The sequence below is a fragment of the Caldococcus noboribetus genome, from assembly GCF_055389385.1.
Genome location: NZ_AP042475.1, coordinates 624,089 through 681,759, shown reverse-complemented (window position 1 = coordinate 681,759; position 57,671 = coordinate 624,089). Strand labels below are relative to the sequence as shown.

Annotated in this window: 49 protein-coding genes and 3 CRISPR repeat arrays (2 of these 52 running past the window's edge); of the genes, 21 read left to right on the top strand and 28 right to left on the bottom strand. The window is 60.8% G+C overall.

Going from position 1 to position 57,671, the window contains the following annotated elements; genetic code table 11:
- A CRISPR array of direct repeats spans window positions 1–299; the repeat unit is 24 nt (it extends 3,017 nt beyond the left edge of the window).
- 626 nt (window positions 300–925) lie between these two features.
- Window positions 926–1,072: a hypothetical protein gene (locus ACZ5GQ_RS03555; protein ID WP_498857254.1), complete on the top strand. Its 147-nt coding sequence runs from the start codon at window positions 926–928 to the stop codon at window positions 1,070–1,072.
- 635 nt (window positions 1,073–1,707) lie between these two features.
- On the opposite strand, the gene ACZ5GQ_RS03550 is transcribed toward ACZ5GQ_RS03555, so the two are convergent.
- The 8 genes from ACZ5GQ_RS03550 to ACZ5GQ_RS03515 form a co-directional block, all read right to left on the bottom strand.
- Complete coding sequence (locus ACZ5GQ_RS03550; RefSeq protein WP_498857253.1) at window positions 1,708–3,423, bottom strand: hypothetical protein; 1,716 nt, start codon at window positions 3,421–3,423, stop codon at window positions 1,708–1,710.
- The gene (locus ACZ5GQ_RS03545) at window positions 3,420–4,229 is read right to left on the bottom strand and encodes a putative CRISPR-associated protein (protein WP_498857252.1); all 810 of its coding nucleotides are present in this window, start codon (window positions 4,227–4,229) and stop codon (window positions 3,420–3,422) included. Before ACZ5GQ_RS03545 ends, ACZ5GQ_RS03550 begins: the two co-directional genes overlap by 4 nt.
- A 266-nt stretch (window positions 4,230–4,495) precedes the next feature.
- The gene (locus tag ACZ5GQ_RS03540; RefSeq protein ID WP_498857251.1) at window positions 4,496–5,104 is read right to left on the bottom strand and encodes a hypothetical protein; all 609 of its coding nucleotides are present in this window, start codon (window positions 5,102–5,104) and stop codon (window positions 4,496–4,498) included.
- Entirely contained in the window at window positions 5,071–5,622 is a 552-nt protein-coding gene (cas4, locus tag ACZ5GQ_RS03535) for a PD-(D/E)XK nuclease family protein (protein WP_498857250.1), read from the bottom strand. The genes ACZ5GQ_RS03540 and cas4 overlap by 34 nt, the downstream gene beginning before the upstream one ends.
- On the bottom strand, window positions 5,615–5,896 hold the full coding sequence (gene cas2, locus ACZ5GQ_RS03530) for a CRISPR-associated endonuclease Cas2 (RefSeq protein WP_498857249.1): 282 nt from the start codon (window positions 5,894–5,896) through the stop codon (window positions 5,615–5,617). The genes cas4 and cas2 overlap by 8 nt, the downstream gene beginning before the upstream one ends.
- Window positions 5,896–6,882 carry a CRISPR-associated endonuclease Cas1 gene (cas1, locus tag ACZ5GQ_RS03525; RefSeq protein WP_498857248.1) on the bottom strand — a complete coding sequence of 329 codons (987 nt, stop codon included), beginning with the start codon at window positions 6,880–6,882 and terminating at the stop codon, window positions 5,896–5,898. Before cas1 ends, cas2 begins: the two co-directional genes overlap by 1 nt.
- Before the next feature lie 5 nt (window positions 6,883–6,887).
- The gene (cas4a, locus tag ACZ5GQ_RS03520) at window positions 6,888–7,682 is read right to left on the bottom strand and encodes a type I-A CRISPR-associated protein Cas4/Csa1 (RefSeq protein WP_498857247.1); all 795 of its coding nucleotides are present in this window, start codon (window positions 7,680–7,682) and stop codon (window positions 6,888–6,890) included.
- Window positions 7,683–8,109: 427 nt separating this feature from the next.
- A CRISPR array of direct repeats spans window positions 8,110–10,728; the repeat unit is 24 nt; unit sequence GAAACCATAGGATGGTGTTGAAAC.
- 484 nt (window positions 10,729–11,212) lie between these two features.
- Window positions 11,213–11,383 (bottom strand): hypothetical protein, encoded by a 171-nt coding sequence (locus tag ACZ5GQ_RS03515; RefSeq protein ID WP_498857246.1) that lies wholly within the window; start codon window positions 11,381–11,383, stop codon window positions 11,213–11,215.
- Window positions 11,384–12,122: 739 nt separating this feature from the next.
- On the opposite strand from ACZ5GQ_RS03515, the gene ACZ5GQ_RS03510 reads away from it, so the two are divergent.
- Both ACZ5GQ_RS03510 and ACZ5GQ_RS03505 read left to right on the top strand, forming a co-directional pair.
- Entirely contained in the window at window positions 12,123–13,478 is a 1,356-nt protein-coding gene (locus ACZ5GQ_RS03510; RefSeq protein WP_498857245.1) for an AAA family ATPase, read from the top strand.
- 60 nt (window positions 13,479–13,538) lie between these two features.
- The gene (locus ACZ5GQ_RS03505) at window positions 13,539–14,636 is read left to right on the top strand and encodes a hypothetical protein (RefSeq protein ID WP_498857244.1); all 1,098 of its coding nucleotides are present in this window, start codon (window positions 13,539–13,541) and stop codon (window positions 14,634–14,636) included.
- A gap of 545 nt (window positions 14,637–15,181) precedes the next feature.
- Window positions 15,182–16,332: direct repeats of the CRISPR family, unit length 24 nt; unit sequence GTTTCAACACCATCCTATGGTTTC.
- 931 nt (window positions 16,333–17,263) lie between these two features.
- On the opposite strand, the gene ACZ5GQ_RS03500 is transcribed toward ACZ5GQ_RS03505, so the two are convergent.
- Both ACZ5GQ_RS03500 and ACZ5GQ_RS03495 read right to left on the bottom strand, forming a co-directional pair.
- Window positions 17,264–17,500: a hypothetical protein gene (locus ACZ5GQ_RS03500; protein WP_498857243.1), complete on the bottom strand. Its 237-nt coding sequence runs from the start codon at window positions 17,498–17,500 to the stop codon at window positions 17,264–17,266.
- Window positions 17,501–17,853: 353 nt separating this feature from the next.
- Window positions 17,854–19,158, bottom strand: a complete 1,305-nt coding sequence (locus ACZ5GQ_RS03495; protein WP_498857242.1) for a PIN domain-containing protein — start codon at window positions 19,156–19,158, stop codon at window positions 17,854–17,856.
- Window positions 19,159–19,935: 777 nt separating this feature from the next.
- On the opposite strand from ACZ5GQ_RS03495, the gene ACZ5GQ_RS03490 reads away from it, so the two are divergent.
- Entirely contained in the window at window positions 19,936–21,510 is a 1,575-nt protein-coding gene (locus ACZ5GQ_RS03490) for a DNA methyltransferase family protein (RefSeq protein WP_498857241.1), read from the top strand.
- A gap of 99 nt (window positions 21,511–21,609) precedes the next feature.
- Here ACZ5GQ_RS03490 and ACZ5GQ_RS03485 read toward each other — a convergent pair whose 3' ends face one another.
- The 4 genes from ACZ5GQ_RS03485 to ACZ5GQ_RS03470 all read right to left on the bottom strand — a co-directional run bounded on the left by ACZ5GQ_RS03485 (window position 21,610) and on the right by ACZ5GQ_RS03470 (window position 26,308).
- Window positions 21,610–22,419 carry a PDDEXK family nuclease gene (locus ACZ5GQ_RS03485; RefSeq protein ID WP_498857240.1) on the bottom strand — a complete coding sequence of 270 codons (810 nt, stop codon included), beginning with the start codon at window positions 22,417–22,419 and terminating at the stop codon, window positions 21,610–21,612.
- A 728-nt stretch (window positions 22,420–23,147) separates the two neighbouring features.
- Complete coding sequence (locus ACZ5GQ_RS03480) at window positions 23,148–25,103, bottom strand: hypothetical protein (RefSeq protein ID WP_498857239.1); 1,956 nt, start codon at window positions 25,101–25,103, stop codon at window positions 23,148–23,150.
- A gap of 44 nt (window positions 25,104–25,147) precedes the next feature.
- Window positions 25,148–25,615, bottom strand: a complete 468-nt coding sequence (locus tag ACZ5GQ_RS03475) for a hypothetical protein (RefSeq protein ID WP_498857238.1) — start codon at window positions 25,613–25,615, stop codon at window positions 25,148–25,150.
- 198 nt (window positions 25,616–25,813) lie between these two features.
- A complete protein-coding gene (locus tag ACZ5GQ_RS03470; protein ID WP_498857237.1) occupies window positions 25,814–26,308 on the bottom strand; it encodes a hypothetical protein in 495 nt (164 codons plus the stop codon).
- A gap of 57 nt (window positions 26,309–26,365) precedes the next feature.
- Between ACZ5GQ_RS03470 and ACZ5GQ_RS03465 the strand changes: the two genes are divergently transcribed.
- On the top strand, window positions 26,366–27,466 hold the full coding sequence (locus ACZ5GQ_RS03465; protein ID WP_498857236.1) for a hypothetical protein: 1,101 nt from the start codon (window positions 26,366–26,368) through the stop codon (window positions 27,464–27,466).
- Window positions 27,467–27,470: 4 nt separating this feature from the next.
- Here ACZ5GQ_RS03465 and ACZ5GQ_RS03460 read toward each other — a convergent pair whose 3' ends face one another.
- On the bottom strand, window positions 27,471–30,770 hold the full coding sequence (locus ACZ5GQ_RS03460) for a protein NO VEIN domain-containing protein (RefSeq protein WP_498857235.1): 3,300 nt from the start codon (window positions 30,768–30,770) through the stop codon (window positions 27,471–27,473).
- Between the two features lie 446 nt (window positions 30,771–31,216).
- Here ACZ5GQ_RS03460 and ACZ5GQ_RS03455 point away from each other — a divergent pair, with 446 nt between their 5' ends.
- The 3 genes from ACZ5GQ_RS03455 to ACZ5GQ_RS03445 are packed head-to-tail and all read left to right on the top strand — an operon-like array spanning window position 31,217 to window position 34,635.
- On the top strand, window positions 31,217–32,419 hold the full coding sequence (locus tag ACZ5GQ_RS03455; protein ID WP_498857234.1) for an MFS transporter: 1,203 nt from the start codon (window positions 31,217–31,219) through the stop codon (window positions 32,417–32,419).
- A 40-nt stretch (window positions 32,420–32,459) separates the two neighbouring features.
- A complete protein-coding gene (locus tag ACZ5GQ_RS03450) occupies window positions 32,460–33,191 on the top strand; it encodes an ABC transporter ATP-binding protein (RefSeq protein ID WP_498857233.1) in 732 nt (243 codons plus the stop codon).
- Window positions 33,178–34,635 carry a hypothetical protein gene (locus ACZ5GQ_RS03445; RefSeq protein ID WP_498857232.1) on the top strand — a complete coding sequence of 486 codons (1,458 nt, stop codon included), beginning with the start codon at window positions 33,178–33,180 and terminating at the stop codon, window positions 34,633–34,635. The genes ACZ5GQ_RS03450 and ACZ5GQ_RS03445 overlap by 14 nt, the downstream gene beginning before the upstream one ends.
- Here the strand turns inward: ACZ5GQ_RS03445 and ACZ5GQ_RS03440 are convergent.
- Both ACZ5GQ_RS03440 and ACZ5GQ_RS03435 read right to left on the bottom strand, forming a co-directional pair.
- A complete protein-coding gene (locus tag ACZ5GQ_RS03440; RefSeq protein WP_498857231.1) occupies window positions 34,626–37,292 on the bottom strand; it encodes a DEAD/DEAH box helicase in 2,667 nt (888 codons plus the stop codon). The genes ACZ5GQ_RS03445 and ACZ5GQ_RS03440 overlap by 10 nt on opposite strands.
- A 165-nt stretch (window positions 37,293–37,457) precedes the next feature.
- Window positions 37,458–38,255, bottom strand: coding sequence for a DUF2208 family protein (locus tag ACZ5GQ_RS03435; RefSeq protein ID WP_498857230.1), 798 nt, complete (start codon window positions 38,253–38,255; stop codon window positions 37,458–37,460).
- Between the two features lie 72 nt (window positions 38,256–38,327).
- On the opposite strand from ACZ5GQ_RS03435, the gene ACZ5GQ_RS03430 reads away from it, so the two are divergent.
- Entirely contained in the window at window positions 38,328–39,446 is a 1,119-nt protein-coding gene (locus ACZ5GQ_RS03430) for an amidohydrolase family protein (RefSeq protein WP_498857229.1), read from the top strand.
- Here ACZ5GQ_RS03430 and ACZ5GQ_RS03425 read toward each other — a convergent pair.
- Window positions 39,408–39,761, bottom strand: coding sequence for an SCP2 sterol-binding domain-containing protein (locus ACZ5GQ_RS03425; protein WP_498857228.1), 354 nt, complete (start codon window positions 39,759–39,761; stop codon window positions 39,408–39,410). The two genes, ACZ5GQ_RS03430 and ACZ5GQ_RS03425, sit on opposite strands and share 39 nt — an antisense overlap.
- 197 nt (window positions 39,762–39,958) lie before the next feature.
- On the opposite strand from ACZ5GQ_RS03425, the gene ACZ5GQ_RS03420 reads away from it, so the two are divergent.
- Together ACZ5GQ_RS03420 and ACZ5GQ_RS03415 are read left to right on the top strand one after the other, a co-directional pair.
- Entirely contained in the window at window positions 39,959–41,149 is a 1,191-nt protein-coding gene (locus tag ACZ5GQ_RS03420; protein WP_498857227.1) for a thiolase family protein, read from the top strand.
- A gap of 5 nt (window positions 41,150–41,154) precedes the next feature.
- The gene (locus ACZ5GQ_RS03415) at window positions 41,155–41,694 is read left to right on the top strand and encodes a Zn-ribbon domain-containing OB-fold protein (protein ID WP_498857226.1); all 540 of its coding nucleotides are present in this window, start codon (window positions 41,155–41,157) and stop codon (window positions 41,692–41,694) included.
- Between the two features lie 26 nt (window positions 41,695–41,720).
- On the opposite strand, the gene ACZ5GQ_RS03410 is transcribed toward ACZ5GQ_RS03415, so the two are convergent.
- Window positions 41,721–43,019 (bottom strand): 5'-methylthioadenosine/S-adenosylhomocysteine nucleosidase family protein, encoded by a 1,299-nt coding sequence (locus ACZ5GQ_RS03410; RefSeq protein WP_498857225.1) that lies wholly within the window; start codon window positions 43,017–43,019, stop codon window positions 41,721–41,723.
- A 187-nt stretch (window positions 43,020–43,206) separates the two neighbouring features.
- Between ACZ5GQ_RS03410 and ACZ5GQ_RS03405 the strand changes: the two genes are divergently transcribed.
- From ACZ5GQ_RS03405 to ACZ5GQ_RS03395, 3 genes are read left to right on the top strand one after another with little or no spacing between them, the layout of a single operon-like run.
- On the top strand, window positions 43,207–44,043 hold the full coding sequence (locus tag ACZ5GQ_RS03405) for a 2-amino-3,7-dideoxy-D-threo-hept-6-ulosonate synthase (protein ID WP_498857361.1): 837 nt from the start codon (window positions 43,207–43,209) through the stop codon (window positions 44,041–44,043).
- 18 nt (window positions 44,044–44,061) lie between these two features.
- A complete protein-coding gene (locus tag ACZ5GQ_RS03400) occupies window positions 44,062–45,024 on the top strand; it encodes a carbohydrate kinase family protein (RefSeq protein WP_498857224.1) in 963 nt (320 codons plus the stop codon).
- Window positions 45,024–45,614 carry a UbiX family flavin prenyltransferase gene (locus ACZ5GQ_RS03395; RefSeq protein WP_498857223.1) on the top strand — a complete coding sequence of 197 codons (591 nt, stop codon included), beginning with the start codon at window positions 45,024–45,026 and terminating at the stop codon, window positions 45,612–45,614. Before ACZ5GQ_RS03400 ends, ACZ5GQ_RS03395 begins: the two co-directional genes overlap by 1 nt.
- On the opposite strand, the gene ACZ5GQ_RS03390 is transcribed toward ACZ5GQ_RS03395, so the two are convergent.
- Window positions 45,589–46,191 (bottom strand): hypothetical protein, encoded by a 603-nt coding sequence (locus tag ACZ5GQ_RS03390; RefSeq protein ID WP_498857222.1) that lies wholly within the window; start codon window positions 46,189–46,191, stop codon window positions 45,589–45,591. The genes ACZ5GQ_RS03395 and ACZ5GQ_RS03390 overlap by 26 nt on opposite strands.
- 76 nt (window positions 46,192–46,267) lie before the next feature.
- On the opposite strand from ACZ5GQ_RS03390, the gene ACZ5GQ_RS03385 reads away from it, so the two are divergent.
- Genes ACZ5GQ_RS03385 through endA form a run of 3 tightly spaced genes read left to right on the top strand, consistent with a single transcriptional unit; the run spans window position 46,268 to window position 47,491 of the window.
- Window positions 46,268–46,945, top strand: coding sequence for a hypothetical protein (locus ACZ5GQ_RS03385; protein WP_498857221.1), 678 nt, complete (start codon window positions 46,268–46,270; stop codon window positions 46,943–46,945).
- On the top strand, window positions 46,929–47,087 hold the full coding sequence (locus ACZ5GQ_RS03380) for a hypothetical protein (protein ID WP_498857220.1): 159 nt from the start codon (window positions 46,929–46,931) through the stop codon (window positions 47,085–47,087). The genes ACZ5GQ_RS03385 and ACZ5GQ_RS03380 overlap by 17 nt, the downstream gene beginning before the upstream one ends.
- 29 nt (window positions 47,088–47,116) lie before the next feature.
- Window positions 47,117–47,491 carry a tRNA-intron lyase gene (gene endA / locus ACZ5GQ_RS03375; protein WP_498857219.1) on the top strand — a complete coding sequence of 125 codons (375 nt, stop codon included), beginning with the start codon at window positions 47,117–47,119 and terminating at the stop codon, window positions 47,489–47,491.
- Here the strand turns inward: endA and ACZ5GQ_RS03370 are convergent.
- Together ACZ5GQ_RS03370 and proC are read right to left on the bottom strand one after the other, a co-directional pair.
- Window positions 47,472–48,758, bottom strand: coding sequence for a cation efflux transmembrane domain-containing protein (locus tag ACZ5GQ_RS03370; RefSeq protein WP_498857218.1), 1,287 nt, complete (start codon window positions 48,756–48,758; stop codon window positions 47,472–47,474). The genes endA and ACZ5GQ_RS03370 overlap by 20 nt on opposite strands.
- Window positions 48,759–48,859: 101 nt before the next feature.
- The gene (gene proC / locus ACZ5GQ_RS03365) at window positions 48,860–49,666 is read right to left on the bottom strand and encodes a pyrroline-5-carboxylate reductase family protein (protein WP_498857217.1); all 807 of its coding nucleotides are present in this window, start codon (window positions 49,664–49,666) and stop codon (window positions 48,860–48,862) included.
- Window positions 49,667–49,736: 70 nt separating this feature from the next.
- On the opposite strand from proC, the gene ACZ5GQ_RS03360 reads away from it, so the two are divergent.
- Window positions 49,737–50,513, top strand: coding sequence for a GNAT family N-acetyltransferase (locus ACZ5GQ_RS03360; protein WP_498857216.1), 777 nt, complete (start codon window positions 49,737–49,739; stop codon window positions 50,511–50,513).
- Here the strand turns inward: ACZ5GQ_RS03360 and ACZ5GQ_RS03355 are convergent.
- Window positions 50,510–51,304 (bottom strand): PRK13768 family protein, encoded by a 795-nt coding sequence (locus ACZ5GQ_RS03355; RefSeq protein WP_498857215.1) that lies wholly within the window; start codon window positions 51,302–51,304, stop codon window positions 50,510–50,512. The two genes, ACZ5GQ_RS03360 and ACZ5GQ_RS03355, sit on opposite strands and share 4 nt — an antisense overlap.
- Window positions 51,305–51,445: 141 nt before the next feature.
- On the opposite strand from ACZ5GQ_RS03355, the gene ACZ5GQ_RS03350 reads away from it, so the two are divergent.
- Together ACZ5GQ_RS03350 and ACZ5GQ_RS03345 are read left to right on the top strand one after the other, a co-directional pair.
- Complete coding sequence (locus tag ACZ5GQ_RS03350) at window positions 51,446–51,823, top strand: thioesterase family protein (protein ID WP_498857214.1); 378 nt, start codon at window positions 51,446–51,448, stop codon at window positions 51,821–51,823.
- Between the two features lie 42 nt (window positions 51,824–51,865).
- Window positions 51,866–52,900, top strand: coding sequence for an aldo/keto reductase (locus ACZ5GQ_RS03345; RefSeq protein ID WP_498857213.1), 1,035 nt, complete (start codon window positions 51,866–51,868; stop codon window positions 52,898–52,900).
- Here ACZ5GQ_RS03345 and ACZ5GQ_RS03340 read toward each other — a convergent pair.
- Window positions 52,897–54,096: an MFS transporter gene (locus ACZ5GQ_RS03340; protein WP_498857212.1), complete on the bottom strand. Its 1,200-nt coding sequence runs from the start codon at window positions 54,094–54,096 to the stop codon at window positions 52,897–52,899. The genes ACZ5GQ_RS03345 and ACZ5GQ_RS03340 overlap by 4 nt on opposite strands.
- A gap of 87 nt (window positions 54,097–54,183) precedes the next feature.
- Between ACZ5GQ_RS03340 and ACZ5GQ_RS03335 the strand changes: the two genes are divergently transcribed.
- The gene (locus tag ACZ5GQ_RS03335) at window positions 54,184–54,447 is read left to right on the top strand and encodes a hypothetical protein (RefSeq protein ID WP_498857211.1); all 264 of its coding nucleotides are present in this window, start codon (window positions 54,184–54,186) and stop codon (window positions 54,445–54,447) included.
- Here the strand turns inward: ACZ5GQ_RS03335 and ACZ5GQ_RS03330 are convergent.
- The 4 genes from ACZ5GQ_RS03330 to ACZ5GQ_RS03315 form a co-directional block, all read right to left on the bottom strand.
- Window positions 54,436–55,638: a LutB family protein gene (locus ACZ5GQ_RS03330; RefSeq protein WP_498857210.1), complete on the bottom strand. Its 1,203-nt coding sequence runs from the start codon at window positions 55,636–55,638 to the stop codon at window positions 54,436–54,438. The genes ACZ5GQ_RS03335 and ACZ5GQ_RS03330 overlap by 12 nt on opposite strands.
- Entirely contained in the window at window positions 55,631–56,584 is a 954-nt protein-coding gene (locus ACZ5GQ_RS03325; RefSeq protein ID WP_498857209.1) for a heterodisulfide reductase-related iron-sulfur binding cluster, read from the bottom strand. The genes ACZ5GQ_RS03330 and ACZ5GQ_RS03325 overlap by 8 nt, the downstream gene beginning before the upstream one ends.
- A 53-nt stretch (window positions 56,585–56,637) precedes the next feature.
- A complete protein-coding gene (locus tag ACZ5GQ_RS03320; RefSeq protein ID WP_498857208.1) occupies window positions 56,638–57,408 on the bottom strand; it encodes a hypothetical protein in 771 nt (256 codons plus the stop codon).
- 68 nt (window positions 57,409–57,476) lie between these two features.
- A protein-coding gene (locus ACZ5GQ_RS03315; RefSeq protein WP_498857207.1) for a VIT1/CCC1 transporter family protein crosses the window boundary here: on the bottom strand, window positions 57,477–57,671 show its end. It continues 726 nt past the right edge of the window; 195 of the gene's 921 nt are visible here — the last part of the coding sequence; the start codon falls outside the window, past its right edge; it ends in the stop codon at window positions 57,477–57,479.

Sequence of the window (57,671 nt, the reverse complement as noted above, 5' to 3'; positions counted from 1 at the left end):
ACGAGATTGGGGTGCTTGGTTTCAACACCATCCCATGGTTTCAGGCACCGGAGTTTGAAATGAGTCCGGCCATGTCTTTCAGGTTTCAACACCATCCCATGGTTTCGCGGCCTTGACGAGTGAGGGCAGATAGGGCGACATAACGGGTTTCAACACCATCCCATGGTTTCTATGTCCTGGGGATGTCGTGGTCGTCTTCATGCGAGGGTTTAGTTTCAACACCATCCCATGGTTTCCCAAAGACCGGTTTGAAAGTCAAATGGGTCTATAATGAAGTTTCAACACCATCCCATGGTTTCTGAGCGTCACCTTTTACCATACTGGTTGCCTTCCTTCACGTGGCCGGGGCCGGGTATACCTGGCCTGCCCTGGGCCTACCTTCAGTCCTGTTTGACAGGGTATTTAAGCTGACCCCCGGCCAGGCCGGGGCTTCCCATTTGCTAAATGGGAGGCCAAGGCTATTCTATAAAATTCATTAAGAAAAGTTAAGCTAGTCTCAGGGAGGCTGCCAAGCGCAGCCCTTTTAAGCCTCCCATTAAGCAAATGGGAACTACCCGCCTAAGTAGTTTATAAGGTAAATTAAAAAATTAACAGATAAAGGACAACTTAAACCTGGCTGCTGCGATCTTAAGAGGCTTATAACAGTATTATCGAGCTTGACGTTAACAGGCCCTATCGCCTAGCCTAGGCCCCTGCTATGAGCTGATGTAAAGGCGTTGTCAGCCTTTACCTTTGTAACCCCTAGTCAGCCCGCCTCGGAGGCATCGTCGTAAAGCAGTTACCTGGAGCGACCTTAGGTGGGCCGCAGGCCCAAGCAGTTGTTACCTGCTAATAGCGCGGCCTGCAGCGTGAAGCGCTTAGACCTCTGGCCCATGTAGTTAACCTTAATATTTTACCTCTTCAGGTTAGCCTGTGGTGCTACGGTGTGCGCAATGCTTATAACAACGTTGTGAAGCAGGAGCACGTGCCTTACTTGTACCTCTCCGTTGGGGACGCGTTCGCGAGGCCTGTTGAGCAGGTTGATAATAACTACTTTGTGATGTCTGACCTCTCAAAGCCCCTCAAAGCATAAGGCCAGGTGGCTGGCCAGGCTTGCTGTGGCCAACGCGCTGTGCCGGAACAGCTACGCTGAGGCTGAGGACGACCTTACGCTCAAGGTCGAGGCGCGGGGCAGGCAGCTCGAGCTGGCCTCGTCAAGTTCACCTTCGGCGCCCTCGGGCCCTCTGGCACGCAGTCGTTGGCCTCTCCCACAACTCTCTACTCACGGCTCTCCTACGACCAGAGCTCGCTGGCCAGGGACCGCTGCTCGCCGAGTTATGGCTAGACGACACGATGAAGGTTCCCGGCATCAACATCAGGAGGGGGGCCTCAGCCTAGGAGACGCGCTTGACGTCTCTACATATGGGAGCGTTGCGGCCAGACCCCTGCTGGAGGGAACCTGAAGGAGTGCGGCGCAGGTTCTGTGAGGGCCGCCATGCTGCTCTCAAGCGAGCCCGTTGAGATAATAATGCCTGGCTGGGGCCTGGCCGCCAACAAGGCCTAGGGCGCCTTACCTCTTCATGCCAGCCGGGTTCGCTGCTGGCGGCCCTCATCTAGGAGACAGCGTGAGCGTCGCCAGCTGCATTGCCAGCCGCGGCCTAGGCGCCCACAGCGAGCTGGGCTGGGGGACAGCGATAGCTATGAGCTTTTACGGCAGGGCTTAGCTTGCTACTTGACGCCCGCGGCCTTGAGCACTAGGTCGAGCAGCTTGTCCATAAACTTGCTGTCATCTGTGAGGCCGCTGCCGCCCTCGAGGCACGAGCTGTCGGGGCACGCGAGGAGCCTCTTGCTATTATCCTTCCTCAGCCTCACGATGTTCTCAAGGAAGCCTCCGTGGGCCATGAGGTCCCTGGCCGACTGCCTATCGTCAAGTCCATGGGGCTTATGACGCAGCAGCTTGTAAAGGCAGCTTTCCTTTATCCTGAGCACTAGGTCGAGCAGCTTGCCCATAAGCTTGCTGTCATCTGTGAGGCCGCTGCCGCCCTCGAGGCACGAGCTGTCGGGGCACGCGAGGAGCCTCTTGCTATTATCCTTCCTCAGCCTCACGATGTTCTCAAGGAAGCCTCCGTGGGCCATGAGGTCCCTGGCCGACTGCCTATCGTCAAGTCCATGGGGCTTATGACGCAGCAGCTTGTAAAGGCAGCTTTCCTTTGTTAGGCTGCCGTATTTTGATATGTAGTGGTTGGACTCGTTGAAGGCTGCCACTGCTGAGGCCAGCCCCCTCTTCTCGAGCAGCTCCCGTGAGACGTCCTTAATCTCTTCAAGGGGGATACAGTTCCTGTCCATGCGAAGCTCCTTCACCAGGCTGTGGGCCAGGGAGAAGTACGAGAGGGTCTCCAGGGCAGGGCCAGCCCTCAGCTGCCTTGATATTATCAGCGTCCCCTCTTTTACGGACACCTCGGTGTTCTTCACGTAAAGGTCAACGTAGCGCTTGGCTAGGCCCAGAGGGCCTGTGTCGCCCTTACCATCGAGGAGCCCCTCGGCCACGCTGGCCAGGAGCGGCGCAAGGAAAATGGCCCCAGCATCTATGGCCGCCGCGGCGCCTATGTAATATGTGACCGCCCTCCTCACACTCTCGTCGTCCTTATGCGGGCCCACAAGGGCGTAGTTGTACCTCGAGCCCTTCTGAGGAAGCCTTATGCCAGGCCTCACGCCCTCCTCAATGACGTTGAGCGTGAGCTCCTGCCCCTCACTGATGAAGGGGTCAAGGGCGCTTACTCCAAACTTCACGTCAGCCACGAGGGACAGGGCCGCGGCTGCCCCCTCAGCCGCCCTCGCAGTCATTACCTGAAGCTGGTTGGGGGCGTTGGTGACGTCCACGTAGAGCCTCACCGAGGGGCCCTCGCCTCCCTCCTTAACGGCCCCGTTAAGGTAGCTCAGCAGGGCGCTGGCAACCTCATAAGCCGCCAGGGCCTGCGTGTCGTACATGTTTGCGCTGACCTCAACCCTGTTGATCTTCGCCCTGGGCGCGGGGCTGTTCTGGGGCTGCCTCACTATGAAGGTCCCCCTGAGCGGCACCACCCTCACATCTAGGTCGTTGGGCATCTCTCCCAGCGCACCGCACTCGTCTTCAGTATTACCTATGGCGTCTCCGATCTCCTCCCTGACCTTGGATGCCAGGGAGCCCCTGAGGCCAGCGTAGTCGTTAGGCATCTCCTTAAGCTCAACGGCGAGCGACTCAGGCACAATAGCTATGACCTTCGCCCGGCCCCCGTACCTCTTGGCTAGGTAAGCGTAGGTGGCGGCCGCCGAGGGGAGGCCCGGCCCCCTGGCCTTCAGCGCACACTTCTTCTCGTCGCCATAGTTAACTACGTAGGTGGCTGGCTTCAGGCCGCTCAGCTGTCCAAGCGGGGCTACAACTAGGCTTAGGCCGTCCCCGCTCAAGGGCTGCCACCTGCGGCGAGCAGCATAGCGGCCCAGTCCACGTCGCTCCTAGTCACTGGACCAAGGCCTAGCCTGCCTGTGTTAAGCCTGGCCGCCAGGAGAACCACCGCCGCCTCCCTGCTTAGGCCCTCCAGGCCCCTCCCAACGCTGCGCCTCAGCTCGTCAACGGCGCCCCTGAGGGCTATCTTTGAGAGGAGCGGCACCCCCACGGTGGACTTCATGGCCTCGTGCCTGTAGTACGCAAGGGCCGTGACGCCGTTGAGCATGACGCCAAGCGTTGAGTACGCAGCCTCCGCCTTGAAGCCCGGCGTTATGTTAAGCATTACTATGCAGCCGTCCCTCATGTCCTGCGTGCCCCTCCCGGAGACCTCGTTCATAAGGTTGAGCAGGCCCGAGGCCAGGTCCCTCTCGCCCTCCTTAACCGCCACGGACGAGGCCTTGAGCCCCAGGGAGCTCAGGTACTCCTGGAGCAGCGTTGAGACCAGGTGGGCTGCGCCGCTGTCAGCGTAGTAGTATAGCGTCACCCTGTCAACCATTTTCTGCTCTATGAACGGCTGGAGGGAGTTCAGCTCGGCTGAGGCCTCGTATGGGCTTGACGCCAGGTACTGCCTTATCGCGTTTAGCAGGGGGTCCTGCCTCTGCCTGCCGGCAAGCCTCTCGCACTCGTTCTCAGCGTCAACGTCGAGCCTGGAGCACCTTGAGAGGAGGTCCCTCTGCTCCTGGCTGAGGCCTATTGCCTTAGACGAGCCGTTCCTGAGCAGCGACGTCCCCACAGTCATGTGATGGGAGAAGCACAGGCCCAGCATAAGGTCACCCAGTAGCTAGGTAAGGAGCTAATATATAAAAGGACTTAACGTGAACAGCTCAAGGAAGGCCTAACCTTATCAATAGAATGGGTTCTGCTCAGCCTCAGGCTTGATTATGGCCTGCCCGAGGGGTTACGCGAGGGGCCTTAAGGGCGGGCGGCGATGGGGCTCAGGGCCTGAGCGAGCGCTTATCTGCAGCTGTCGGCCTTTTATGTGGGCTGCCTGAGCCAGCTGGGCCAGGCTGATGCTTTGCTGTGATGTCCTAATCACGCCTGCAGGAGGCCCAAAGCCGCGAGACCCCACGGCGTGGCCCTAAGCCATGAGCTGCCCGTGCCCTCCAGAAGGCCCTTGAGCCTGAGCTGCCAGGCCACGTTGCTGGCAGTCTTACTGCTTACGCCCAGCGCGCCAGCGACTGCGTCAAGGTGGCCTGCGCCTGAGGCTACAAGCCTCAGGGCCCTGAGCTCAAGCGGGGAGAGCCTGCTGAGGTGCCTGAGGGGCGTCATGGGGAGAAGGCCGAGGCCGGGGAAGGCGAGCCATGACCTTAGGCCGGCCGCGGCTGCGGCTGCTCCCGCAAGCGCTGCCACGGCCGCCTCAGGCCTCGTCCCGGCCCAGACAACTAACTCCGCTGCGCCGCCTACGCGCGCGGCAAGTGAGGCGAGCAGCCCCCCAGGCGTTGATGCCTCAAGCACCTCAGCGCCTCCAAGGGCCGCGGCGGCCTCTAAGTGTTGCTCAGCCACGCCGTCCAGGTAGGCTAACACGGCCACGTCACGTGGCCCCGCCCCAAGCTCCCTGTAGGCCCTGGCCGCGGCCTCGGGCCCCAGGCCGGGCAGGAGAAGCAGCCTCACGCCCAAGCTGGGCAGACCTTCCTGAACCAACAGGAGGCGCACCTCTCAGACCTGTAGGCCCTTGGGGGCTCCTCGGAGCTCAGCGCTGCCCTCAGCTCCTCAACCATGTTAAGGGCGTCCTGAAGCACCTTACTGTCGACCTCAAGCACGTAGACGTCACCGCCGTGGTAGAGGTAGGAGGTCCTGACGCTCCCCAGAGTCCTGCTGGCGAGCAGCGCATAGAACTTGAGCTGGGCGACGAAGTGCCTCATCCTGTGGTACGGCACCCTGAACGCCTTCACCTCCAGGAGGGAGAGCCTCCCCTGCCCTGACACAAGGTCAACGGTGCCCGAGGCCCCGAGCTCCTTATCCTTAAGCTGTACCTCCTCCGCCCACGGCCTCTCAAGGCCCAGCTTAGAGGCGACCTGGGAGGGACTTACCTTAGAGCCCGCCCTCATGCCCCAGGTAGGGGGCTCGGCCACGCCAAGCCTTGCCTTAAGCCACGGGAGGGCCGGGCAGTAGGCGTAGTCCTTAACCATGGTCCCGGTAACGACTAAGCCCTCAGGCAAGCAGGGTCACCCCCGCAACCTTAGGCGCAGCCAGGGGCCTCCCCACGACGAAGGCGTTGAGCCACTGGGCGTCGCTCGGTAACACCACGTGAACCACGTCAGTCGCCTCCTCAACCAGCTGGGCCGACGCCCTGGCGGCCTCCTTAGCGACCGCGAGGCCTCCCCTTCCAACGAAGGCGCTCCTCTGCACCCTTGACAGCCCCATCCTCTGAAGCTCCCTGGCAAGCCTAAGCCTCCTGGAGTCGTCGCTGACGTCGTATACAACTAGGACCATCAAGCCCCTTCTCCCCCCTGGTAGCACTCGTACGCCTGGCCCGACCTCAGCGACGAGGCAAGCCTGTGGGCGTACTCCCTCAGGGCCTCCTCAAGGCTCATGGGCCTGTAGGCGCCTAGCGCCTGGTCCCTGAGCCTCTCGAAGAGGAGCCTGAGAAGCCCCCTCCTGGACTCAACGTCGAGGAGTCCCCCCTCAAGCCTAGGCCTCCAGCCCGAGAGGAGGGCCCTGAGCAGGGGCTCGTCAACCACTGGGGCCCTGAACTGCTCCACGTAGTCGTAGACAAGCACGGGCCTCCCGCTCCTGTCCACGTGCAGGAGGCCCGCGTAGGGGTCTAGGCCGGCCAGCAGGAGCGCCCTGAGGCCCAGGGAGTAGAGCACCGCATACATGTAGTTCAGGGAGGCGTTCACGGGGTCGCCCGAGTCCTGGTCCCTGCCGTCGAAGCCTAGGTCGCCGGGCAGCATGGAGGCCAGCGCGCCCCAGTACTCCCTGGCCCCGGCCGCCTCGAGCTCGAGCAGCTTAGGCCTCACCTCGTCAGGCCTCCCGGAGACCTGCTTCACCTCCCTGGCCAGCCTCCTCAGCCTCTCCGTCTGGGCCTGGACGTGGGCCCCAGACATCACTGAGAGCCTCCTGAGGGCGTTGGCCTGCGCCAGGAGCTTGCACGAGACAAGCGATGAGGCCAGGGCCCCGCCGGCCTCGCCCAGGAAGGCCATGTACTGCGCCCTCCTGGTCTCAGGGGTCCTCGAGTAGTGGCTGAAGTAGGTCACCGAGACGGGCAAGCCGTTGCTGCCCAGGACCACCATCTCAACCCCCGCGCTGGCCATGAGCCTCATGGCCCTGCTTGAGACCGAGACCCCGCCCGAGGCCACGACCACCACGTCAACCTCAGACAGGGGCACCTGCCTCCTGCCAGCCTTAGACCTGACCTCGAGGCTTGTGCCCGAGGCGCCCAGGAGCACGCCGTAGCCGTCCAGCACCAGGACCCTCATATGCGTCACCTGGACCTGGCGAGGGACAGCTCCTCAGCCATGGCGTCCCTGGCCTCCAGGAACTTCAGCCTCAGGCCCTCGTCAAGGTATACGCCGTGGACCCTGAGCTCAAGCGGCGACAGGGAGACGCTGAGCAGCAGCCCGTAGTCGTGAGGTACCTGGAGCTGGGACTCAAGCGCCATGGCATACCCGGCCAGCTGGACCGCGTGCCACTCCTTGGCCTGGCCAACCTTGAGCTCCAGCACGGCGCCGCTCATGAGGGCGTCCACCCTAAGCCTTGGGGAGAGGCCCAGAGGGGACCCGTCAACCATGTATTCCGAGAGCCACGGTGACCAGGAGCCCCTGGCCGAACCCTGAAGCCTCTGCAGCGTGGCGTCCCCGGCCAGCGAGGCCGCCAGGGCGCCCTGGAGCTCCCTCAGCCTGGGCGCCTCGTCCTCTAGCCCCTCCTCCTCGGCGACCCTCCTGTAGAGGCTGCTAGCCATAAGCCTCATGGCGGCTTCCCACGGCTCTAGGCCGAGCGAGAGGAGCCTCTGGAGCCCATAGGCCACCTGCCTGAACAGCTCGTGCACTGCTGAGCCGAGCAGCATTGACCTGTCAGGCTGCCTGCCCCTCAGCCTCGCCTCAAGGGCCTCGCTGGGGCAGCAGGCGTAGTAGGCCACCTCTGCCACGCCAAGGCCGAGCCTGTGCCTTGGCATAACCGGCTCCCTGTCCCAGGCCCACCCCCTCAGCTCTGGCGGCACCGGGAACCTCTGCTGAAGCCCGTGCAGCGACCTGAGCTCCTGCCTCAGCAGCTGGAGCAAGCCTGGCCCCCTGGGGGCTGCTGCTGGTGGAGGTCTTATTCATGACCTGCACCCGCTCAGGGACGGTCCCTCTGAGCCCTGGACGGCCATTTTTATCAAGAAGTTAACTTTATATTTTATAGTTGCATTTATCTGTTAATTTTTTAATTTACCTTATAAACTACTTAAGCGGGTAGTTCCCATTTAGCAAATGGGAGGCTTAAAAGGGCTGCGCTTGGCAGCCTCCCTGAGACTAACTTAACTTTTCTTAATGAATTTTACATAAATATTTCGGCCTCCCATTTAGCAAATGGGAAGCCCCGGCCTGGCCGGGGGTCAGCTTAAATACCCTGTCAAACAGGACTGAAGGTAGGCCCAGGGCAGGCCAGGTATACCCGGCCCCGGCCACGTGAAGGAAGGCAACCAGTATGGTAAAAGGTGACGCTCAGAAACCATGGGATGGTGTTGAAACAAGCCGCAAATAAGCTCGGCCCTACTTCTCTTCCTGGGAAACCATGGGATGGTGTTGAAACCTTGCAGTGAGGTCAAAGGTCAGGGTCCACGCGAGAAAGGAGGGAAACCATGGGATGGTGTTGAAACTGTCGCCATGTCTCTCACGCTCACGGGCTCACTTTTTCTCGAAACCATGGGATGGTGTTGAAACACCGGGAGCCCAACGTCTAGCAGCGGCACAACGCTCTACGAAACCATGGGATGGTGTTGAAACCCTGAGTATGCCCCCAACATGCTGGGGGCGAAGGCGTTAGGAAACCATGGGATGGTGTTGAAACTCCCTCTCGAGCAAACCTCAACGTTTCTGTCGTCATCGGAAACCATGGGATGGTGTTGAAACACACAGACATACTCAGGGTCGCTGACGCCCTCATTGAGCTAGAAACCATGGGATGGTGTTGAAACTCACGGTGAATCCATCCTTGCCAACCGGTAACCTGATGAAACCATGGGATGGTGTTGAAACCATGTTATCCCATGTTCCCTGTCCTCAAGATATAGCCTTATCGGAAACCATGGGATGGTGTTGAAACCCTTGCCGTCAGCTATGTCGTCCCTGTTCCTGTTTACCAGAAACCATGGGATGGTGTTGAAACCCTTGCCCTTGCTCTTTAAGGTCACGTCGAGTGAGTCGACCGAAACCATGGGATGGTGTTGAAACCCCTCTCCTCATTGCTCATGGCTGGTCACAGTTATCTAAGGGAAACCATGGGATGGTGTTGAAACATATCCTAACGTTGAACGGGCCCATCGTGTTTACATTTGAAACCATGGGAAACCATGGGATGGTGTTGAAACCCTGAAGCCCAGGCGCAGTCTCCTGACCCGACATGCTGGGTCACAAGAAACCATGGGATGGTGTTGAAACCAGAATTTATATTGAACCCTGCTATGTCAATCGATAACATGTTGAAACCATGGGATGGTGTTGAAACTAAAGTCGACGACGGAGAGCTCGTCGACCGTTGACGGTTCCTGAAACCATGGGATGGTGTTGAAACGCCAATGAGGTCGAGCCTAATGAGCTTCGTCATGCGGTCAGAAACCATGGGATGGTGTTGAAACGCGGGGTCCTCCACGCGCTCACGACTGCGGCCCTGAGCACGGCGAAACCATGGGATGGTGTTGAAACCTGGTGAGGAGCAGCAGGAGGACTATGACAACAATGACTACGAGAAACCATGGGATGGTGTTGAAACTTTTGATGAGGTCTAGTGAGGAGGGCCATATATTTAATGGAGAAACCATGGGATGGTGTTGAAACCTTGACAGCGACCTCGTCTAGCCGCCTCACCAGCTCGACCATCTTGGAAACCATGGGATGGTGTTGAAACGAAGGCCAGGCTAGGGGGCCAGGCGATTTGAGCTTCAGAAACCATGGGATGGTGTTGAAACCTATTCAATTATGTCAAGGGGCTGAAGATCGTCGACGTAGTGGAAACCATGGGATGGTGTTGAAACAAGACGTACACATCAGCGTACTCGTCAAAGTCGTCCTTGTAGAAACCATGGGATGGTGTTGAAACCAGGGCCTAGCCTGATCAGAATTAGCCGCGCATAAAAAAGCGAAACCATGGGATGGTGTTGAAACTACAGCTTTGTCTTGACCTCGGCGAAGGACTCTATGAAGCGGAAACCATGAGATGGTGTTGAAACCTGGCGCCGCTAGCAGCAAGCCACTGGTATGGCTTTCGAAACCATGAGATGGTGTTGAAACGCCACCGCTCTCCGTCTTGATCCTCACTGGAGTAAGCTTCCCCGAAACCATGAGATGGTGTTGAAACGTACACAACGTACGCCCCACCCTTCAGCCCCATGGCTTGAAACCATGAGATGGTGTTGAAACTCTCAGCCACCTTCATATTTATGTTGTTCTCAAGCTCCCGTGAAACCATGAGATGGTGTTGAAACCTCCAACTAAGGCCCGACCTGCTAACCCACGGTTTGCAATGAAACCATGAGATGGTGTTGAAACTGACGTGGGCGGCTGAAGGTCGATGTCAACATGCTTACCTTGAAACCATGAGATGGTGTTGAAACCGTGGTAAATTCCTTAGCTCATCTATGGTTAGCGGTTCTGTAGAAACCATGAGATGGTGTTGAAACTCTCGTATGCGTCTATGATGTCCTCATCATCAAAGATTAATTTGAAACCATGAGATGGTGTTGAAACGGAGGGAGCATGTTGAGCGAAAAAGCATTAGCCAAATACGAAACCATAGGATGGTGTTGAAACTTATCTATCCATATTAGCCAACCATTTATTAGGACCTGTTGAAACCATAGGATGGTGTTGAAACTCCTCAACGCTCACGACCTCACACCCTTGTCATGCCTTCAGAAACCATAGGATGGTGTTGAAACACACTGAAATGCGGTATGTGAAATCATTTTCTACTTCTACGAGAAACCATGAGATGGTGTTGAAACCATTAACCTGGGCCCTCTCCTGCCCTTCCTGGCCACTCAAAACCATGAGATGGTGTTGAAACTATGTCCTCCATTCTCCCCATTGATCTTTGAAGCCCAGGAAACCATAGGATGAAGTTGAAACCCATGAAGCGTTTTTGTCTCCCAGGGCCGAGCCTCCTTCGGGCTCCACCCAGGTTAGCTGCCCCTGTCCCACAACCACAACACGACGCGATGATAGTCAAATAGCGCGGCCGCCAGTTCACGACTTCACGCGGCTGCGCCCTCGCTAATGTGCCCCCTGGGTTCGCTTCGCTAATGGCGGCTGAGGCCCCTAGGCGCTCTCTGCCCTAGCCAGGTCCCCGACGCCGTCGACGGCCAGCGCATAACTCCGCCTTGACAGTGGCGAGCCCTAGCTCAGGGCCCTAAGGAAGTCCCTGAAGCTCGGCAGCTCCTTTACCCTGTCCAGGTCCAACTTGTCAGCGTATTCTGGGGGCTGTTCCTTCCCGTACATCTTCCCCTCCCCCGGCTCCTTCGAGGGCTTCCGGACGCCAGCAGTATTCACTCCTCTATCTCCTCGTCGAAGACCACAACAAAGGCCTTCCTGTCCACGAGCTCCTTGAAGTCCTTCAGGTGCAGCGACGCCAGCCTCCGCTGACGCTGTCCCTATTGGCGCCGTCTGCGTCTACAAGCACAATGATCCTGTCTACCCGGTCCGCGGCCGCCCTGACCCAGCCTCCCCAGCTTATCAGAGCGACTCTCACCTTACCGTAGGTGCTGCGCGGCCTCACGGCCCTCACGTCATGCTTTATGAGGCCGGCACCTCTCAGCCTAGCAACGGGCCTCCTCGACCTGGGGTCTACCTTGAACCTGCTCCGGCCAGACCCCAGCCGCCGTTTGGGTACAGTAGGCCCTGGTGGCCTCCAGGTAGACGGCGTGCCAAGACCTGAGAGCCGTGATCAACAGCTCTGTGGGGCCGGTCCGCCTCAGCGTGACCGAGTTGGCCTGGGGCCGGGACGCTCCTAACGGCCGGGCGGGCGCTCTGGCCCCTGCCCCTACTCACCTTCAGGCGCCGGGAACGGGAAGACGGAGTCGTGGGCTGCCTATGCCCTTGAAAGGTCCTTCGTGGCGGCCAGTCCCGGGAGCCGCGAGGACCTCAGGGCGCTCGCAATATACCCCACGAAGTCCCTGGGGGACCAGGCGGTCAGGCTTCGCAGACTACGTCGACCAGCCTGGGGCCTGGTTATGATTATGGGTGGCGCCGATCTATGGGTTCGGTGAGGCGCTCAGGGACCTGTCCATGACCCTGACCAGCCTCGCGGCTCAGTACGATATGTTCGCGAGGGAGAAGGCTGACGTGAGCGGCATCTTCAGACCTGCCCAGGTTGGCGGGCGACCCCGCCTCCATGGCCAGGGAGGTCGTGAGGAGGCCGCTGTCCAGCCAGGCCAACTACTGAGGGCCCGCTTGAGTCCCTCGTGGCCGCCGCACAGCTACATTAATTAACGCGGTCATCGCTCTAGTCGCGGGCGCCCCTCACCTTGAGCTCCGCCGCACGGTCATACACTCACAGGTACTGGCTGGTCATAATCTCCGCCGAGAATTACGAGGTAGTCAAGGACAAGGGCATCTATGGCACCCCATCAGACAGGGCCATTAATAGGGCGCGGCCCGGCGACAGGCTGATATTCTACGTTGAAGAGACAGGCTGCGATGAGAACAGGTACAGATACTGCGGCTCCTTCGTGGCCGTGGCCGAGCTTGTGGGTAACTGGTACCCCGAAGAGACGCCCCTGTGGCCCGACGAGGTTAGGGAGGGGAAGCTGAAGTACCCATTGAGGGTCGAGCTGTGCTTCCTCAAAGAGCTGACGAGTGGGGGCACGCCCGTCAAGTTGGGCGAGGTTAAGGACGAGCTGTCGAGGGCCCTGAGCAAAAAGATAGAGAACGGTGGGAATCTCAGGCCCTACTACCTGAGGTCAGACCCCCTGCCCCCTGAGTTCCTAAAAGTAATACTGCCGAGGCTGGGCGTCACGGACGCCGGGGCCCGGCCGCCGTGCGAGATGCTGGAGTATATCTACGGCAAGGGGCTGATCGACCGGGCGCTGTCCCAGCTGAAGAATTATCATGCAATCCTCATCATCGGGCCGCCCGGCACCGGGAAGACCACGCTGGCCAGATGTCTGGCCGAGCGCCTTGGTGCCGAGATATTCGAGGCCACAGTACACGGCTGGTTCACTAGGATGGACTTAGTCGGCGGCTACGTGCTTCAGGACAACAGGACTGTCTGGCGCGACGGCATAGTTATGAAGGCCTATATAAAGGCGAAGGAGACGGGGAGGCCGTCACTTGTCCTTCTCGACGAGGTGAACAGGGGGGAGCCTGAAAGGTTCATGGCCGAGCTCCTCACGGCGCTCTCCAGGCCCGACCTGACAGCCCAGGTCCACGACGCCAGTGATGTCAACGTGGACCTGTCCAACGTCTACATAGTGGCGACTGCCAACACGGCCGACGTGGGGGTCCTGGGCGCCATGGGCTTCGCCCTCAGGAGGAGGTTCAAGGAGGTAAGGCTAGAGAGTGAAGAGGGACAGGTAAACAACGCCCTAAAGTGCTTCACCGACGAGCTGGGCGAGGCCGTCAGGTTACGTGGCGTCGACCCCGGTAGGCTAATTGATGAAGTGAACGAGCTAATCAGGAAGGCCAAAAACGTTTGGGAGGGGGTGCGGGAGTGCGTCAAGGGGAGGTTCGGCGAGGAGAGGCTCCGGGACCTCACCCCTGGCTGGTCCTACGCCGTCGACCACGCCAGGCTGATGGCAGAAGGCCACAGGTGTGAGGACGCCTTTGAGGCTGTATATGGGGCCTACGCGGACAGGTTCGGCTGCTCCCCCAGGTGCGAGTGACGAGGCGCGGGGTGGCGTACACTGGCCGCAGGCTACAAGACGCTGAATGTTGTCGAGGAGGTGGCCGGCGCGCTCGGCGAGGTCCTAACCCACAGCGAGGCTGCCCTGGAGCTGATCATGGCGGCGGGCGCCTCGTGGCCCGAGGAGGCGGGGGTCGGCTTCAGGCAGGCCCTGGCCATGGCGTGCCCAGGGGGCTCATGCAGGGCAGGAGGCGACAACTGCGGCGCGAGGCTCCTGGCCGCCGCCTACGCCCTGGCGCTCTTCAAGGAGGTGATCACCGTGCCGGCGATGTCAACACCCCGAGACGTGCTGGGCAAGGAGGCGGCCGGCGTCGTACTCGACCTGCTGCCCCACACGGCGCCCCTAGGGCTGTACCCCCTAAGGGTGTATGAGCCTGACGTGGACACGCCGGAGAACAGGCTCCTCAAGCTCGTCCTGGCAGGCGGCCTCAGGTGCGCCGGGGAGTCGTACATGGCCAGGAGGCTCAGGGAGGCCCTCGAGCTCACGTGGCTCTCCCTGATCAGCGACGTCGACGAGGTGAAGCTGGAGGAGGTGGAGGCGAGGGCGCCGCACCTCCCGCCCCCTTATGACCTCCTCACCAGGCTGGCCGGGGCCCCTGAGGCCGCGGCGCCGGGCCTTGAGAGGCTTCACAGGCTGGTGGAGCTCTACGTGGCCGCCCTGGCGGCCTCAGCCATAGAGCGGCGGGGAGGCCTCAGAGGCGTCAGGGCGACGGGCCGCGGCGCCGTAGTAGAAACTGACCAGGGCAGGGTCTACTACCAGGCCGACCTGGGGTCCATAGCCCAGGACCTCGGCTGCATGCCAGCCCAGGACCTCTCGTGCTGGGTCCCAGACCTGGTAGTGTCGCTGCCGGGCGGCAGGCTCACGGTGGTGGAGGTGAAGGCGTCAGACGTCGAGGATTACCTCATGGACGGCCTCCGCCAGGCCAGGAGCTATGACTACGTGCTGAGGGAGGCCCTCGCCGGCTGCGGTCACAGCCCAACTGACTTGAGGACGGCGCTCCTGTACTACACCACGGCAGAGGGGATCAACGTCGCAGACGACGAGTGCGCCAAGGCGCTGGGGGTTGAGGCCGGCGGCCTCAGCATGAGGGTCGATGATGACATGGATCGCCTGTCGCGGCTCCTCTGGGGTCCCTGAGGCCCCAGCCAGGCCTCGGCCGCTGGGTACGCTGGGAACCTGCGAGCGCCCAGCCAGAAGCGGTGCGGCGAGGTGCGCATGTGAAAGGTTTGTTGCCCCACCCTCACTGCACAGTAGCCTTAGCCGCCGCTGGCACAGAGTCGCCCGCTATGCCTACGGCCTAAACGTAGTTGTGATATGCTAGGAAGGTTTTAAGACTGATATATCGGATATGCTCCTGGATTAAGTTTTAACCCTCGCTTGACGCTTTACCTTGGAGATGATCAGATATGAACAAGCAACAGGCGAAGGAATCACCTAAAGGGTGAGCCAAAAGTTAACGATACCATAAACCAGCCGAAGAAAGCGCAACAGAGGTCAGCCCCAAGGACGCCTACATCTACATTGGCGCAAAGATGCACAACGACCGGGACACAGCACGCCATAGCCGGCCTGACAAGCTTCCTCGCCTGATACGCAGGTGTAATGAGCGGGCAGACAGGCAAGCACGTGACTAGGGCGCCCGCAGCTCAAGTGGCAGCTGCAGAGTGTGATAGCCAGTATATGTTTCAACACCATCCTATGGTTTCCTGATGGGATTTCTAGGACTACGTAAGTTTGCCCTAATTTATGTTTCAACACCATCCTATGGTTTCGTAAATGATTACACATGGCATGCCGCACTGTACACTAAGTTCTGGAAGGCGTTTCAACACCATCCTATGGTTTCATATTCCTTGATGAGATCTTCAAGGCGAACTCCGCGATATGTTTCAACACCATCCTATGGTTTCTGCAGCTGCCATCTGTCGTGACACAGGGGCACCTGGAAATATACAGTTTCAACACCATCCTATGGTTTCTCACAATATCAATGAACCCGAGATCGAAGCTCTATGCCTTTGTGTTTCAACACCATCCTATGGTTTCGGGGGCGGCTGGGGCCGAGGCTAACGCCCCCGAGGTTCAGCTAGTTTCAACACCATCCTATGGTTTCAGATGCCGCGACCACATCGCACCCCTGTGAGGTTGTGCCCGCGTTTCAACACCATCCTATGGTTTCCTTTCCAATGCCTTTGCCCCCAGCATGCTTGGAAGCTACGCGTTTCAACACCATCCTATGGTTTCACAAGCCGATGACGAGGATTATAGAGGAGGCCCTTGATTTGTAGTTTCAACACCATCCTATGGTTTCGCCATTGACTGTTAATGAATTAATGGATCTACCGAGATTAAGGTTTCAACACCATCCTATGGTTTCATAAAAAAGGCAATTAATCAGCAATAACCGTCCACCCAAGTTTCAACACCATCCTATGGTTTCGCAATGGCAGCAGCTGAGGCCAAGGCAGCAAACGAGCTCGTTTCAACACCATCCTATGGTTTCTGTACCTTGCGAATGCATTCAGCCTGTCCATGCTCCCTGAGTTTCAACACCATCCTATGGTTTCACGACGCTTACAATGAGCTTGCTAACGCCCTTTCGGGCAGTTTCAACACCATCCTATGGTTTCACCCTTTCGCTCAACCCGAGGGCGAAGTTATATGCCTATACAAAGGTTTCAACACCATCCTATGGTTTCCTGAGGGCGCCATTTCATATATAGTGTTCGTGAGAGGGGTACTGTTTCAACACCATCCTATGGTTTCCTGAGGGCGCCATTTCATATATAGTGTTCGTGAGAGGGGTACTGTTTCAACACCATCCTATGGTTTCTGAGCGTCACCTTTTACCATCCTGGTTGCCTTCCTTCAAGTGGCCAGGGCCGGGTATACCTGCCGGGCCCTGGGCCCGCCCTCAGCCCTGTTTGACAGGGTATTTAAGCTGACCCCCGGCCAGGCCGGGGGCTTCCCATTTGCTAAATGGGAGGCCAAGGCTATTCTATAAAATTCATTAAGAAAAGTTAAGCTAGTCTCAGGGAGGCTGCCGAGCGCAGCCCTTTTAAGCCTCCCATTTGCTAAATGGGAACTACCCGCCTAAGTAGTTTATAAGGTAAAATAAGAAATGAAAGAATAAATTACTAGTTTTAACTTAAGCGGAACGCTCGAGAGCCGCAGGCCTGCTACTCCAAGAAGGCTGTCAGCCTTCATGCAGGGCTGGCCTTCAGTCGTGGGCCTCGCAGGCTGCTAAATTAAATGTTGTTAAGTTTTTTACATGTATGACAACCTCTTTTTTACATGTGGAACGATCACACCGCGAGGCCCCGTCATGAGTAAAACCTTAACTTCCCGCCTGGCAGCTGGCGAGACCAAGGCGCTGCAGGGGCTCCCGAGGCTGCCTCAGGCGACGAGGTCAGGGCTGCCATGAAGGTCAGCAGCCCGTCAGGCCAGCGCCGTGCTGCAGCTTCTGGGCCTCCTCAATTATGGCCTCCCTGCACGGGTCCGTGGCGCCCTCGCACTTCTCCTTAACAGCTCCCTCCCCTCTCGTCATAGCTGAGGGCCTTCATGGCCCCTAGGACGCCCAGAATGGGCCGCTCCTGAGCAGGCTGTCCAGGCGAAAACCGTGGGGACGGCCTCGGCCTTAAGCCGTATGGGCCTCTCAATCATGTACTTCTCCTTGCCCTGCCCCTTCTGCGGGCAGCCCTCATAAGGGTGGCCTGGGGCCTCCCCCGGGATCCGCTAGCTGTACCCCAGGTAGGCCGCCAGGGTCATCGCTGCGAAGGCCATGGCCGTGGCCACCCCCTCGGTCCAGCGCTTATGTTGGTTGACCTGTGCTTGCCCTCAAGGGCGCCGGCGGACCTCGCCAGAGCAGCGCCTGAGGCCTTCTTAAGTATGGGACGCGTTATCTCCAGCGCGCCCCTGGAGTTCACGTCATAGAGGCCGTCAACCTTGTGGCGGCGCCTCTCATACGCGTAGCTCCTCAGGCTTATGTAGACCTCGGCCACGTCCCTGACGTCTCTGTTTGCAATGCCCTCGGCGACCTCCTGGCGGCCTCGAAGGCCTCCTCGGTGCGCCAGCCCTGAGCGACTCTACGCCACGCCGCCCCAGCTGGCTACTGAGGCCTCGGGGCGCCAGGAGCTCAAACCACGAGGGGCCTCCCGCGCCGCCTTCAACTGCCATCTTCACGTTGTCAAGGTTTCTGCTCAGGGTTATCACCGAAAGCTGTCAATGTAGCTGCCGGCGCTCACGGGTAAGGGCTAACCAATGGAAGCAGTAAGTGCCGGGTGCCCCAGATGCCAGTGCCCAAGGGCGAGCTGCTGAGGCCCTAGGCAGCCCGATGGCCGCGGGCCCCAGCTATTCACCCTGACCCCGTGGCCCTCTCCAGGACCTGCAGGGCAGGCCCGTAGTTGACGCTCCTCTCGGGGTCCATGACGCGGGTCACGCCGGAGTAGGGGTCGGACCTGAGCCTGGCTACCCCCCTGTCGTCAATCATGAGGACCAGCTCCCTGAAGGAGGAGAGGCACGAGACGAGCTCGCCCTGGTACCTGCCGCCTCCCCTCCTGGGGGCCCCGAGGAGCAGGGCCTCAAGCCTGCTAGCTGTGGCGTAGCTGTAAAGGTTCCTGTCGCCCGTGACCAGCACGGGCCTCCTGATGTATTTTTTGGCCTCCGAGAGGAAGTCCACTATGCCCTTGTCTCCCCCAGCTCCCCTGGCGCTCCCTAACCACTCAGCCACCAGGGGGTGAAGCTCGTTGAACGACCTGGCGCCCAGGAGCCTCCTCACGAAGTCCTTCGTTGCGTCCCCCTTGGGAGGCGCGGTCAATGTGAGCTCCCTGTAGACCTGGGGCAGCGGTATCGCGGCGTTCCTGTAGTTCTCCAGCAGCCCCGGCAGCCTTGGGCCTATGTTTATGAAGACGTTTGTGTCGAAGGCCAGGTTGGCCCCCTGGCGGGCCTCGCTGACCACCTTATCCTCGCCCTCGAGCACCAGGGCCCCTGACCTCAGGGCGCAGAGGCGAACAACGTCGTCGCCCTCTGCCTCCTGGACCACGGAGTCAAGGTCAAAGGGGTTCAGCTCGCCCCACCTTGGCTCGTAGTCGGGCGAGCCCCTGGCGGTGGACGAGGGCGACACGGAGACCCTGCCCCTCAGCCTGAGAAGGTTTAGCAGCGCAGTGAGGGCGTCAGGCCGGAGCTCCGAGCTGGCACCTGTGCTAGGCTCAGGCAGCTTGGGCTCCTTGACCCTGCTTGGCCGCCCGGGCGAGAGCTCCCATAGCTCGAGCTCGTCAAGCGGTATGTAACCGAACACCTTGTTAGCCTCCCTATCGTTCTTAATGTAGATGTACCTGACCCTGGCGGCGCCACCAAGCACGGCGTACGCGATCATGGTCATGTACTTCCAGGCCGGGGTCACGTCGATAACTGTGACGTCCCCGTGGGACCTGAGGTTCCTGGCCCACTCCTCAGGCCCCCTCCCAACTACTGCCGCCTCAACCTGCGTGTTGACCCCCAGGAGCCCCAGGGCCTCCTGTAAGGGACTCAGGTCAAGTGACGTGTTCGTCTCAAAGAGTACCTTCACCCTCGAGGGCCTCACGCCGTAGAACACCTCTGTGAGGGCGGCGTTGCTCGTGGTGACGAACTTGTTGGAGCCAAGGACCCCCAGAACCTCCACCCGGGCCACCTCGTTGCTCTGGGCAACAGAGGCTATTGTAGCCTAGCGGTCCATGACGCTGGTGGCCTGAGGAAGAGTCGGGCTGAACCCTTGCGGCGAGGGAGAGGGTAAGGCCGTGGCCTTGTCGGAGGCCAGCAGGCCAAAGGAGTAGGACCTATCATAGCTTCACAGGACGCGAAGGCGCTCATGGCGCCGCACCCTTAGGTTGAACATCGCCGGCTCAACTGCGTGGCAGCCCTGTGGGCCTTGAAACATACCAAGAAGGGAGGCCACTTTCAATTCCATTGAACGGATTCCTACGGCTACATTGAGGTTGTCGTCAGCGTCAAGGACCTTCACAGAGCACGGGTCCGGCAGCCTGCCCTCCAGCGACAACAAGTCATACAAGTGCCTGTAATTACAGCCAAACCACGGGGCCTCGCACAGGCGCCTCACGCGCACCACCCCCGGGTCCCCCACCCTTCTGTAGGCCGGAGGCATGGGGGTAGGGCATGTGTTAGCCGGGAGGCCGGTCCCAAGGAGGACCGGGCGACACCGGTGCTAGGCAGGGAAAACCAGGCTAGCTAAATACTGGGGGGAGCGCCGCACAACTACACCGCAGGAAATGTATAGCTGACATATGCGGGCTCACCAAAGCGCTGGAGGAGCGGCAAGCTGTGTGAAACTGCAGGGACGCACCATAACGTCAAGCCTGCAACCCAAGGTTGAATACCAATAATACCTGGCCTGTATAGTTATAACTTCTTCCCTGCCCTATGATGACTGGGTATAGCCTAAGTGCAGGAGAGCGTAAAGACGCTAAGCGTTCAGTACGAGGTCCAGAGGCTGGTCGACAGGGAGGCCACCAGCAGCTACTACACGTCCCCGGACGGCCTGAAGGTCATGAGGGAGCTAATCAAGAGGCACGCAACAGGCGCTGAGGCCGTAGCGGACCCCTTCATGGGCTCAGGCCTCACGCTGACATCGATCTCTGACCTTGTTAGGCCCAGGAGGGTCATCGGCGTAGAAATTAACGAGGCGCCTTGTAAGCTTGCCGCGAGGCTCATAGCTGAGTCCTACCCAGGCTCCCAGGTCGAGGTGAGGTGCGGCGACGCCTTCGAGCTTGGCTGGGGCTACAGGGGCCAGGCCGACCTCGTGGTCACCAACCCCCCTTTCGTGAGGTGGCAGAGGCTGCCTAGTGACTACAGGCGCAGGCTCCTGGAGACGTTCGAGGCCAGGGGGTACGGCCCCTTCATAGACAGGAGGGACCCTGGCCTGCACGTGCTTGGCCTCCTGCTAGTGGACTACATGCTCAGGGACGGCGGCGTCCTTGTCTCGGTGGTTCCTGCCTCCCTCTTCTACACGGACCAGGGCTCCGGCTTCAAGAGGCTCCTCAGGATGAGATATGAGGTCCTGGCTCTCGTTGAGAACGCTGAGTCGCCGAGCTTCAGCGACGGGAGCGGCTTCAGGGAGCTGATAATAGCGGCCAGGAAGAGGCCCCCGCTCTCGCCTCCCCAGGGACTCACAGAGCTCCTCAGGCACGCGGGCGGCTCGCTGCTGAAGGTTAGGGAGGTAAGGCTCGCTGGCCTGCCAAAGGTCCTCGACACGAACTGGCTCTCGCTCTTCAGGCCCGAGGCCTGGAGGCTCGCCCAGGTCCTCGAGGAGGGGCTGAGGACCGGGAGGCTGAGGTACCTCTCGAGGGAAGAGATAGTCAGGGGCATAGAGATGTACGGCCCAGAGTTCTTCTTCATACCAAACAGGTACTGGGCGATAGCCAGGCAGACAGAGGAAGGCGTGACCATAAGGAACAGGGAGACGGGGGACGAGTTAGTCATACCCAGGAGGTACCTTGTGCCGTGCCTCAGGAGGCCCGAGTTCTACCTCGACAGGGTAAAGGTTGAGGACCCGGGCTTCTACGTGCTTGCCGTGGACAGGCTTGATAACAGCGACGTGGCAGAGTACATTAAGTTCGGCGAGAAGCTAAAGGTGCCTGCCACGAGGATGGGCGAGGGGTGGTACTCCTTCGCCTACAGGCAGCTCACGACTAAGAGGCCCTTCGGCCACGTGTTCATACATGACAAGCTTGACCTGTCAAGGCACAGGGTCATAGCCAACTACAGCCCGAGGCCCCTGTGCGCCTCCAAGGACTTCTACGTCGTGAGGACGGACTCGCCCATGATCGCGGCGTGGTACAACTCGGAGACCTTCAGGGAGGTCCTGAGGGCCTTCGGGAGGGAGATATCCGGCAGCTGGACGAGGTTCGTTGAGGAGGACTACCTCAGGCTTCCAATACCGTCATTGAGAGGCGACGAGGGCGCTATTGAAAACCCAGACCTTGCAATAGCGGGCCTGCTGGGACAGCTCAGGGTCTAGCCTGACAGCGTCGCCTATGACACTGCAGGGACCTGGTTTCGTGGGCACGGGCCCTTAGCCTTCGGCTAATCAAAACGCTTAAGTCTAATTATTTAAAACTTAAATAAAATTAGATAGCGGTGAGCCTGATAGATCGATTTCACAGCGCCTCACGTCAACGTTTGACCTTCTTGTGAACTCCACGAAGCCTATAGGATCGAACTTTATTTGAAGCTGGTTACCTGGGTGTCTTGGATCTGTCTTGTAGACCCCCCTGTATCTCTTCCCGTTTCCACCCTTCCTTTGAATGCTCACGAATTCACCTATCTTTATGATGCCCTTTCCTGTGAAGCCCACGCCCTGCCTAGCCAAGATTTCAATCACGTCGTCCATGTTGAAGAGGTGGAGCGTGTTGTGGCTGCCACGCCTATCCCATATGGCTAAAATCTTAAGCTCCTTCTCGCCGTGACGAAAGGCCTCTTCAATAATTAGACGCTTTTTGTCTTCTATGAACCGCTTGACGAGCGGCTGCTCTCGGGCCTCAATAAATACGTCTCTGCTGTTCTTGGCAACACGAAGTATGGAGCGCCACAGCACTTTGTATACGTCATCATTCATATTTAGGACAGCCTTCCATTCATCCAACCATCTTCTATCAAGCTGATGAAAGCTTGCCGTCCTAACGCTCTTAAGCGAGAGGCAGACTATTTCATTTAAATCGCCCTCTATGTGGATGCATAGGTCGCTCTTAACGTACCTGTTTCTCTCAGCCCTAGTTATGTTCGCCACTCTTACAGTGCTCCCTAATGGCAGTATCCCTATTCGCTTAAGGCAAGAGATCAAAGAGCTTTCACGAGCCATAAGCGTTCCCTTCAGCTCCTCTTCCGCGTTGAGTCCATACCTTGCAGCTCTTCTTCCTTTCACCGACAATCCTGACGCCTCCGCATTCATGAAAGCTTGTTTCTATTAAACCCAAATCTATTTTTACTTAAAATAAAGCGGGCTACTTGGCGTGAGCTCATCACGACCGATGTCGTCGTTGCGTGTGGCCTCCAGGCCGCAGTAGGCCTTTGCGCCGGGGAAGGGGCCTGGGCGGTGTAGCTGAGACGTCATTAGCTTCAGCCGGCTCTTCACAGCCTGCGACCCCGCCCACGCCTCCATCCTCCCGCTCCCGGCGCCCGCGGTGAGTGAGAATGCCCAGGCAGCCCTCGAGGGCCCTTATTGCCTGCCCCTGGCGCTCGTGGGCTGTCCAGCCGCGGAACTCGACGTCAGCGCCGCAGAGCCGGTCGAGGACGCGGCCAAGGAGCGCCGGCCGCCCAGGCTGGGCCACGTATCGCTTAGGCCTCCACCGGGGCAGGCGCCCAAGCGACTTACATAGCCCCGGCGTCAATAGCAGTGGCGACGGGTCACGACATAGGGGGTGTCACCTGTATATTACTGTAAAACTAATAATAATTTTACTGCGCCTATAACAGTAACAGTTACCTGTCACCGCTATGGTTCCCACCGTTCCCACCGCTGCAGTTGGCGGCGGCGTGATACCGGCGGCCGCGGTTCCTGCGCGCCCGAGCGCGGGGGAGGGTGGCCTATGGCGTGCCGCCCGCCCGTCACAGCCACGGCTGCCTGTGTCGCAGGACTGGAGCGCCGCCAGGGCGCGCTCAGCTTACCTCCACGGCCCCCTGCCAGCCCAGCGGGACGGCCGTGGCGCTGGGCGGGAGCGGGGGCTGGCCCGACTTGGCGAGCGCCTCCTGTAACAGCTGCCAGACCTGGGCCGTCAGGTTGGCGCCGCCAGTCCACACCTGGTACTGGGGCGAGCCGTACTCCGCCAGCGCCCGCTGCGCCTGCGAGTACCAGTAATGGGCGAGGTAGCTGACGTTGAATGCCTGGTAGTAGGCCTGCGCCCACGGCGCCTGGAACGCGGGCGGCAGCGAGATGAGCTGGAGCGGCACGCCCGTGAGGTAGAAGGCGTAGAGGAGGTAGACGTCGTGCGCGTCGGGGCCGACGTAGACCCCGAAGGGCGGCACTGGCACGTTAGGCTCATAGCCAGGCGCCGCCGAGAGCTCGTTGCTGAGCAGCCAGCGCCACTGGGCGTAGCTCAGGAAGTACCAGTCGCTCACGTTCGACACAGCGCTGAGCGGCAGTACGGCCGTGTCGTCGATTTTAATCGCCCAGTAGGTGCCGTTGGCCAGCGGAGCCCTGAACGTCTGGAGGGGCTTCGAGGTGACGTTGGCCCAGCTGAAGTTGCCGGAGAGCAGCAGGGCGGAGACGGCGTGGTAATACGCGGGGAGTACCAGCATGATGGCCGCTGCGCCCAGCGCGTCAGTCATGAACGTCACCGTCTCTGTGCTCTGGTCCTGGCAGACCCCGTACCCGACGAGGTTGGCGAAGAGCGGCGTGTCGGTCTCCCTCGCCACCTCCTGGGGCGGGTACGTGACGTTCGCGAGCGCCACGTCGTACGTTATGCCGGGTATCACGTAGTAGCTGTAGACCTCGCTGGTAACGTTATTATACGGCGTGAAGTCGTACTGCAGGTTGACGGCCAGGCTTATGGTCGGGTAGCCGACGACCTCCCAGAACAGGTCGTCAGCCTCATACCATAGGTCGTATGGCGAAGTGCCGTTCCAGAAGTATGCCGGCTCCTCGAGCGCCACGTACACGGTTACCGGGAACCTGTAGCCCTCGTACTCCAGGTAGAGGCTGGGCAGCCCGCTCCCCGGCGGCCAGAAGAGCCCGTTGCCCGGCACGCCGAGCACAATGCGGCTCACGTAGCTGGGGAGCACAAGGGGCCCGCCGGCGGGCGGCACCTGGAGGAGCCACAGCGCGTAGCCGTAGCTCAGGGGCCTGGAGGCGTTGTCAATCACCTTGCTGCCTCCCCAGAGGTAGTCGCGCCAGAAGCCCAGGTCGCTCGTGTAGTTGCTCATTATGGTCGCGTAGATGGGGCTGAACTGGGAGCCCTGGAGGCCGGGCCACGGCAGGCCGCCGACCAGGGTGGCAGTCATCAGCAGGTCGTGGAGCCACTCGCTCACGTTCGCGACCCTGCCGAGCACCAGCACGTCCACCTTGCCGAAGCCCTCGTCGAGGGCGACCACGTCGAAGGCGACCACCACTACCTGGGCCCCGTCGCTCAGGTTGAAGACGCCGAGGCGCAGCGGGGCGGAGCAGTTCACCGTGGCGCCCTCGAAGTCGGGCGAGACCAAGCTCCAGTTGTAGCCCCAGTGGTTGCCATCCATTATGTTCGAGAGCCAGCTGCAGAGCAAGCCTTGCTCGGCCGTGCCGGGCCGCAGCACCGTCATGTTGCGCCAGAGCCAGAGGGGCTGTGGCGCGCTGCCCGGCCCGAAGCTCACGTTGTCGCTAGAGAGGACCTGCGCCGCGGACGGCGCCGGCGGCTGGGGAGGGGTGGGCGGCGGAGGGGCGGCGATGGTAGTCGTGGTAGTCGTGGCCGACGCGCTGTAGGTGGTAGTGGTTATGGTGGGCTGAACCCACGTACTCGTCGAGCTAGTCGTCCCGCCGCTGAGCCGTCTGGCAGCCAGGAGCCCGCCTAGCGTGGCCAGTAGGACGAACACGAGCACGAGGGCGGCGACCGCCCTCGACAGGGATCGCCTCAACCTCGGCACCTGGCATGGGGTTGCGGTCGCAGCCTATAAAGTGGTCGCTCCCACTACTTCGGCGGCGGGCACTGCAGGCCCTCCACGACTATCTCCTCCGGCTGGGCCTGGACTAGGTACGGCCAGAGGTTCTGCGGCTGGTAGCCGTCCCAGCTGAGGGTTATGCTGTTGTAGCCGTTCAGGATGTTAGTCGGCACAGACCAGTAGGCCAGGGTCGTGCCGGTGTCCATGTCTACAATCTCGACGTCGAAGTAGCCTGTGCTTGTGATAGGCTTAACGTTAAACAGCGTGAGGCCCGCCTCGTACCCCTCGGCGACGTTGGCGTTCGGGTTGCTATAGACGAGATATGTCAAGGTAGAGCTGAGTGGCGCCACGACGACCGCCTCCAGCCCGATTATACCGTCGTACAATGCTCTGCCGTTATAACCCATGGGCGGCTCGATGGAGATTGTCACGGTCTGGGAGCTCGGCGCCACGGCCAGGACGGTGACGAAGTCGTAGACGCCCGTGTATTCCGACAAGTTCGTCGGGTAGACCAGGCTGCCGCGAATCCGTTCAATGGAATTGAAAGGGCGGGGCCGCAGAAGGTCTTGAATGTCGACCTCGCGTCACGGCGGGCACCCGACGCGGGCCCTCGAGGACGCCCACGCCTTTAGCGCCCTTAGTATGTCGCTAGACCGCGCCCGGCCAGCTGACCGCTAGGGCTCCTGCGACTCATGTCACGGGTTCTGCAGCGCCTTGGCAAGCTTTACGAAGAACAGGTCGTCGTTCATGCATCTGCCGAACTCCTTGAGCCTCTCCTCTTCCTTGAACGTGGAGAGGAGCGCCCTAATTATGTTGTACGCCTGCTCCTTGACCGTCCCATTAATGGCGGCCTCCGCGAGTGGCACCAGGACGTCAGCCCTCTCGAGGTTCTTCAAAAAGTAGTTCAGCGCCCTGGGCCACGTCAGGACCTCAGCCTTTATCGAGGCTATAGTCGAGAGGAGCCTGCCGACGTAGTAGTGCGCGAGCTGGACCCCTTTGGGGTCGCCCACCGCTGAAAGGAGCGCCTTGGCGGCGTACGCCGCCAGGTAGGCGGGCTCTGGGAGGAGCCTGTAGAGGTTAGGGACCCTCCTGGTCATGTCTGACGCCCACGGGGGCGCCATGACCTTGACTGGTATGGCCGTGGGGGTGACGAAGTCCAGCCTAACAAGGCCGCCCTCCCTGCCAGCCACGGCTGAGGATCACCAATGCTTATGAACTTTCAGCGCCAAAAGATGCCGGTGCGCCGCATGAGCGGCCAGCAGGAGGGTCCTAACGACTTCGCGTCGGCCCTTAGGAGGCTCCTTGAGAGCGGCGCCCCCGAATTTGGCGAGGTCAACGCGGCCTTTGTGGACGGCTTAGGAAACACCAACATTGCCGCGTTCAATCCTACTACTGGCATGCTTGACCTTCACTTCAATGATGTAAACTGGGGGAACTTAAAAGTCAGGCTGAGCAGGAACAGGCTAAATATAGCCAATATACCCGATACATATCATCGCCAGGCCTTTGTCTGGGACGTGCTCAACGACGCAGTCGTAACCAACGTCTTGAGGTGCAATAAGGCTTACAAGGTCAGCTACCCCGTCAACAAGTCCCTCGCGGAGCTTGTCAATTATATCCTTACCTCAACCAGCTACTATGGATCATATATGGGAGAAAGATACTATATTGTTTATGAAAAGGCCTTCAAGCTCCTCAACTCTAGAGGAGTGCCAGAGATCCTGTTGCCCCCGTTCGAGCGCAAGGCCCTCGCGGCGATAAGGGGGCTCACGGCCATAGGATACCTCTTAGAGGTGTCAGTAGTCGAGGCGCTGGACCTGCTCGGCCTCAGGGACCTGAAGGACTCCATAGTCAGCGCTATCGGTGAGCTCGCGCCACGCGCCGGCGACCTTCTAATCGGCTGGGACTGGCGCACCGATGCGCGGCTGACGCTGAGGGACGCCAGGGACGACCCGTCGGCGCTGAAGGCTTACCTAAACTTGTTTGACTTTTTCTCAGGCTTAGTTGACGAGAACTACGCACGTGCAACGCTGCTCCCAGGCCCAGCCGCCGGTCTCCCGTTGGGCGTGCACGCGGACTGGGACAACGTGAGGTCGCTGTACCTGATGTACAAGGAGGACGAGGCTGTCAGGCTCCTCGGCGACTTGGCCTCTGGGGACGACCTGCTCTCGATACTGGAGGTCAACGGGGTCAGGGTCGCGTGCAGGGATGACCTCAAGGCCATGAAGGACGAGGGGCTCAGGAGGGCCGCGACAGCCTTCTACATAGCGTCCAAGAACGCTTACCTACTCCTCTACAAGTTACTAAGGGCGACGTTAGAGGCCGGCTGGCCGCCTGGCCTGTCTTAAAGTCCTAGCCCCTTGTACTGTTCATGAGGCCGTGCGCTGCATCTATGACCAGCTCTGGAGTAATGTTATTGAGCTGAACCGTGACCATCCGCGAAGCGGTGGGGTGCTGAATGAACTCCTTGAGCAGCTTGTCAAGCTCCTTCTCAAACATGTATGTGAGCAGGGTCCTGGCCAAGATCGTGTAGACGCTGGGGTTGCACTTGTCCTTTTCAAAGTCAGTCACCACAGCTAAGATGTACCTGTCCCGGCGCCCTATCAAGGCCTCGAACTCGTTGTCGGTGAAGTCTATGCGCTCGTTGGGTTTAGCGTACGTCTTAACCTCTACGCAGAACTCCTCCGCGCTGGAGCCGCCAGCCGCCCTGACCCCCCTGAACCTCAGGTCGCAGGGCTCCCCCTGAGGCTTGGTGGGGCCCTCTAATACCTTCACTAGCTCGCCCCCGCCTATGGGTATGCCCTCCTTGCCCTTACCCTCAAGCCACCGCTTGACGTACTCCTCGCCCAAGTCCCCAAGCAACCTGTTTCTCTGCTGCGCGTTCACGTCGCTGCCGACGAGAATCTCGCCCCAGAACTTGCTCCACCCCTCGACGTCGTTATCTACCTTCAAGTACTCGTCTGTTATCAGGCAGGTCTTTTCGTCCTCGAGCCTCTCCTCTACCCTCTTAAGCGCGTCCTCGGACCCCAGCTTGTCGACAAGGCACTTGACTTGCTCGACCCATTCGGGCCCGTACTTAGAGCTGAGCAGGCACGAGGCCTTCCCTGGCCCGAGTTCGCTCACGTCAAAGACCCTGCCGCTAAGGCTAACCACTCTCAACCTGCTATCTTTTGCAAAGGATATGACTCTGGAGCCGCACTTCTTGAAGAGCTCCTTGAGGTATGCCACTAACCTAGCGTGATCCTTTATAGCTTCCTGGGGAGGCGGGTTCCCACCGACCTTTTCGCTTGCCCTCCTTGCGATACCCTTTATCAAGTCATCGTCGCATAGACCCCTGAACCTCCCAGTAGCTAGTAGCTTCTTCACTAGCTGTTCGTCAGCAGAGAGGCTCTTGTACCTGTCTAAGTCGAGTACCTCAATTCCGAGGTCCTTTAGGTCATCAAGGCTCCCCCCGCTCTTACTAAAGAACTCCAATACGTCGGGCGTGTAAAGCCTGTCTGACAGGTCAACTTTGCCACTAGTAGATAGGGCCCAAAACGGGCCCCTGAGGGTGTCGTAAAATACGGTGAACATAGTAAACACTGCCAACTCGTCGGGCGACAGCTTCGGCTGCTGAGAAGCGTTAGTGAGAAGTCTTGAGTAACCCCCACTTAAATCCTTGGCCTCAAGTATCTCGACGCCTAAGGATTTCAGGAGCTCTAGTGCCTTCTGGTAGCCGCCGGGCTGGTCGCTGACGACCCTGACGAAATCGTCGTCGACGAACCTCTTCCCAGCCACGTCCCTGTACTTGAGCAGCACATCCTTGCGCTCCCTCAGGGGCTCGGGGAGGCCATCGAAGCTGAGCTCGTTGACGTGGGCGAGGGCGAATGCCCTTGCCACCGCGCCGCCCGCGTCAGGTAGCAGCGCGTTCCTCAGCCTGTCCTTCCATCTCTCGCTCCACTTCTCGTAAGCCCTTACCAGCGCCCGATAAGCCTTCTCCTTGCCGAGGGCATTTATGAGCCCCCTTACAACGTTCTCATTGTCGAGGCGCAGCTCCCTCACGTTGCTGGAAGCCTCTTTAGGCAGCCTGACCTCCCGACCCGCCTCGGGTAGGTAGTCCTTGTGTATGAGGCTCAGCTCTACATTGAAGACCTCCTTCGAGAGGTTCTTAATGTCGCCCTCCGACAGCAGGCCCTCGTCAACCAGCTCGTATATCACGAAGTCCGCTGGCTCGGAGGGCCTGAACACCTCGGTCACCTGTCTCTTGTTCCCCCAGTAGTCGAGCACCAGCATGCTCGGGTACAGCTCCCTCAGCACTTTCCACACCGTGCCCTGGAGCAGGTCCCTCATTTCCTTGTCAATCTCGGTGCTATAGCTGAGCGCTGTTACGTAGGAGCCTGTGTAACGGTGTTGCAGGTAACCTTGAACGACTTCCTTCAACAGCCCCGCTATCTCGCGGATCAGCCACCTGTTCCACTCAGCGTAGAAGTTCATGGTTCTCCTGCCGGCCTGCACGATGAAGTCCGCCTGCATGAGGAACCTAAGCCCGCTCCTGACCTCCTCAAGGGGCAAGAAGGAGTAAACGCCATATATCTGGGACGCTTTCAGTGGGACTATCTCGTCCTTATCAGGGTCGAGCTGGAACGCTATAGAGATCTCCCTCTCCTTCACGTTCTGCCTCCTCGCGTCCCTCGTGGCCTTGTCGTTCTTCACATCAGGGGGCACCTCGACGGCCCTGGAGAATACCAGGAACCTCCCCATGGGCTTATCGTCCTCGAGGACCCTGTACTTACGCACGTGAACCTTGCCGTCGCAGCACGTCTCCTCGTCGCCCTCCCTCTGCCAGTATATCATCCTCACGCGCTTATCGCTGCAGGCTGGGTCGCCGCACTCTTCCACCTCCACCTTGTTTATGTACCTTAGGAACAGGAAGAGGTGCCCCCTGAGCTTTTCGTTGATTATGCTGATAACTTCATTGAATGTGCTGTCGTCCCGGACGTAGACCGTGAACCTCGTCCAGCCGGGCTCAAGGTCCTGGGGCCTCGGGAGCGGCAGCGGTATGACCTCCCACGGCAGATCCTCGTCGGGGTCTCTGGCCGGCACGCTGTACTTTTTCAACAGCTCCTGGCCGGCGTCCTTGGTCCAGAAGTCCCTGTAGAACGTGAATGACACGTAGTCACTGTTGTCGATGGACACGGACGCCACGTCGACCCTGTCGGCCACCTTAAACACGGACTTCCACCCGATCCCTATGAACCCCCTGTAGCCCTTCGACGGATCCTTCCTCTGCGCGGCGTTGCATATGGCGTCTACGTCGTCCCTGTCTATCGGCTTCCCGTTGTTCTCTATCACTATGACCCTGGGGTCACGGTATATCTTCACCCTGAAGACCCCGTCCCCGCCCCCGCAGGCCTCCCCCTTGCTGGTGCAGAGCTCCATCCTGGCGTCCTCCGCGTTCTGGAGGAACTCGAGGATGAACTGGTCGGGCCCCGTGTAGACCTGGCCCTCCACCACCTTCACGAGCCTCGTGAACCCCTTGGACGACCTGCTGGCGGGGTTCGCTAGCTCTTTCAGCCACTGCTCCATGACGTTGCACACGAGCCCAGTGAGCCCCGAGGGGCCCCGCTCGCAGACGTCGAGGTCAGGCTCGGGCGGAGCTAAAGGCGCCCCCACGGCAGAAGCCGCCCCCTAAGAGGTATAGTGACTCACATAAATGCCTTTGCTTATGATATCAAGGGCTCGTAGGGGCCTGGCTGCCATGCCGTGGCGGGGCTGAGCCCGCCGTTGAAGTAGTGGGGTCTCAGCCCACGTAGGTCGCCTTGAGGCCCTCCTTAGAGGCGACCCATGTGAGGCCGGAGGCCCCCTGAGCGCAGCCCCTTACCTTATGGCAATGCTGTGGCTTACGAGAGCCCGGTTAAAACAAAAATAACTATATAACTATATAAGGAACTACTAAGTCTAGCGGTGACCGCCGCGGCTGAAGTCCTTGTGATCCCTCGAAGGCTACAGCGGGCAGTCAACGCCTGCCATGCCGTCCTTCAGCGGACCCTGCCGCCGCCGTGGCCCTGTGCCGCGAAACTCTTATTAGCCGCAGCACTTGCGATCCCTGAGGAAAAGCCATGACTCTCACCAGGGACCAGAGGCTGGTGCTCGCCTCCACGACGCTAGACATGTTCCTAGAGGGGGTCTTCGTCACCCTTCCATCGGTCTCCGCCCTCCTCTCCTCGGTGCCCCAGTGGGCCATGCCCCTGGTATTTTCAACCATACCGGTGGGCACGCTGATAGGCAACCTGGCACTGGGCAGGCTGACCGACCTCAGGGGCAGGAAGTCGACGTACATGGCCATGCTTGGGGTCTACGCCCTCGGGGCCCTCCTGATACTGGCATTCAACAACCTCTACGCCGTCCTGGCTGGGCTCCTGATAACGCAGACCGCCATGGGCGGGGAGGTCCCCATAGTGCTGAGCTACATAGTTGAGAGCGCCCCGGTCGACATAAAGGAGAGGCTTGTAGTGCTGATAACCAACGTGGGCAACGTAGGCGCGGTGGTCATATCTGCCATAGCGATGGCCTTCGGCGGCCTCTCTGAGGCCTCCGGCAGGGTGGCCGTGGGGGCGCTGATAGCGGCCGCCATAGCAATAATGGCGGTGACCCGCTCCATGGTGCCGGAGTCAAGGCCTTGGCTCTCCCTCAGCCCAGGCGAGAGGGGCAGGGTTGTGCTAGGCGCCGAGGCCAGGCTCTGGCTAGCGCTGCTGACGCTAATGGCGATATCCTCTGTGCTGACCTTCGGCCTCCTGGCCCTCAGCATAGGCCCCGAGGAGTTCCCCTCCCACGCCCTTGAGATGGTAACGCTTTACTTCGTCGGCGAGGCCATAGGCGGCCTGGCTGCCGCGGCCCTCATAGACAGGGTGGGCTCGAGGGCCTTCGCCCTGGCCAGCTTCGCCGGGGGCTTCGCCACCTCGCTGGCCGCGATCCCGGCCCTCAGGGCCGGCCTGGCCCCCTTCATGGCCCTGCTGGTGGTCAACGGCGCCTTCACCGAGACCGTGTGGGCCTCGAGGAACGTGCTCGAGTCCCTGTCGTTCCCCACGACCTTCAGGGCCACCGGGATAGCAATGGTCAGGGTGGCTCCCTACGTGCTCATGCTAGTAAGCTTCTTCGCCACAGCAAGCATGAGCGCCGCCGGCTTCCTCTGGTACGCCACGGCCATGTGGGCCCTTGGCCTCGTCGCCTCGGCCGCGTGGATGGCCAGGGGGAGGGAGGTTGTAGGCGCCCCGGCGGCTGTGAGGCCCGAGGACCTGGACAGGCTCAGGAGGAGGGCATAGGCATTAAGCAAGGCTTTATAGCCCCGCCTCACCCATTACCTTGGGAAACCCCTTGGCCAACGCCATTGAGGTAAGGGACGTGGTTAAGTTCTACGGCACGGTGCCAGCCCTGAGGGGGCTGAGCTTTGAGGTGCCAGAGGGAGGCAGGTACGCGCTCCTTGGCCCCAACGGGGCTGGCAAGAGCACCACGCTTAGGATACTCGTGGGCCTCATGAAGCCGGACAGGGGCGAGGTCAGGGTCCTCGGCAGGGACCCGGCTGAGGACTACGACGTGAAGAGGTACATAGGCTACCTGCCCGAGGACGCCACCCCCTACCTCGCGCTGACGGTCAGGGAGAACCTGGAGTACATAGCGGCGCTCAGGGGCCTCGACGACCCCAGGGACAGGGCAGAGAAGATGATGGACCTCCTTGGGCTGAGGAGGTATGAGAACTACAGGGTGTCGGCGCTCTCCAGGGGCAACGTCCAGAAGCTGGCCATAGCCCTAGCCATAATACACGAGCCCAGGGTGGTGTTCCTAGACGAGCCCCTGAACTACCTCGACATACCCACCCAGGAGGAGGTCATAGGGGTCCTGAGCAGGATGAGCGCCACCTTCCTGGTGTCAACGCACATAATGAGCGTTGCCGGGAGGCTCACGGACCACATAGTGATGATAAGCGGCGGGAGGCTCGTGTGGCAGGGGACCTTTGACGACCTAAGGAAGATGGCCAAGGAGGAGGAGCCCATAGAGAGCGTCGTGGCGAGGCTGATGAGGAGTGTCGAGGCTTAAGCTCATAGCCTTCGTGGTTAAGACCAGGGTCTCCAGGCCCCTGCTAATAATAACGCTGATAATGCTGTTCTACGGCCTCATGAGCGGCGCCTACCTCTACGCCAACCACATAAGGCTGCCTCCCAGCGAGGTGGCCCAGGAGAGGACCATGGCTGTCATTTACTCGGCCATAGTGATATTCCTGGCCTCCCTTCAGGGGGGCGTCACTGTGATAAAGTCTGACAGGGACTACCTCTTCACCCTGCCCATAAGCAGGGGGAGCCTGGCGCTGTCGCTCTACATAGGGCAGATGGTGCTCAGCGGCCTCCTGGCCCTCGCCTGGCTCGGCTGGTACTTCCCGTTCATAGAGGTCCCGCTGGGCTACGCGGCGGTCGACATGGTCCTCTTTGTGCTCCTGCTGACGTCGCTCACCGCCTCAATAGCGGAGATGCCTGCTAAGAGGAGGGTCGCCGTGGCCGCGGCCCTCGCCGCCTGGTCAATATCTACGGCCTTCAGGAACCCCGTGAGCCCCTCAGGGGTCTTCGGCGGCTACTACCTCGCTGGCACCCTGACCCTGGCCGTCCTATCCCTTGGGCTGACCTCATACGTGGCCACGAGGCTCGGCAGGGCCCCGCTCCTCTACGGCTACCCCCCGGTGGTCAGCGAGGGCAAGGGGCAGGTGGCCTCGAGCGCCCTCTCCTTCGCTGGGGTCAGGGGGCTAAGGGCGGAGCTGAGGATGAAGCTGAACACATTAAGCATAACTGGAAGGATGGGAGGCTTCGGCGCCGGGGGCTCAAGGTACTTCACCCGCACGGTGAGCGTGAGGAGGTTCATGGGATACATGTCTGTTGCCTCCGCGGCCTTCCTCGCGGTTGGCGTGGCCCTCATGGCCCTGGGGCTGGTCCCGCAGTCACCTGGAAACGGGGTGCTCTTCGGGGTCCTCTTCGTGCCTACCATAGCGGTGGAGGCCTTCTTCATAGGCTCCAGCGCCTCCCAGGTGGGGAACGAGAGGCCGTGGCTGGCCTTCACGGCTGTCGACCCGGGCGGCTACATGTGGCTCAGCGCCCTCTCCTGGTCCCTCGTGGTCTTCCTGGCCTCCCTGCCCTTCGCGGCGGCATACCTGACGCTCTGGCTCATGGGCCTCAGGGAGGCAATTAACGTTGTTCCCCAGCTCCTCCTGGTGAGCCCAGCCTTCTCGCTGATATCCTACGCGGCCTCTGCCTACCTGGCAGTATCCCCGCAGGTCAGGAGCGAGGGCTTCATGCCTGGCCAGGTGAGGGCCAGGGGGCTGCTCATAACCTTTATAATCATAGTGCCCTTCGCCCTCCTCTCAGTGGCGATAGCGTCGCTAAGGATTAGCGTCTACGGGGGCCTGGCCTCGCTGCTTATCGCGTCCCCATTCATGGCAGTCCGGGGCTTCTGGAGGTCGGCCTCAAGGAGGATGGTGGAGGCGGGCTACGTGTGAGCCTCCTCCCCCTGGGCCTGCTGCGGCCCCTCCTCCAGCACCTTGCCCCTTGACCTCAGGTACTCCATTATCCTGTCGTGGAGGTACGCCATTATCTTCTGCTTGTCCTCCATGAGGACGACGTCGCTGTACTCCTTTATGAACAGGTTGTGCGCGAAGGGCGACGGGTAGGGCAGCGGGCCCCTCACCGTCACCTTGACCTCGCCGTCCTCTATCCACCTGAGGACCCTCTGGGCGTCCTGTATGTCCATGTAGTCCTCCAGTATCTCCCTGTAGGTCTCCCTTATGACGGGGCTGTCGGGCATCTCCTCGAGCATGACGTCGAGCAGCCTCTGGGCCGAGAGCTGCATCCTCTCGGGGCTCCTCTCGTGCCCCCTGTACCTCCTCAGTATCATGAAGCTCCTCTGGGCCACGTGCCTGAACCTCCTCCTCATCATCTCGGTCCTGACGACTGCGCCCTCAAGGATCTGCCTGAGGTTGTCGCTCCTCACGGAGCTGAGCAGGTACCTTATGAGGTCCTCGTCCGGCTCCCTGCCCTCGTAGGTGAGCATGAACGCGTTGTCCGTGACCGAGACCTTGACCGGCACGTTAAGCTTGTCTGAGAGCACGGCGCCGTAGGCCCTCGAGAGGGCGTCGTTGGTCCTCCTGCCGAAGAGCGTGTGGAACGCTATGCTCCACTCGCCGCTCTCGTCCTGGAAGTACTCTATAAGGATGTTCCTCCTGCCCGGCACGACGCCCGTGTAGGCGAGCTGCTCCCATATGTACTGAATTACCTCCTCGGCCGCGTGCGGCTCCAGCCTGTACTCCTCTATTAGCATCCTCCTGGCCTCGTCAATCCTGCCCTGGGCTATCAGCTCGCCGACCTTCTCCCTGAACTCGCCCACGAGGAGGGCGCTGTCAAAGGCGAGGGGCAGCATCTCGCTGAACCAGCTGGGCACTGTGGGCCTCTCGTTCTCAGCCGGCTCCACGTAGACCTTCATGCCGTCGGCCCTGAGGAACCTGTACGTCTTGCCCCCGAGCACGAATATGTCGCCAGGCTCAAGTATCTCCACGAACTCCTCCTCCAGGCTCCCTATGCTCCTGCCCTTTGATATGACCTTTATCTTGGCCTCGTCAGGTATGGTGCCCGCGTTGAGCTGGTATATCATCCTGGCGCTCCTCTTCCTGCCGAACTCCCCCAGGTCCTCGTCAAGCCTTATCTTGGAGTAGACGCCCTCGTCCTCAAGCCCCTGGCTCTTGCCGCCCAGGAAGCGGAGGACGCTCATGTAGTCCTCCCAGCTGAGCGTGTGGAACGGGTATGCCCTCCTTATCACCCTGAAGGCCTCCTCAACCTTCCAGGGCCTCTCTATTGACATGCCAACTATGTGCTGGGCAAGCACGTCGAGCGGGTTCCTCGGGATCCTCACGTTGTCTATCTTCCTCTCCATGGCTGCCTTGGCCAGCACCGTGCACTCAACCAGGTCGTCCCTGTTGACTGCCACCATGACGCCCCTGCTGACCTGGCTCACGTGGTGCCCAGCCCTGCCTACCCTCTGCAGGAGCCTGCTCACGCTCTTCGGGCTGCTGAGGAGCACCACGAGGTCTATGTAGCCTATGTCTATGCCCAGCTCGAGGCTCGTGCTGGAGACCACTAGCTTCAGCTCCCCCCTCTTCAGCCTCTCCTCGACGTCAAGCCTGACCTCCCTGGAGAGGCTGCTGTGGTGGGCCTCTATCTCGTCCATGTCGACGTAGCCCTTGGACGACATGAGCTTCTTGAGCTTAAAGACGACCCTCTCCGTGGCGCTCCTGGTGTTAGTGAAGACCAGGGTGGTCCTGGCTGTCCTGGAGAGCTCTGCCACGGTATTGTAAATCTCCTCGTTTATCTTCTCCGGGTCGCCGTGTATGAGGTCCACCTTGGGCGTTATCACCCTTATGTCAAAGGGCTTGGCGAACCTGGCGTCAACTATCTCTACAGGCCTCGGAGTCCCATCGTCGTAGTAGCCGCCCAGGAACCTGGCGACCTCGTCGAGGGGCGATATCGTTGCGGAGAGCCCTATCCTCTGCAGCCCCCTGCCCTGGGCCTCGCTCACAAGCTCCTCCAGCCTCTCCAGGGTCAGGGCCAGGTGGGAGCCCCTCTTGTTGGAGGCGAGCTCGTGTATCTCGTCGACGATGACCCACCTGGCCGTCGAGAGCTTCTCCCTGAACCTTGGGGCGACCAGGCTTATCGCAAGGCTCTCGGGCGTGGTTATCAGTATGTGAGGGGGCTTCCTCAGCATCCTGGCCTTCTCGTTGGGGGAGGTGTCGCTGGTCCTGGTGGCCACCCTGACCTCGGGGAGCTGGAAGCCCATCGACTTGGCCTTCTCGTATATCTCGTTCAGGGGCTGCACGAGGTTCCTGTACATGTCGTTGTCCAGGGCCCTGAGGGGGCTGACGTAGACCGCGTATATCTTGTCCTCCAGCTCCCCCCTCTCGCCCATGGCCAGCAGGTCGTCAAGTATAGCCAGGAAGGCCGCAAGCGTCTTGCCGGTCCCAGTTGGGCTTGATATGAGCACGCTCCTTCCCTGCTTTATTAAGGGTATGGCCTCCCTCTGGGGCTCGGTGAAGGAGCCGTACTTCTCCCTGAACCAGGCCGCGACGTAGGGCCTCAGCAGCGACAGCACCTTCTCGTCTTCCTGCATCACCTATCCCCAGGGCCCTGGGGCCGCCTGATGCCCGTAACCAGACCCTGGGCCGGCCGGGGAATATAGGGTACAATACTTACCTCGACGCGACTTGTACCAGCGGCGCCGGCAGCCCGGGCCCTGGGCGTTGACAGGAGCAGGTTATGCCATAATGGCCTGTCGCTAGGGCTCCTGCCCCTTTGATGGGGCTGGGAGGGCCACCTTCCTTATTATGTCATACAGCTTCTCAGGGTTCTTTGTGTAGAGCCTCAGCCTGGTCACTGTCCTCTTGCCCTGCCTGGTCAGCTCCACGAACCTCCTGTCCTTGTTCAGGACAACCTCTATGTCAGGCGGCAGGGGGAACTTTATGCCCTTAGTGGTCACGAGCCCCTTGATCACTATGCCCTTGTCAGTCACGATGTAGGAGGTCGGCACGTTGAGGGCTGGCAGCTTCTTTATCCTGGACAGGGCCCACATCATTATTGCCTGGTTTATCACGAAGTAGCCCTCAAAGTAGAGCAGAAAGGCTACGAAGAGGAGGAGCCTGAGGTAATCAATGCTCACGTCCTTTATCTGCCTCCCGAAGAGCTCAAGGGACAGGTAAGCTGCCAGGTCAGGCACGTACTTCCAGAGTATGAAGAAGTAGGCGAGGCCTATGAGTATACCGAGGGTCGTGTAGAGGGAGAACTTGGTCTGCTCCTGAAGGTCAACGTATATCAGCGTGTCCCTGCTCTGTATGGCCCTGGTGTTGTCCTCGTGGAAGAGCCTCTTGCCCGAGAGTATCTCGGCCACGTACGAGGACTTCTCGTTGAGGCCGCTGCTCATGAGTATGCTCTGCACGAACATGCTTATAGCTATGAAGACGAATATGAGCAGGAAGAGGTAGATGTTTATGCCTATGACGGCGGCCAGGGCGCTGTATATCAGTATATATAGCTGGTTCAGCGCCACCATCCTGCCCATCTTCTCCATGTATGCCATGGCTGAAGCCTCCGCTCTCTACTCCAGGGGCCGAGATTAAAGACTTAACATGCCAATGCCCTCAGCCCAGCGGTGGACTGCGTGTACATAAGGGCGTCGCTGGCTGTAATAGGTGACGACCTGAGGGCTGTCAGGGACGTCTGCATAGCCGTGAATGACGAGGGCGTAGTGGAGTCCGTGGAGGGGTGGGGCAGCTGCCCGTGGGACTCCGCAGGGGGGACCTGGGCCGCGGTGCTCCCGCAGCCCGCCAACGCCCACGTGCACAGCGCTGACGGCCGCTTCCCTGAGTTCGGCGTCAGCCTTGGCCTTCACGAGCTCGTGGCCCCTCCCGACGGCCTCAAGTACAGGCTCCTCTCAACCCTGGGCCCTGCTGAGACCGCAGTAGGGATCTGGAGGACCTACAGGGCCGCCTATGAGCTCGGAGTAGGGCTCCTGGTGGACTTCAGGGAGGGGGGAGGCCTGGGCTGCCTGGCGGCCCAGAGGGCGAGGTCCATGGTGCCTGACATGGACGTGCTTGTGCTCGGCACCCCCGGGCCCTCCTTCCCCAGCTGGTGCCAGGGCCTTGGGCTCTCGAGCCCCCTTGACTACAGCGAGGGGGTCCTGAGGCAGCTGACGTCGCAGCTGAGCCCCTCCTTCACGCACGTGGCCGAGGACCCCGAGAACAGGAGGGAGGGCGACCTGGAGGTGGCCCTCAGGGCCGGCTTCACAGCCCTGGTCCACGGCACCCACCTCTCAGGGGAGGACGTCCAGGCGCTGGCTGAGAGGAAGGTGCCCCTGGTCATGTGCCCAAGGAGCAACATGTGGCACGGCCTCCGGCTCCCCCCTGTGGCTGAAGCCATAAGGGCTGGCGTCACCCTTGGCCTGGGCAGCGACAACGCTGCCTGGAACCTGCCCGACCCCTGGGGTGAGGCCGAGGAGGCCATGCTTATAGCCAGGTCCCAGGGCCTCAGGGAGGCCCCTGAGGCGATCCTGAGGGCCCTCATGGTGGGCGGCTACAGGGCCGCCGGCCTTGAGCCGAGGACAATAGAGGAGGGCAGGAGGCTTCACGCCGTCATTGTGGACGCCTACAGCACAGGCATACTTTCAGCCCTTGACGTGGCCACGGCAGTAGTGAGGAGGGCCAGGGCCGGCCTGGCCCTCAGGGCTGACGGCTCACACCTCGCTTACCTTTCCAAGGCCGGCATCTATTAGCTTCTTCAGGTTTATGGTGTCCAGAACGTCACCTGTAACCTTAAGCTGCCCTCCCAGGAAGGCCTTCATGGCGTCCAGCTGGCCCGACATCATCTTCTCCAGCACGTCTGAGGTCGTGGTCAGGGTGGCTATGGGCTTCGGGTGCCTCCCCTCCACCACGTTGAGGGCGCCGCCCTTTATCTCAACGTAGAAGTCGCCAAGGCCCTGAACGGAGAACTGGTAGACCTTGTCCCAGCTCCTTATCTCGGGCACCTCCTCCACAGCCCTTGAGAAGAGCTGTTGGAGGGCCCTCCTCACGTCATCTAGTGTAACCAAACTCCCACCGGGGCTAGGGCAGCACATGTAGGTAATAGCCTTGGATGGGCGGGCAGCAGTTATGGGCTTGCCTTGGCCCCTTTTAAACCCCTTATGCCTTGGGGGCCGGTTTTAAAGGGCCTCACGCCTTAATGTATCTAATTTCCCAAGCCTTAACACGTAAGGCCCTCATGTCTTACGCTTATCCAGGTGAGCGCTTGAGGAACGTGGCGATAGTGGGATACGGCCACACGAAGTTCGGGGTTAGGAATGATGTTAACCTGGCGGAGCTCGCCTATGAGGCCATAAAGGAGGCCCTCGACAAGGCGAACCTGGAGCCCAAGGACATTGAACACGTAGTAGTATCTAACGTGGGCGGCTGGAGCAGCGAGCCCCTGCCGGCCGTTGTTGTCGCTGAGTACGCCGGCCTCTCGGGCAAGCCGCTGCACAGGGTCGAGGCGGCCTGCGCCTCTGGGTCCTCAGCGCTGGCCTCCGCCTACGAGGCCGTGGCCTCGGGCATGGCCGACATAGCCCTAGCCGTCGGGGTTGAGAAGATGAACGAGAGCCCGACCCCCAACGTGGTGGAGCTCATAGGCAGGGCTGGCAACTACTTCTGGGAGTTCCAGAACTTCGGCCTAACCTTCCCGGGCTACTACGCGCTCTACGCCACGGCCTACATGAACAAGTACGGGGCCACCGAGGAGGACTTCTGCAAGGTCGCCGTCAAGAACCACCACTACGCCAGCATGAACCCCAGGGCCCAGTTCCCGAGGAAGATAGACCTCGAGACCTGCATGAGCAGCAGGTACATAGCCTGGCCCATAAAGCTCTACGACTCCTCGCCCATAACCGACGGGGCCGCGGCCGTGGTCCTCGCCAGCGAGGACGTGGCTAAGAAGCTCACGGACTCCCCCGTGTGGATACACTCCATAGGCATGGCCTCGGGCACGGCTAACCTGTCCAGGAGGGACGACTTCACAGGGCTGCTGGCGGCCCAGCTGGCCGCCAAGGCGGCCTACAAGGTGGCAGGCCTTGAGACGGAGAACACGGCCAGGTACTTTGACGTGGCCGAGGTCCACGACTGCTTCACCATAGCTGAGGTGATGGCCTACGAGGACCTCGGCTTCGTGAAGCGCGGCGAGGGCTACAAGCTCATCAGGGAGGGGCAGACCTACATAGGGGGCCTCATACCGGTCAACCTGAGCGGGGGCCTCAAGGCCAAGGGGCACCCGCTGGGGGCCACGGGGGTCAGCATGGCTGTTGAGCTTACAAAGCAGCTCCTCCACGAGGTAGAGCCCGGCAGGCAGGCAACCATAAGCAAGGGCATGGCCATAGCCCACAACATAGGCGGCACGGGCCACTACGCCTACGTTACTATACTGGGCCTTGAGAAGCCCAGGGGGAGGTGAGGGGCTTGAGCCAGAGGCAGGAGGCTGACGCCTACCTAAAGCAGCTGGAGGCCTACGCTAACGCCATGAAGTCCTCGGTTGGCGTGCCAGTCATAGTGGACCCTAAGACCAACGTGGCCCTGTGGTACGACCAGAGGGAGATGAGGTTCAAGTTCCTGATAAGCGTCGAGAGGACGAGGAAGTTCTTTGAGGCCCTCAGCGAGGGCAAGGTGCTTGCGACCAGGTGCAAGCAGACGGGCGAGGTGTTCTTCCCGCCGCAGGTGGACTGCCCAGGGGTCAAGGACGGGGAGGTGGAGTGGGTGGAGCTGCCCAGGGAGGGCGAGCTTGTCACCTACACAGTCATATACACTAAGCCCTACAGCTTCAGCCACTACGACGACTACACTGTTGGCATCGCCAGGCTGAGCAACGGCGTCCAGGTTCTGGCCTGGGTCAGGGAGAGGGACCCGAAGAGGCTGAGGGTTGGCATGAAGGTAAGGCTTGAGGTGGTGAAGAGGGAGCCCGAGGGCTACCTGACTTACGAGCTCGTGCCGGAGCAGCCTTAGCTGGCCCTTTGCGCAGGCGCCGTGGCTCAAGTTATGCCTGTCACTTTGTTGGCCGCCAGCAGGTCCTCCATGGCGGCCGAGTAGGCGTACTCGCTGTAGTACTTGTCCTCAAAGGAGGGCCCAGTCTCATTTATCAGCTGCCCCTGCTGGTTCACGTATGAGACCCCAATTACCTTGAGCCCAACGTAGTAGGCCCTGACGGCCACTATGTAGCCGTGAATGGCCGCGTTGCTGACGTTTGAGAGCATTGAGAAGGTCGCGGGGGCGTCGCTGACGTCATTAAGGTTCAGGTGCTCAACTATGTATATGGTGACGTTCGCGGCCTCCTCGGCCGCCGTGGGGCCTATGTAGACGCTCGGGAACCAGGGGCTGTCCGATATCCCCCTCACTATGACCCACGGTATCCCAAGCCTTGAGTTGACGTAGGCGAACCCCATGCCCTCGTTCTCGCCCGCGTCAGTCTCGTACAGGGCGTTCTGCTGCGCTATCCAGGGCAGCGGCTCCGTCCACTGGTTGGCTGAGCCTATGACGCCCACTATCACCCTGGGCACGAGCTCGCCGCTCACGTTGAGGCCCGTGACGTTGGCCAGGGGGATCGGGCTCAGCGTGGGCGCCGCCTGCTCGGCCAGCCTCACTAGCTGTGCTGAGGCCGCCAGGTACTCAACGTAGACATAGCTGAGGTCAACGCCATAGCCGTAGGATGAGGCGTTGGAGTACGAAGGCATTGCCTCGCCGAGGCCTGACACCAGGTCCCCCCTGAGCGGGGTCACGTTAACAATTTCGACGCCTGTGTACGGCGTCTCGCTGTAGGCCTCCGTTGAGTTAACCAGGGACGCCCTGTGGTAGTGTATGCTCGACTTGTCAACCACGAACGCGCCTACCACCACGTCGCCCGGGACCACGTAGGGGTTCCTGCTGCCCGCCGTGCCCGAGAGCACCGCAGCCCTCACGTTAAAAAGCGTGTCCATGAGCGTCGTGGCCTCCACGGCTGCGTACTCCTTCTCCCCGCTCCTCACCAGGACCACCGGCGTGCCGCCTATGGTGCCCACGTAGAAGCTGTAGCCAGACCAGTTGACTATGGCCGTGAGCCTCATGGCTGCCAGCAGGGGCGCCATCTCCATTGCCATGGGCGTCACTATGCCAACCCTGGGCGTCCTGAGGATCCTCTCAAGGGCCGAGGGGGTGACCGGGGTGCCGTTGATGAATGATGCCCTGACGCCCAGGCCAGGGCCTGCCGCGCCGTGGGTTGTCACCGCGAGGCCTCCGAGGAATAAGCCCATGATAAAGAACACGACCGCGACCCCAACGAGGCCCAGGAGCCTCAAGTCAATTCCCAGCAGAGGAACTCCTTAGATTGCTTATAAACTTCCTTGAAGCCTCTTCCATAAGAATTAACTTATTTAAGTTAAGAGCGTTGAAGGGACCTGCTTAAGGCGCGTTAATGCTCCCTTCAGGACCTGTAACTTGAACTTATTAGACACGGTAGTCCCCTACCTAGTGGAGGTTAAAGCTATGACGCACCCAGGCGTTAACTACGGGGCCGTTGGGGTCAGAGTGAGGCTGGGCAGGATACTGAGCGATGGCAAGACGGTGATATTTGCGTTTGACCACGGCTTTGAGCATGGCCCCAAGGACTTCCCGGAGGACAGGGTGGCGGCAAGGAACATAATACAGCAGGTGGTCGAGGCTGGCGTGGACGCCATAATGCTCCTGCCCGGCATGGCCAGGCTGACGCACGACATATGGGCCGGCAAGACGGCCCTAATAGTTAAGCTCACGAGCAAGACCGAGCTCAGGCCGGAGAGCTCCATTCACCTGCAGACCAGGCTGGCCACGGTAGAGGACGCGGTGGCCCTTGGCGCTGACGCCGTGGCCGCCACGGTGTACTGGGGCAGCGAGCACGAGTCGGAGATGATAGAGAACTGGATGATAATAAAGGAGGAGGCCGAGGCCTATGGCATGCCAGCCCTCCAGCTGGCGTACCCCAGGGGCTCCCACTTCAAGAACTGGTACGACCCCGAGGTTGTTATGTACGGCGTCAGGGCAGCCATAGAGGTGGGCGCCGACCTGATAAAGACATACTACACGGGCTCGAGGGAGACCTTCGCCAGGGTCGTCGAGATGGCCCAGGGGATACCCGTCGTCATGAGCGGCGGCGCCGTGAGGGACAGGCCGGTGGACTTCCTCACGGACCTAAGCAACGTGATGGCCGCGGGCGGCAGCGGCGTGGCCGTCGGCAGGAACGTCTTCAGGGCTAAGGACATAAAGTCCATGGCCAGGGCCGTGATGGCAGTAGTTCATGAGGGCCTGAGCCCGGAGGAGGCGGCCAAGCGCTTTAACCTTGAGTGATGGTGGTGTCTTAAGCTTATGGAGCAGAAGGACCTTGACGTAGTTGCTGTGGGCCACGCCCTGGTTGACCTCAGGTTCACGGTGAACAGGTTCGCCTCCCCAGACGAGGAGGCAGACATAATAGAGCAGAGCACGGGCCCAGGGGGCTCAGCAATAAACGTGGCCCTCATAACCTCAAGGCTTGGGGGCAAGGCCGCTGTAATAACTAAGATAGGGCTCGACAACTTCGGCAGGCAGATAGTTGAGGAGCTGGTCAGGAGCAAGGTGGACATATCAGGCCTCAAGGTCGGCTTCGGCTCAACGGGCTTCTCGGTGCTCATGATAGACAAGGAGGGCAACATAGTGCTCTACGGCTACAAGGGCTGCGCGGAGAAGCTAGACCCTGACGAGATAGACGAAAATGTCATAGCCAGGGGCAAGTTCGTCCACATAGCGAGCCTGAGGCCCGACACGAGCCTCAGGGCGGCCGTGAGGGCCAAGGAGCTCGACGCCATGGTCTCCTGGGACCCGGGGAGGAGGCTCAGCATGGCGGGCCTGAAGGCCCTCAGGGGGCTCATAAAGTTCGTCGACATAGTAGAGCTGAACAGCAGGGAGTGCGCGAACCTAACTGGAATAAAGGACCCGGTGGCCTGCGCCGAGGAGATAGGGAGGGTAGGGCCCTCCACTGTGATAGTTAAGATGGGCCCCAGGGGGCTCTACGCCCTGAGCGACGAGTTCACGGGCTACGTGCCTGCCTTCAAGGTGAGCGTCGTAAGGGACTCCACCGGCAGCGGCGACACCTTCGCGGCCGCGCTTCTGCTTAAGCTTTCCAGGGGCGAGAGGCTTAAGGACGCCCTGGTCTATGCTCAGGCGGTGGCCGCCCTCAAGGTGACCATGCTGGGGGCCAACGCGCTGCCCCCGCCTGAGGAGATAGAGAAGTTCTACCAGGAGCACAGGAAGGAGGTTGAGGCCGGCATAGCCGACAAGCCGCCCGCTGAGTGATGGGCTTGCCCTGCAGAACCCTCTCCGTCGCAATAACTGGGGCCAGCGGGGTAAGGTACGGGCTTAGGCTGCTTCAGGCGGCCTCAGGGCTGGGCCTCAAGCTCTCAGGCGTCATAGTGACCAGGTCGGCCGACCTGGTGGCCCAGGCCGAGGAGGGCATGAGGGCAGGCGAGCTCCTTGAGCTGGCCTCAAGGTACTCCCAGGCCTACAGGGAGGACGACATGACCTCCCCCCTTGCCTCGTCGAGCAGCCAGCCTGACTGCATGGCCATAGTGCCCGCCAGCATGAAGACTGTGGCAATGATAGCCAACGGCCTCGAGCTCAACCTGGTGGCCAGGGCCGCCCTGGCCATGCTGAGGCTCAGGAGGCCCCTGGTGGTTGCCTTCAGGGAGGCGCCCCTCGGCGTGGCCGAGCTGAGGAACCTCCTCTCGCTTGCCGAGATGGGGGCCGTGGTCATGCCCCTGGCTCCGGGCTTCTACTCGAAGCCCAAGACCATTGATGACCTGGTTGACTTCATGGTAGGCAAGATTCTGGACTCTCTGGGAGTCGACAATAACCTCTACCTCAGGTGGAGGGGAGGGAGGCCTTAGCCCTCTCTATGGCGTCTATCATAGCCTTGGCCAGGCTCTCCTTACCCGGGAACTCGTTCGGAGGCATGTAGTGAACCTCCACGTTGCCGAGCTGCGAGGCCGTGACCTCGGCCTGGCTGGCGAGCCTCTTGTCGCCAGTGAAGAAGAGGACCCTCCTGGCCTCCCTGGCAACCCTCTCGACCACCTTAAGCACGTCAAAGTCGTCACTTGCCGGCTCCAGCACCTTCCTGGGCCCCGCCTGCTGAGGCGCCTGGAGACCCCTCCCAACTATCACGTGAAGCTCCACGTCGGGCTCCTCCCTCTCTATGACCTCCGGGTAGTAGCCCCTGAACATCTGGTCAAGGACCGCGGCCACGCCGCCCTCCCTGGCCTGCGGGGCAGCGGCGGCCCCCTGGGTCTCCTCCCGCTGGCCCTCAACTATGTTCCTCACTACCGTCAGCCTGCCGCTGGCTATGACGTCACCGTCTATCAGGACTATGAACAGGTCCCCGGGCCCCTCCTTGTCGAGCTGCGACAGCTGGGATGGGTCTATAACCCTGACCTCCTTGCAGTCGAACACTATGAGCTTCCTGGCCACGCCTGACCCTCAGGTGTTCGCCTGACGCTAAACTTATATGGTTACGCGTGACTATACAGCTCGGCCGGTGTTAATAATGGGAGAGAGCATCACGTCCAATACCATTATAGAGAGGCTCATAACGATGGCTCAGGGGGTGGAGGACACCTCGAGCCACATACTCCAGGTGCTCAGCTCTACCCCCCTCTCCCCTGAGCTCGTTGAGAAGACCTACAGGCAGGACCTGCTCCAGTTCAGGGACGTGGTCACCAAGGGCAAGGAGGGGCTCCTCGACTACATAGCAAACGGGAGGCTCAGCCTCATAGCCTACAAGGAGTTCTACATAGAGGCTGCCCTGCAGATGGAGTGTATAATGAGCAGGCTCGAGGCGGGCACCTACAGGCTCCTGCTGAGCCTGAGCCTTGAGAAGTCGCTGCCAGACAACATCGTGGAGAGCGTCAGGGGCCTGCTGAGGGAGCTCCAGGGGTCCTCAGTGGCCCTTGTTGACATGCTCAGGGCCAGCGAGGGCCCCGTAAAGGACCCCGCTGCCAGAAGGAAGCTGCTTGACGACAAGTTCGACCTTGTAAGCGAGTCCGAGAGGAGGGCCGACGCCATATACCGCGAGGCCCTGGCCATGGTGGCTGAGAGGTACTCCAACGAGGCGGCCAAGCTGCTCATGCTCAAGGAGGTCATAGACTCCTTCGAGGACGCAGTTGACTGCGCCTACAACGCGTCGACCTACGTGAGGCTAGTTGGCCTTGGACTCCTCAGCTGAGCCCATAAGGGCAAAGCTCATAGGCGGCGTCGTGGTAGTCCCCTCCATAGAGGGCTCCAGGAGGCTCTACGCGAGCGGCTTCTACGGCAGGCCCATGGGCGCTGAGAAGGTTAGGGACCCGAGCTCCATATCCTCCCCCTGATCCTGGACCCCCTGGAGGCCCTGTACCTGGTGGAGAGGGGCGTGATAGAGGTTGAGGGGGATGATGGCAGGGTCCTTGACTTCAACGGCCTGAGGGAGGCCCTTGGGGTTACAGGCAGGCAGGAGAAGCTCTACCTGCTCTACAGGTCCCTCAGGTCGAGGGGGCTGGTGGTGAGGTCCGGCCTCAAGTACGGGGCCTCCTTCGTGGCCTACAGGAAGGGGCCAGGGCTTGAGCACGCCCCGTTCATAATACACTACTACGACCCCGAGGAGCCCTTTGACCCAGTTGAGCTCGTGAGGGCCGGGAGGTTGAGCCACAGCGTCAGGAAGACGTTCATAGTAGCCACCACTGAGCGGGTAGGAGAGGAGCCATATTATATAATGCTTAAATGGCTTCGTCCCTAACTACTTCCACTGAGCGAAGGGCGAAACAGCGTTGAGCTTCGGCTACAGGAGGCAAGGGGACCCGAGGCCTGAGGCCAGCCAGGGAGCCAGGCAGGAGCCAAGGCCAAAGCCCATAGGGGACAGGTGCAACCCGCTGTGCCCCTTCTTCAGGTGCGGCCAGAAGGCGCTGAGGGTGTCGGTTGAGCACTACAGGGGGAGGCCCGTAAAGGTCGCCATATGCTCGCTGGTGGGGGACAGGTGCGTGGGCACCCAGTGCAGGTACGCCTACTGCGAGAAGAAGGCCATGCTGCCCGACGGCAGGTGCTCCTTCGCCATAGAGAGCAAGGCAAGGCAGATGAAGTCCTTTGAGGAGGAGCTGAAGGAGGAGAGCGAGCTGCCCGGGCTGGCTATCAAAGATAAGAGGCTGTCTGATGAGCTCTAGCCCCCTGCGCCTCAGCTCCGAGCTCGGGACGACCCTGACGTCGGCGATGGCCACGCCGTCAAAGGATGCTATGAGGCGAGCCACCTTCTTCTTAACCCTGTAGGCCCTTGCCAGGGTCGTCTCCGGCGGCAGGGCTATTATCGCCTGTACAAGGTAGAAGGAGCCCGCCCTGGCCACGTATATCCTGAGGGGCTTCAAGCCCATGGATGTTATGCCCCTTCCTATGGCCTCCCTGAGGCCGGTGCCGAACACCTCAGCCCCCAGGAGCGACTGGAGGGAGGTCCACGAGCTCTCGGCGGCGCTGTAGACCACTACTAACATCATCGCGCCCAGCACCACTGGCGTGAGGTTAAAGTAAGCCACTGACACGACGCCCCCTGCAACTACGTCAAGGGCGGCGTCGACGCTGGCGTGCATCAGGTCCGACTTCACTATGAGCAGCCTCACGTACCTGGCGTCCGCTATGGCCACTGAAGCTGAGAGGGCCGCGCTCGCCCAGAATATCCAGGAGGTCCAGGAGGGCATTACCTTGGGGCCAGCGAGGGAGCCTGCGAACGCTGAGGCCACCAGGTAGACCACGAATATTGACACCAGTATGGTCACTATCCCCTCGGCGTTGTAGAGGCCCCAGGGGAACGACCTGGACCTCCTGTAGGCCACCCTCAGGAGGACGGCGTAGAGCACTGCGAGCAGAGAGTCAAATAGGGCGTGGTAGCCGTCAGCCTGAAGCAGGTAGTAGCCCCTTCCGAGGCCCAGGTACAGCTCGTAGACAGCCAGCGGCAGGCCGGCCAACCCAGTCACGAGGAACAGCCTTGATGCGTGCCCCAGCAGGCTCCTTGATATCAAGCGACGTCACCTCCAGCTATCACCCCCTGCCAGGAAGGGGCTACTCCATATCTATAGTTGTGTCCAGCCCCTTATTAATTTTAGGTACGCCTAAACACCCCTCAGGATAGGCCCATCTCGTCCCTCATCTCCTTGGCCCTCTTGGTGGCCTCCAGGACAGCCTCCATGAGCGTCCTCTTGAGCCCGTTGCCCTGAAGGACCATGACCCCCCTTATGGTTGTACCCGCGGGGGTCAGCACCATGTCCCTGACCTGGTGGGGCGGCCTGCCGGTCTCCAGCAGGTTCCTCGAGGTGCCCATCATGGCCATTAGCGTGGCCCTGTAGGCCAGGTCCCTTGGGAGGCCCGCCGCTATGCCCCCCAGGGCCAGGGCGTCTATCACCTCAGCTATGAAGGCTGGGGCGCTTCCGCTCAGCGCTGTAAGGGCGTCCATGTACCTCTCGTCAACCCACTCCACGGTGCCGAGCCTCCTGAAGAGCTCCTCGGCCGCCGACCTGGCCGCCTGGTCGCAGTTGGGGCCTGCCGAGAGGGTTGTGAAGCCCTCGTTAACCTCTACGTTTATATTGGTCATCCCCCTTATCACCTTCGCCTTAGGGGCCCTTGAGGCTATGTAGCCCGTGCTCACGGCCGCCGCGAGCGACACCAGGGGCTTGCCCTCGAGCTCCGCCGCCACCTCGCTCAGCACCTCAGCCACTACGTAAGGCTTAACTGTGAGCACCACCAGGTCAGCCTCCCTCGCGGCCTCGACGTTGTCCGTTGTTGCCTCGACCCCCAGGCCCCTCAGCCTCTCAACGGTTGAGCTGCTCCTGGCCGTGGCGATTACCCTGTAGCCCCCGCCGGCCCTGAGCAGGCCCCTTATTATAGCGCCGCCTATAGTGCCAGCGCCTATAACTGCGACCGTTCTCTCCATGTTCCCACTGGGCTCTGGGCGAAGGCTCAGAATTTTTAAGCCTTGATGGCAATGCTTCAGCGGTGCCAGCATGCTGAGCCAGGACGGCCTGAAGCTCCTGAGGGACACCATGGACATGCCATCAATATACCTCCTGGGCTCCCTCGAGGGCACGCAGTGGCTAAGCTCCCTCGAGGAGGTCAGGGAGGTTAACGGCGACGTTGTGGGCCTTCAGAGGTCCAACTACTCAGACGACTACTTCATAGACGCGGTGTGCAGGGGGGCCTGCTCCGGCGCCCCGGGGGCCGTCATGGATTACCTGAGGTCCTACGGCAGGGCCTGGGTCTCCACCTCGAACTTCGGCCTTATACAGGAGCTCGTCAGGGGCGGGGCCAGGATAGAGAGTTTAACGGCCTACCACGTCATGGAGGTTGACAGGGCGAGCTTCAGGAGGTTTGAGGGGAAGCCCGACTTCATCTACTTCTCCACGCTGGACGAGCACCACATAGAGGACCTCAGGGACCTCCTCTCCAAGTGGGACGAGCTGAGGGCCGAGTGGGCCGAGGACATGATAATGAGGGGCACGGCCTTCGGCGCGTGGGACGGCGAGAGGCTCGTCGGGGTGGCGGCCACCTACGTCATGACGGAGGGCTGGTGGTACCTGGGCTCCCTCTTCGTGGACCCAGAGTACAGGAGCAGGAAGGTGGGCATAAGCCTCTCCAGCGCTGCCACCGAGGAGGCCCTCGCCAGGGTCGAGAAGGCTTATGTATCGGTAGAGGTTGACAACGTCACAAGCCTGGCCCTTAATTCCCTCCTCAACTACAGGTCAAGGGGGATAAGCCACCTGGCCCTGCTCAGCCTAGCTTAGTCGCCCTGATCCTCGTCAACGTCGTATATCCTGTAGTCGTCCCCTCCCTCGAGGACCTCCTGTACCTTGCCGTAGAGCTCCTTAAGGCTCACGTCGTCGTAGGCGCTCACTGGAAGTATCTCGCCTATGTAGCCGGCCTCATACAGGGCCCTGGCGAGGCTCATGGACAGGTTGAGCTCGTTGCCGCTAAGCACCTTTGAGTCCCTGACAGCCGCCTCCAGGTAGCCCTCCTCGTGCAGCATGGGGAGCACGTTGTTTATGACCTCAGGGCTCAGCAGATCAGCCTTGCTTATCACGTTTATCTGCGGCCTTCTGAGCCTCACGTTGACTGAGGATGCCAGGGTCAGTATGGACACTATGTCCGCAGGGCTCTCAAAGAAGACTGAGTCCATGAGGAACACGGTGACCGCCTTGTCGTCCTGTATGAGGGCGTCAAGCACCAGGGGACCCCCCACCCTGTAGGCGAAGGGCTCGAGCTGGCCGGGCGTGTCCACTATCACGTAGTCGGGCCTGAACTGCTCGACCTCGTCCCTCACCTTGTCCACGTGGCTTATCAGCGAGTCTATGGCGCTCACCAGTGCCCCGTTGGGCCCGAGGCCCTTTTCCATGAACTCCTCGGCAGTGACGTAATCCCTCACGTCAACATCAGGGTCATAGGGAGGCTTGTCCTCCGCAGGGTCGAAGTTAACCTTGACTACCGCGGCCCCCAGGGACTCCATAGCTGAGGCTAGCTGCATGGTTAGGGTGCTCTTGCCGGAGCCCGCCGGCCCCACTATCACTATGAACTTCAAGGCTAAGCACCGGGCTGGGGAAAGCCTCGCGCACACGCAGACCCGGGACGCGGGTCAGTTCGCGCGGGGCGTTCCTCCCGGTCAGGCTAAGCCTTTTTATCCGAGGCTTAATAACTTTAACATCGCCTCCAAGGGACCCCAATGGCCGAGCTAGTGGAGTGCAGCGACGAGTTCAGGGTTGAGAGGGCCCACCTGGCGATCTCCGTCGGCTCAGGCGACGTCGAGGTCCTCTCGACCCCAAGCCTGCTGGCCTTCATAGAGTCCGTGGCCTCAAGGTGCCTCTCCGGCGCCGTGAGCCCAGGCTACACCACAGTGGGCACCTACGTGGAGCTGAGGCACAAGGCCCCTGCCCCCCAGGGGGCGACGGTCAGGGTATCCGTGAGGGTCGAGAGCTTTGACGGCAAGAGGGCCAGGCTCAGCTTCAGGGCCGAGTGCTGCGGGAGGCTGATAGGGGAGGGCGTGCACGAGAGGGTGGTAGTCAACAGGGAAGACTTCCTGAGGAGGGCCGGGCTAGGGTAGAAAAGCCTAAAAGCCCCCGCTCCTCGCCCTCAGTGACCTAACATGATTTACGTGAGGCTCGGCTGGAGCGGCGTGAAGGTCTCCAGGCTCTGCCTTGGCACGTGGCACCTGCCCCCCTCAAGGCAGGTCGACGAGTTCGGGGTCCTGAAGGTCGACGAGGACGAGGCCCTGAGGGCCATGAGGAGGGCCTATGACCTAGGCGTCAACTTCATAGACACCGCCAACAGGTACCACGGCATCATGCAGCCCGTGGACCTCAACCACGTGGGCAACTCTGAGAGGATTGTCGGCAAGTTCCTGGCTACTGTGGACAGGGAGTCCATAGTGCTGGCCACCAAGGTCAGGGGGCAGATGGCCCCCTGGCCCAACGGGGAGGGGCTTAACAGGAAGCACATAATGTGGCAGGTGAGGGAGAGCCTGAAGAGGCTGGGCACCGACCACATAGACCTTTACCAGCTCCACTGGCCTGACCCCGACACGCCCAAGCTTGAGACCCTCAGGGCCCTCCAGGACCTCGTCAGGATGGGCCTCGTGAACTACACGGGCATAAGCAACCACCCAGCTCACGACGTGGTTGAGTTCCTGGAGCTTGCTGACAGGATAGGGGCTGACCGCTTCGTTACCATGCAGGAGCTCTACAACATACTTGAGAGGGGCATAGAGAGGGACGGGAGGCTTGACGTGGCCAGGAGGTACGGCCTGGCGGTTATGGTCTACAGCCCCCTGGCCCAGGGCGTGCTCACGGGCAAGTACTATGACTTCAAGGAGAACAGGTGGGTTGTGCCGGAGCTCAGCAGGGCTTCGATAACCGAGGAGATACGCAGGAGGTACTTCAACGAGAGGACTGCGGCGGCGCTGAGGGCGATGAAGGAGGTTGCTGACTCCAAGGGCATAACAATGGCCCAGCTGGCGCTGGCCTGGGTTATTAAGAGGTCTGAGCAGCTGGGGGTCACCCTAATACCTATAACCAGCGCCACGAAGGCGTCCCACATAGATGAGGCTGTCGAGGCCCTCAGCGTGAGCCTGAAGGATGACGACATGAAGGCCATAGACGAGGCCCTTCAGGGCAAGGGCTAGCGCTTCCCCGCTGAGACCTGTATATCTGATATGGCCTCAAGGGGCCTGCCGGCCGTGTCTATGCCCCTGGCGAGCCAGAGGGCCGCCCCTGAGAGGCCCACGGCCCAAAGGCCCACGTTGTAGAGCAGGTACGAGAGCTCGGTGAAGGGCTGCGTGAAGAATATGGACGCCGTGTAAAGCGCGTAGGCCGCGGCCCTCACCGCGCCTACCCCTGTGGCCCTGAGCCTGGTGGGGAAGAGCTCGGGCTCCAGGACAACCCTGGCGGCCCACGCCATCTCGCCGAAGACCCCGTTGAGGAAGAGCAGGGACTCAAAGGCCGCCAGTGACGACCTGGCCACAGCGTACTGGGGTATGAACAGGGCCATAGTTATGACACCTCCCAGGTAGGCTATGAAGGGGAACGTCCTCCTGCTTGTGGAGTCTATCACCGGCAGGAGGGCGAAGCCCGCCAGGGACTCGCCCAGGTTATAGGTGAACACTATCAGCCCCGTGAGCCTGGGGAACAGGTATGGGCCTATAACAAGGGCCATGAGGGCGTACGTCAGGACCACCGTTATTGCCATCGTGAGCAGGAGGTAGATCCTGATAGCGTAGTCGCCCCTCCCTATGGAGACCTTCTCACCTGACCTGTACTTAAGCCACCTGAAGGACTCCGGCGCCATAAACCTGGTGACAACTATCACTGGCACGGCCGAGGCCAGCAGGAGGGCGAAGGCGAGCCTCTGGAGGCCCACGGAGAAGCTGGTCACAAGCGATATGGCTGATGCGGTGAGGGCTCCCACGTTAGCCGCGTTCGTGACCCCCACAAGCACCTTGCCCCTGTGGGCCTCCGGCGACTCCTCCGCTAGGTAGGCAAGCAGCGTGGTCTCATCGCCGCCCAGCGAGAACTCCGCGAGCGCTATGCCCGCTATTAGGTCTAGGGGGCCCGTGGCGAAGAGTATGAACGGTATGGAGGCCGCGAAGAGAACCATGTCAACTATGAAGCCGCTCTTCCTGCCAAAGGCGTCGGTGAACCTGCCCATCACGAAGCTGCCTGCCAGGAGAGAGATAGGGGAGGCGACAAGGAGGTACACGTCGTAGCTGCTTGGGACTATAGGCCACTCCGTCAGTAGGGGCGCCAGCGCTAGCACTACCCCCCAGGCGAACATTGTCACGGTTGCACTGGCCACTATCACTGGCAGCCTCCTGCCTGACACGGTGAGCCCTTGTTACTACTGGCAGTAGTAATTTAAACGTATTATTCCATACGGGCCCGCAGGCCAAGGTGAGCCGGGCTGCCGTGGGTGCCGGCGAGCTCCGCCGACAAGCTAGTGGTCTCCCAGTCCCTTAAGCTCAGGGAGGGCGAGACCCTCAGGGTCGAGAGCTTCAAGGGGGACCGCTGGCTGGAGATCACCAGGAAGGGGGACAGGTTCTCAATAACTGAGCACGGCTTCAGGGACGCGACCTACGAGGTGGGTGAGGGCGACCTGAGGCAGCTGCTGAGGAGGCTCATGGACTTCGAGTTCCCCAGGAGCCACCAGCTGAGGGTCAGCAAGTCAAAGGGATGAGGCGAACCTCCTCTTCAGGTCCGCCAGTATGCCTGAGATAGGTATCTCGACCGGGCAGGCCACGTCGCACCTGCCGCACCCCAGGCACAACATGGCCAGGGCCGCGCCCTTCTCAACGCCCTCCGTTATAGCCGTCCAGTTGACGCCCATGGGACCCCCGTATGTCTGGCCTCCCCAGTTGTTTGCCACCTGCCCCCACACGGGGCAGACGAACTGGCAGTAGCCGCACCTTATGCACCTCAGCTGCTCCCTGAGCACCGCGTCCCTGGCCGCCGCCCTCCTGCCGTGGTCCACGAGGACCACGTGAACCTCCACGGGGCCGTGGGCGCCGTAGACCCTCCTGTGCCCTATGTCGCCCGTGCTGCTGGGGCCCGCTATGAGGCTCACGTACGTGGGCGGGTAGAGGCCGGCGAAGGCCGCCTGAACGAGTATGACCTTGAAGGCGTCAAGTATCGTTGGGACCAGCTTCTCAACCCCCACAAAGGCTATGTGAAGCCTAGGCAGGTTAGTGACCATCCTTATGTTGCCCTCGTTCTCGACAAGGAGCAGGGCCCCCTCCCTGGCGGCCAGGGCGTTGCCTCCGCTTATGCCGACGTCGGCGCTAACGAACTTCGACCTAAGGAACTGCCTCACCTTGGCCACCATCTGCTGCGGGGTGTCGCTCGGGCTCACGTCGAGGCCAAGCTTGTCCCTCAGGAGCTGCGCCACCCTGACCACTGTCATGTGTATTGCCGGGGCTATGGAGTGCATTGGCTTCCCTCCCTCGAGCTGCACCAGCAGCTGCCCCAGGTCAGTCTCCCAGACCTCGTTGCCCGCCCCCTCCAGGGCCTCCCTTATGCCCAACTCCTCTGCGGTCATGGACTTTGACATGACCACTACCTTGCCCTTGCCCACGAGGCTCAGGGCCAGCTCCCTCGCCTCCCTGGCGTCCACGGCGTAGTGGGGCACGGCGTTCACTGACTTGAGCGACTTCATGGCCTCATCTATGAGCTCGTCCATGTGGGCCACTGAGTACTCCTTTATTGCCTTGACCTCCCTGGCCAGCTGGACTATGTCTGGCCTTGACTCCAGGAACCTCCTCACCCTCTCCTCAGAGCCTGGCACGTAGGTGTGAAGGGCCTCCTGAAGGTCAGGGTTCTCCAGGGCCCTTAGGACTGCCCTTGCGTACCCCTCCAGGAGCTCGTCACTCACCGCCGATCACCTCAGCCAGGTCGAGGAGCCTCAGCTGGACCCCAGAGGACCTGGAGGCCCTGCGGAGGTTCACGTAGCATATGGGGCACATGGTTATAGCTGTGTCGCTGGCCCCCCTCAGCTCCTTAACCCTGGTCACCGCAATGGCTTCAGCCAGGGATGGCAGGAGGGCCTCAAGGGGGCCGCCGCAGCAGTAGGTCCACCTGCCCGACCTGCTGACCTCGGCCACCTTGACGCCCGCCCCCCTCAGGAGCTCCCTGGGCCTGTCAACTATGCCAAGCCTCCTGGCGTAGACGCAGGAGTCGTGCACCGTCGCCTCTAGTCCGCGGCCCCCGCCGGGCCTCACGAGCTCCATGTAGTTCACAGCCCTGAGGCCCTCCCCGAGGACCTCCTGGTAGCCCCTGGTGACAGTATCCATGGTGTGGGGGTCCACAACTATGAGCTCCTCGTAGCCCGCTGACCTAACGGCCTTCACCACGGCCTCGGCGTGCCTCCTGAAGGCATCGACCATGCCGTAGTCCCTGAGCAGCGCCCCGCTGTACATGTCGGAGAGCTCCGGTACGTAGTCAAAGTCCACCCCTGAGGCCACGAGGAGCTTTGCTATTGACCTCAGGACCCTCCTCGACCACTCCACCAGCTCCGGGTCCGGCCTCACAAGCACGGAGAGGTCGAGCCTCCTTGAAGCTATCCTCGCCGCCCTCAGGGCTGCCCAGCCGGCGCCCTCGGCCCTCTCAAGGCTCCTGAGCAGCTCAACAGTGCCCTCTATGTAGGGCACCAGCTGGTAGAGGGCCCCCGTGAAGAGGAGCCTCCTGCTGCCCCTCCTTCCAAGGCCGAGGCCCTCGGACCACCTTGAGGCGAAGCCGGGCGGCACTGGCATTGGATAGCCTGTCCTCTCGTCAAGCTCCGCCATTAGCTTGAGCAGCTCGGCGAACTTCAAGCCCGACACTGAGTCCCTGAGGCAAGCTCAAGCTAATTAGCTTGACCTCTTTGCCCGTACCTTCAGAGGTAGCCCTCCTCGTCCTCTTCGTCCTCCTCGGCCTCGTACTCGGGCGGCCCGCCGCCTCCCCTCCCGGCGCCCTTGGCCACCTTCCACTTCTTTGTGTCCTCGTCGTATATTATGAGGCCGCTCCTGACCATCTTGTTAAACAGGTTGGCTGCCTTCTCGCCCATGTCTGCCTGTATCTTGTCGCTCACCTGCCTGGGGTCCTTGAGCGCCGTCGACTCCACCTCGGCGACGAACTTCTTCCAGAACTCGGGGTCCACCGCGGCCTTGCCGTCGCTCAGGGTCAGCACCACGGCCCCCTCCCTGCCAAGCTTTGCGAAGAACTTGTCCGGAGCCTTGAGCCACGGGAGCTCCTCCTGGAATACGACGCCCTGCCTCCTAAGCCTCTCAACTGCCGTGCTGCCCCCCTGCCTCCCGCCCGCCGCCTCAGCCTCCCTCCTCTCCGCCTGGGGCTGCTGCGGCTGCCTCTCCTGCTTCAGGGACTCTATGTCCTCCTCTATCTGGGCGAGCCTCTTGGCCAGGTCGTCCACCTTCTGCGTGAACGGGTTCAGCATGTCCTGTATTAGCCTCTCCAGCCTCTTGGCGAGCCCCTCAACGCTCTCCCCCTGGGCCGGGGGCGAGGGGCCCCCGCCCTTGACTATGGCCTCTAGGTATGACCTCACGTCCTGGTAGCCGGCGTCCTTGGCCCTCTTCTCGAGGGCCGCCAGCTCGGCGTCCGTCAGCCTCAGCTCTATTACTGTATACTTGTCGACCTTTGACTGGGACAAGACTGACCCCCGCCTGTTACCTGGTCCTCGTGGCCTAATTAGTGAAGATCAATAAAAGAGGTATGAGGCTACCTCAGGGCCTGGAGCGCCAACGAGAAGAGGCCCATGAGGTGGAACGCCCTCCCTATCACGTCCCCGAACAGGAGGCCGGCGGCGGTGGCGCCCAGGAGTATCAGCAGGCCGAGGCCCAGCTCCCTGACGAAGCTCGTGCCGTTGACCGTTGCGCTGTAGAAGTGAAAGGCCGCCAGGACGCCAACGCCTAT

Coding starts and splice junctions, on each gene's coding strand:
- proC (WP_498857217.1), bottom strand. CDS start 49,666: ATGGAGAGAACGGTCGCAGTTATAGGCGCTGGCACTATAGGCGGCGCT.
- ACZ5GQ_RS03345 (WP_498857213.1), top strand. CDS start 51,866: ATGATTTACGTGAGGCTCGGCTGGAGCGGCGTGAAGGTCTCCAGGCTC.
- ACZ5GQ_RS03455 (WP_498857234.1), top strand. CDS start 31,217: ATGACTCTCACCAGGGACCAGAGGCTGGTGCTCGCCTCCACGACGCTA.
- ACZ5GQ_RS03395 (WP_498857223.1), top strand. CDS start 45,024: ATGGGCTTGCCCTGCAGAACCCTCTCCGTCGCAATAACTGGGGCCAGC.
- ACZ5GQ_RS03360 (WP_498857216.1), top strand. CDS start 49,737: ATGCTGAGCCAGGACGGCCTGAAGCTCCTGAGGGACACCATGGACATG.
- ACZ5GQ_RS03465 (WP_498857236.1), top strand. CDS start 26,366: ATGAGCGGCCAGCAGGAGGGTCCTAACGACTTCGCGTCGGCCCTTAGG.
- ACZ5GQ_RS03405 (WP_498857361.1), top strand. CDS start 43,207: ATGACGCACCCAGGCGTTAACTACGGGGCCGTTGGGGTCAGAGTGAGG.
- ACZ5GQ_RS03545 (WP_498857252.1), bottom strand. CDS start 4,229: ATGCTGGGCCTGTGCTTCTCCCATCACATGACTGTGGGGACGTCGCTG.
- ACZ5GQ_RS03435 (WP_498857230.1), bottom strand. CDS start 38,255: ATGGCATACATGGAGAAGATGGGCAGGATGGTGGCGCTGAACCAGCTA.
- cas1 (WP_498857248.1), bottom strand. CDS start 6,882: ATGAGGGTCCTGGTGCTGGACGGCTACGGCGTGCTCCTGGGCGCCTCG.
- ACZ5GQ_RS03350 (WP_498857214.1), top strand. CDS start 51,446: ATGGCCGAGCTAGTGGAGTGCAGCGACGAGTTCAGGGTTGAGAGGGCC.
- ACZ5GQ_RS03440 (WP_498857231.1), bottom strand. CDS start 37,292: ATGCAGGAAGACGAGAAGGTGCTGTCGCTGCTGAGGCCCTACGTCGCG.
- ACZ5GQ_RS03400 (WP_498857224.1), top strand. CDS start 44,062: ATGGAGCAGAAGGACCTTGACGTAGTTGCTGTGGGCCACGCCCTGGTT.
- cas2 (WP_498857249.1), bottom strand. CDS start 5,896: ATGGTCCTAGTTGTATACGACGTCAGCGACGACTCCAGGAGGCTTAGG.
- ACZ5GQ_RS03385 (WP_498857221.1), top strand. CDS start 46,268: ATGGGAGAGAGCATCACGTCCAATACCATTATAGAGAGGCTCATAACG.